The organism is Litoreibacter roseus (assembly GCF_009811795.1).
Taxonomy (GTDB): Bacteria; Pseudomonadota; Alphaproteobacteria; order Rhodobacterales; family Rhodobacteraceae; genus Litoreibacter; species Litoreibacter roseus.
Genome location: NZ_BLJE01000009.1, coordinates 1 through 54,614, shown reverse-complemented (window position 1 = coordinate 54,614; position 54,614 = coordinate 1). Strand labels below are relative to the sequence as shown.

At 56.2% G+C, this 54,614-nt stretch carries 45 protein-coding genes and 1 pseudogene; 31 read left to right on the top strand and 15 right to left on the bottom strand.

Going from position 1 to position 54,614, the window contains the following annotated elements:
* Positions 1-130: 130 nt before the first annotated feature.
* From KIN_RS21530 to repC, 4 genes are all read left to right on the top strand, one after another.
* Positions 131-991, top strand: coding sequence for an MFS transporter (locus tag KIN_RS21530; protein ID WP_279285303.1), 861 nt, complete (start codon positions 131-133; stop codon positions 989-991).
* 694 nt (positions 992-1,685) lie between these two features.
* Positions 1,686-3,038, top strand: a complete 1,353-nt coding sequence (locus tag KIN_RS21525) for a ParA family protein (protein ID WP_174239153.1) — start codon at positions 1,686-1,688, stop codon at positions 3,036-3,038.
* On the top strand, positions 3,038-4,063 hold the full coding sequence (locus tag KIN_RS21520) for a ParB/RepB/Spo0J family partition protein (protein WP_159811059.1): 1,026 nt from the start codon (positions 3,038-3,040) through the stop codon (positions 4,061-4,063). Before KIN_RS21525 ends, KIN_RS21520 begins: the two co-directional genes overlap by 1 nt.
* A gap of 232 nt (positions 4,064-4,295) precedes the next feature.
* On the top strand, positions 4,296-5,594 hold the full coding sequence (gene repC, locus KIN_RS21515; protein WP_159811057.1) for a plasmid replication protein RepC: 1,299 nt from the start codon (positions 4,296-4,298) through the stop codon (positions 5,592-5,594).
* 8 nt (positions 5,595-5,602) lie between these two features.
* Here the strand turns inward: repC and KIN_RS21510 are convergent, their stop codons facing one another.
* Positions 5,603-6,721, bottom strand: a complete 1,119-nt coding sequence (locus tag KIN_RS21510) for a tyrosine-type recombinase/integrase (RefSeq protein ID WP_159811055.1) — start codon at positions 6,719-6,721, stop codon at positions 5,603-5,605.
* A 126-nt stretch (positions 6,722-6,847) separates the two neighbouring features.
* Here KIN_RS21510 and KIN_RS21505 point away from each other — a divergent pair, with 126 nt between their 5' ends.
* The 3 genes from KIN_RS21505 to KIN_RS21495 all read left to right on the top strand — a co-directional run bounded on the left by KIN_RS21505 (position 6,848) and on the right by KIN_RS21495 (position 9,710).
* Complete coding sequence (locus KIN_RS21505; protein ID WP_159811053.1) at positions 6,848-7,726, top strand: DUF1403 family protein; 879 nt, start codon at positions 6,848-6,850, stop codon at positions 7,724-7,726.
* A 3-nt stretch (positions 7,727-7,729) separates the two neighbouring features.
* Positions 7,730-8,323, top strand: coding sequence for an SMC-Scp complex subunit ScpB (scpB, locus tag KIN_RS21500; protein WP_159811051.1), 594 nt, complete (start codon positions 7,730-7,732; stop codon positions 8,321-8,323).
* A gap of 97 nt (positions 8,324-8,420) precedes the next feature.
* Complete coding sequence (locus KIN_RS21495) at positions 8,421-9,710, top strand: ATP-binding protein (RefSeq protein WP_159811049.1); 1,290 nt, start codon at positions 8,421-8,423, stop codon at positions 9,708-9,710.
* A gap of 65 nt (positions 9,711-9,775) precedes the next feature.
* Here the strand turns inward: KIN_RS21495 and KIN_RS21490 are convergent, their stop codons facing one another.
* The 9 genes from KIN_RS21490 to KIN_RS21450 all read right to left on the bottom strand — a co-directional run bounded on the left by KIN_RS21490 (position 9,776) and on the right by KIN_RS21450 (position 22,281).
* Positions 9,776-10,372 (bottom strand): DUF6088 family protein, encoded by a 597-nt coding sequence (locus KIN_RS21490; RefSeq protein ID WP_159811047.1) that lies wholly within the window; start codon positions 10,370-10,372, stop codon positions 9,776-9,778.
* Positions 10,373-10,555: 183 nt separating this feature from the next.
* On the bottom strand, positions 10,556-14,620 hold the full coding sequence (locus KIN_RS21485; protein WP_207710161.1) for an NACHT domain-containing protein: 4,065 nt from the start codon (positions 14,618-14,620) through the stop codon (positions 10,556-10,558).
* A gap of 257 nt (positions 14,621-14,877) precedes the next feature.
* Positions 14,878-15,330 carry a hypothetical protein gene (locus tag KIN_RS21480; RefSeq protein WP_159811043.1) on the bottom strand — a complete coding sequence of 151 codons (453 nt, stop codon included), beginning with the start codon at positions 15,328-15,330 and terminating at the stop codon, positions 14,878-14,880.
* Positions 15,331-15,569: 239 nt separating this feature from the next.
* Positions 15,570-16,514, bottom strand: coding sequence for a toll/interleukin-1 receptor domain-containing protein (locus KIN_RS21475; RefSeq protein WP_159811041.1), 945 nt, complete (start codon positions 16,512-16,514; stop codon positions 15,570-15,572).
* A 442-nt stretch (positions 16,515-16,956) separates the two neighbouring features.
* The gene (locus KIN_RS21470; RefSeq protein WP_159811039.1) at positions 16,957-17,835 is read right to left on the bottom strand and encodes a Bpu10I family restriction endonuclease; all 879 of its coding nucleotides are present in this window, start codon (positions 17,833-17,835) and stop codon (positions 16,957-16,959) included.
* 19 nt (positions 17,836-17,854) lie between these two features.
* The gene (locus tag KIN_RS21465; protein WP_159811037.1) at positions 17,855-18,718 is read right to left on the bottom strand and encodes a Bpu10I family restriction endonuclease; all 864 of its coding nucleotides are present in this window, start codon (positions 18,716-18,718) and stop codon (positions 17,855-17,857) included.
* On the bottom strand, positions 18,699-19,883 hold the full coding sequence (locus KIN_RS21460) for a DNA cytosine methyltransferase (protein ID WP_159811035.1): 1,185 nt from the start codon (positions 19,881-19,883) through the stop codon (positions 18,699-18,701). Before KIN_RS21460 ends, KIN_RS21465 begins: the two co-directional genes overlap by 20 nt.
* A complete protein-coding gene (locus KIN_RS21455; RefSeq protein ID WP_159811033.1) occupies positions 19,867-21,066 on the bottom strand; it encodes a DNA cytosine methyltransferase in 1,200 nt (399 codons plus the stop codon). Before KIN_RS21455 ends, KIN_RS21460 begins: the two co-directional genes overlap by 17 nt.
* 276 nt (positions 21,067-21,342) lie before the next feature.
* Positions 21,343-22,281 (bottom strand): tyrosine-type recombinase/integrase, encoded by a 939-nt coding sequence (locus tag KIN_RS21450; protein ID WP_159811031.1) that lies wholly within the window; start codon positions 22,279-22,281, stop codon positions 21,343-21,345.
* 240 nt (positions 22,282-22,521) lie between these two features.
* Between KIN_RS21450 and KIN_RS21445 the strand changes: the two genes are divergently transcribed.
* From KIN_RS21445 to KIN_RS21435, 3 genes are all read left to right on the top strand, one after another.
* The gene (locus KIN_RS21445; protein WP_159811029.1) at positions 22,522-24,273 is read left to right on the top strand and encodes a DUF8508 domain-containing protein; all 1,752 of its coding nucleotides are present in this window, start codon (positions 22,522-22,524) and stop codon (positions 24,271-24,273) included.
* A gap of 46 nt (positions 24,274-24,319) precedes the next feature.
* A complete protein-coding gene (locus KIN_RS21440) occupies positions 24,320-25,852 on the top strand; it encodes a pentapeptide repeat-containing protein (protein WP_159811027.1) in 1,533 nt (510 codons plus the stop codon).
* Positions 25,853-26,049: 197 nt separating this feature from the next.
* Positions 26,050-27,504, top strand: a complete 1,455-nt coding sequence (locus KIN_RS21435) for a tyrosinase family protein (RefSeq protein WP_159811025.1) — start codon at positions 26,050-26,052, stop codon at positions 27,502-27,504.
* A gap of 194 nt (positions 27,505-27,698) precedes the next feature.
* Here KIN_RS21435 and KIN_RS21430 read toward each other — a convergent pair whose 3' ends face one another.
* A complete protein-coding gene (locus KIN_RS21430; protein WP_159811023.1) occupies positions 27,699-28,763 on the bottom strand; it encodes a hypothetical protein in 1,065 nt (354 codons plus the stop codon).
* Between the two features lie 471 nt (positions 28,764-29,234).
* On the opposite strand from KIN_RS21430, the gene KIN_RS21425 reads away from it, so the two are divergent.
* A complete protein-coding gene (locus KIN_RS21425; protein ID WP_159811021.1) occupies positions 29,235-29,651 on the top strand; it encodes a hypothetical protein in 417 nt (138 codons plus the stop codon).
* Between the two features lie 38 nt (positions 29,652-29,689).
* The gene (locus KIN_RS21420) at positions 29,690-30,175 is read left to right on the top strand and encodes a hypothetical protein (RefSeq protein WP_159811019.1); all 486 of its coding nucleotides are present in this window, start codon (positions 29,690-29,692) and stop codon (positions 30,173-30,175) included.
* Positions 30,176-30,450: 275 nt separating this feature from the next.
* On the opposite strand, the gene KIN_RS21415 is transcribed toward KIN_RS21420, so the two are convergent.
* Positions 30,451-31,392, bottom strand: a complete 942-nt coding sequence (locus KIN_RS21415; protein ID WP_159811017.1) for a tyrosine-type recombinase/integrase — start codon at positions 31,390-31,392, stop codon at positions 30,451-30,453.
* Between the two features lie 180 nt (positions 31,393-31,572).
* Between KIN_RS21415 and KIN_RS21410 the strand changes: the two genes are divergently transcribed.
* Positions 31,573-33,213, top strand: coding sequence for a hypothetical protein (locus tag KIN_RS21410; RefSeq protein ID WP_159811015.1), 1,641 nt, complete (start codon positions 31,573-31,575; stop codon positions 33,211-33,213).
* Here the strand turns inward: KIN_RS21410 and KIN_RS21405 are convergent.
* Complete coding sequence (locus tag KIN_RS21405; protein ID WP_159811013.1) at positions 33,150-34,232, bottom strand: ATP-grasp domain-containing protein; 1,083 nt, start codon at positions 34,230-34,232, stop codon at positions 33,150-33,152. The genes KIN_RS21410 and KIN_RS21405 overlap by 64 nt on opposite strands.
* 236 nt (positions 34,233-34,468) lie before the next feature.
* Here KIN_RS21405 and KIN_RS21400 point away from each other — a divergent pair, with 236 nt between their 5' ends.
* The 13 genes and pseudogenes from KIN_RS21400 (at position 34,469) to KIN_RS21340 (ending at position 46,990) form a co-directional block, all read left to right on the top strand.
* Positions 34,469-34,939 (top strand): hypothetical protein, encoded by a 471-nt coding sequence (locus KIN_RS21400; RefSeq protein WP_159811011.1) that lies wholly within the window; start codon positions 34,469-34,471, stop codon positions 34,937-34,939.
* Positions 34,940-34,980: 41 nt separating this feature from the next.
* A complete protein-coding gene (locus KIN_RS21395; RefSeq protein ID WP_159811009.1) occupies positions 34,981-35,913 on the top strand; it encodes an ArdC family protein in 933 nt (310 codons plus the stop codon).
* A gap of 22 nt (positions 35,914-35,935) precedes the next feature.
* The gene (locus KIN_RS21390) at positions 35,936-36,148 is read left to right on the top strand and encodes a DUF6330 family protein (protein WP_159811007.1); all 213 of its coding nucleotides are present in this window, start codon (positions 35,936-35,938) and stop codon (positions 36,146-36,148) included.
* A 76-nt stretch (positions 36,149-36,224) separates the two neighbouring features.
* Positions 36,225-36,614: a DUF3768 domain-containing protein gene (locus KIN_RS21385; RefSeq protein ID WP_159811005.1), complete on the top strand. Its 390-nt coding sequence runs from the start codon at positions 36,225-36,227 to the stop codon at positions 36,612-36,614.
* A 145-nt stretch (positions 36,615-36,759) separates the two neighbouring features.
* Positions 36,760-38,736: a ParB/RepB/Spo0J family partition protein gene (locus tag KIN_RS21380; protein ID WP_159811003.1), complete on the top strand. Its 1,977-nt coding sequence runs from the start codon at positions 36,760-36,762 to the stop codon at positions 38,734-38,736.
* A gap of 74 nt (positions 38,737-38,810) precedes the next feature.
* Positions 38,811-39,503, top strand: coding sequence for a regulator (locus KIN_RS21375; protein WP_159811001.1), 693 nt, complete (start codon positions 38,811-38,813; stop codon positions 39,501-39,503).
* Positions 39,503-40,161: pseudogene (locus tag KIN_RS21370) on the top strand (DUF6927 domain-containing protein). Before KIN_RS21375 ends, KIN_RS21370 begins: the two are co-directional and overlap by 1 nt.
* A 69-nt stretch (positions 40,162-40,230) precedes the next feature.
* Entirely contained in the window at positions 40,231-40,530 is a 300-nt protein-coding gene (gene relB, locus KIN_RS21365; RefSeq protein WP_159810999.1) for a type II toxin-antitoxin system RelB family antitoxin, read from the top strand.
* Positions 40,517-40,792 (top strand): type II toxin-antitoxin system RelE/ParE family toxin, encoded by a 276-nt coding sequence (locus KIN_RS21360; RefSeq protein WP_159810997.1) that lies wholly within the window; start codon positions 40,517-40,519, stop codon positions 40,790-40,792. The genes relB and KIN_RS21360 overlap by 14 nt, the downstream gene beginning before the upstream one ends.
* 114 nt (positions 40,793-40,906) lie before the next feature.
* Positions 40,907-45,169 (top strand): strawberry notch family protein, encoded by a 4,263-nt coding sequence (locus KIN_RS21355; RefSeq protein ID WP_159810995.1) that lies wholly within the window; start codon positions 40,907-40,909, stop codon positions 45,167-45,169.
* Positions 45,170-45,254: 85 nt separating this feature from the next.
* Positions 45,255-45,641 (top strand): DUF6878 family protein, encoded by a 387-nt coding sequence (locus KIN_RS21350; RefSeq protein ID WP_159810993.1) that lies wholly within the window; start codon positions 45,255-45,257, stop codon positions 45,639-45,641.
* Position 45,642: 1 nt separating this feature from the next.
* Positions 45,643-46,083 carry a DUF6915 family protein gene (locus KIN_RS21345; RefSeq protein ID WP_159810991.1) on the top strand — a complete coding sequence of 147 codons (441 nt, stop codon included), beginning with the start codon at positions 45,643-45,645 and terminating at the stop codon, positions 46,081-46,083.
* A gap of 178 nt (positions 46,084-46,261) precedes the next feature.
* Complete coding sequence (locus tag KIN_RS21340; protein ID WP_159810989.1) at positions 46,262-46,990, top strand: DUF736 family protein; 729 nt, start codon at positions 46,262-46,264, stop codon at positions 46,988-46,990.
* Between the two features lie 166 nt (positions 46,991-47,156).
* Here KIN_RS21340 and KIN_RS21335 read toward each other — a convergent pair whose 3' ends face one another.
* Complete coding sequence (locus KIN_RS21335; protein ID WP_159810987.1) at positions 47,157-47,621, bottom strand: GNAT family N-acetyltransferase; 465 nt, start codon at positions 47,619-47,621, stop codon at positions 47,157-47,159.
* A 207-nt stretch (positions 47,622-47,828) separates the two neighbouring features.
* On the bottom strand, positions 47,829-48,218 hold the full coding sequence (locus KIN_RS21330) for a thermonuclease family protein (protein ID WP_174239152.1): 390 nt from the start codon (positions 48,216-48,218) through the stop codon (positions 47,829-47,831).
* Between the two features lie 622 nt (positions 48,219-48,840).
* Between KIN_RS21330 and KIN_RS21325 the strand changes: the two genes are divergently transcribed.
* The 5 genes from KIN_RS21325 (at position 48,841) to KIN_RS21305 (ending at position 54,495) form a co-directional block, all read left to right on the top strand.
* A complete protein-coding gene (locus KIN_RS21325) occupies positions 48,841-49,770 on the top strand; it encodes a DUF2493 domain-containing protein (RefSeq protein WP_159810985.1) in 930 nt (309 codons plus the stop codon).
* Between the two features lie 527 nt (positions 49,771-50,297).
* Positions 50,298-50,504, top strand: coding sequence for a hypothetical protein (locus KIN_RS21320; protein WP_021103018.1), 207 nt, complete (start codon positions 50,298-50,300; stop codon positions 50,502-50,504).
* Positions 50,505-51,184: 680 nt separating this feature from the next.
* Positions 51,185-51,886: a hypothetical protein gene (locus KIN_RS21315; protein ID WP_159810983.1), complete on the top strand. Its 702-nt coding sequence runs from the start codon at positions 51,185-51,187 to the stop codon at positions 51,884-51,886.
* Positions 51,879-53,801: a relaxase/mobilization nuclease domain-containing protein gene (locus tag KIN_RS21310; protein ID WP_159810981.1), complete on the top strand. Its 1,923-nt coding sequence runs from the start codon at positions 51,879-51,881 to the stop codon at positions 53,799-53,801. Before KIN_RS21315 ends, KIN_RS21310 begins: the two co-directional genes overlap by 8 nt.
* 13 nt (positions 53,802-53,814) lie before the next feature.
* The gene (locus KIN_RS21305) at positions 53,815-54,495 is read left to right on the top strand and encodes a type IV secretory system conjugative DNA transfer family protein (protein ID WP_159810979.1); all 681 of its coding nucleotides are present in this window, start codon (positions 53,815-53,817) and stop codon (positions 54,493-54,495) included.
* The last annotated feature ends 119 nt before the right edge of the window (positions 54,496-54,614 follow it).

The window sequence follows — 54,614 nt, the reverse complement described above, 5'->3', positions numbered from 1 at the left end:
CCCGTTCCTACCGCCACGCCCGAGCCGATGCCTTCGAAATTTGGACTGAGTATGCACACGAGTTGATCGCTTGAAATCAAAATGCAGCTCCGTTCTGGCGTGCCATCAATAATAACCTGACACTGCCCGCGTGCTTGTCGCCGTTGTCTCCGCAGGCGTCATGCCGATGGCCGGCGCCATCGGTGCCAGCCTTGTGCCTTCTGAACGCCAAGGGCAGGCCCTAGGCATTATCCTATCTGGTCTCACGATCGCCTTCATTGTCGGCGTCCCGCTCGGCACCGTGGTCGGCAGTGCGTTCGGATGGCGCGCGACCTTCGTGTTTGCCGCCATTGTCGCTCTGGCGGTGATCCCAGCGATCGCGTTCCTCGTGCCCTCCAGCGCCGCCGACGCGGAGCCGCCGAAATCCGATTGGTCTGTCGTGAAAAAGCCAGTGGTACTTCTCGGACTGTTCCTGATCGGGACTTCCTTCATCGCCGCCTACCCGATCATCGCCTATCTCGGCCCAATTATCACAGCCTCCACCGGTCTTGACGGCGCGGGTATTGGTGCGATGCAGTCAGCGATCGGTTTCGGGTCCATCGGTGGTCTGATTGTCGGCAGTATTCTCGCGGATCGACGTGGGTTCATCCCCAACATGAGGATTATGTATCTGCTCTTCGCGCTCGTTCTTGGAAGCTGGAGCTTTGTCTTCCTTACAGGCACACCGGGCGCATGGTTCAACATCGCGATGGTCGCTGTCGTGATCTTCCTGACCTCTGGCACGCTCATTGCCCCCTCCCCGGCCATCGAAAAGGCTCTCGTGCAGGCTGACCCGAAGCAAAGCGCGCTGACGCTGGCCCTCAACACATCCGTTATCTACCTCGGGCAAGGGATTGGAGCCGGGATTGGCGGCTTGGTTATTGGATCGGTTGGATTTGCGGCTCTTGGCTATGTAGGAAGCGGAATAGCGTTCATGGCGTTCATGGCGGCAGTGCTGGTCAAAACCCGATAGGCGGACGTTCATCTGCCGGGGTCAGAGGTCGGCTTTGTCCCGAAGAGTAGACCTGCGCCGACCTTGCAGGCAGTGGCTTGATGAACCCTTCGGCGATGCTTCAAGATCGTCATTCGTGATAGTGGTGAGCCTAAGTCCGATTGATACTGCGAAGGGGCCGCTCTTTATCGAGGCGGCTGTGGTCCCAAGAAATCGTGGACCGCTCCCTTCCCCCAGTTCTTGCGACACCAATTGCCGGTCACTTTGCATTCCTGAGATCGTAGTCCGTTAGGGTGCGTTCTCGAGGAAGTCGCCCGCGTACCCGCAACCCTATCTAATGGTTAACTGCCTCAAAGAGCATCAAGTGACAGCCGCCGCAATTACCACCTTGCCCACAAAGCAACACCCTTTCGGACCTCACGACCCGCTGGCTCGCTTGGGTCAAACACCGAGCTCGCAGATGTCAGGTATTGTGCGTGGTGATTGTGATTGGCATGATGATGACGGGGTCCTGTTTGTCGGGCACTACGGGTTGCGGACAAATCTTGAATGCATTCAAGAAAGTTCATTGAATAGCAGATTGCGATGCATGCCGGACCCTAATCATAGCCTGAAATCACATAGTAATGCATTCCCTTCACAAACCGCCCAAAATCGATATAGTATCAATCAGAATCGACATATAAGTCGATCGAGTCGCATGGCGGGCACGGTGATGAGCGGTAATCTTGAGCAATTTCTGACGGAGCTTTCCCGTGGCCTCGACAAGACCATGGTGTCAGTCAACAAGGAAATGACGCTCCGGACACGCATCCAGAGAACCTGGTCAATGCGGCAGTGTGCGCGCTTTCTCAATGTCAGTGTGATTTATCTTCAGAAGTTCGCCAAACAAAGCGGCGACTTCCCTGCAGGAGAGTATGTCGGCCGCGAGCGGGTATTCACCATCGCGGAGCTGATGCATATGCGCGCGCTCCTGGCCGCGAATGCCAAACGACCGTATGACTATTTGGCCTGGCGGAAGCCGGATGACCCGTTGCCTGTGATCTCCTTTGCGAGCCAGAAAGGCGGCACAGCCAAGTCTCTCAGCGCTGCCCATTTCGCACAGTATCTCAGTCTGCACCACGGGATGCGCGTCGGTGTCATGGACGCGGACCCGCAAAGCACGGCCACGCTCTATTTTGTGGGTGGTGAGGGGTTGCCTGCGATGCCCACCGAAGACACCCCGTCCATGGTCGACTTTGCAGGCCTTTTTGCCAACGAAGACGCGCCGTACACTGATTACTCCGCTGAAGAACTGGATCAGTTTTTCTTGCAAACCCAGTGGCCCGGAATTCGCATTGTCCCGGCCCATGGAGAGACGTCAGAAGGCGAGATTCAGATTGCGCGACTGGTGAGTGAGCGTCCAAAGGGAAAAACCTTCTATCGCTACCTGCGGGACGCAGTCGAGCGGTGGCGCGACCACCACATTCCCTCGACAACGCCCAGCGAGTTAGTCGTTGACGGTCGGGTCGATCGTGCAAAGCTTCATAGCGCCCTAACCGAAACGCTTGACTGCATAATCATTGACTATCAGCCCGCTTTGACGCTGTTCCAGCTCAACAACGTGATCGCATCGACGTCCTTGGTTATCCCACAGACCATGAAAGGCTTCGACATCGCTACACTGTCGACATTTGTGAACGGGCTGCTGGGGATGCTGCAGCAAATACTCAAGAACGAGAGGATCGATATCGGTTCCAGCGCGAACATGCTCTTGCCGACCATTGTGCAGCGAACCAACAATCAGGATCTCAATCAGATTTCGAACCTTCTGGAGCATTGCCCTGCTGAGGTTCTGCCCGTGTTCTATTTGCGCTCGGACTCCATCTCCAACGCGTCGGATGTCTATCAATCTGCCTACGAGTATCAAGCCGATACGCCGGGCAAGCGGAAAGGGATCGACCGGTTTGTTGAAAACGCCGATGCGGTGAACGACGCCATTGTGAGCCGGATCTGGCCGGGGCTTGAGCGCGGCTACGCTGAGCAGTGGATGAACGACTTTTATCAAGACGACGAGGAGGACGCATAATGGCTCGAGGTCTGAAGAGGTCCCTCCTGAAAGATATTGGCAAGTCCGCTGTTGACGCTGACGAGGCACAGCCACCTGTTGATGATGGTACGTCGAATGCGACACCCAAAGCATTCAAGCGCGCCAGTGCAGGTGCAGGCAGCGCATGGAAGGCAGGAGCTTTAGCTGAAACACAAGCCGGCCTCGACGAGGCACGCGAAGCGATGGTGTCCGATGTCCTGAACGGAGACCAGGTGCTTGAAATCGATCCGAATATGATCCGGGATCCTGTTGGGACTGATCGCAGAAGTGATTGGATGAAGCAGGAGGGCTTCAGGGAGCTGGTTGAGAGCATCAAGGCCAACGGTCAAGACTTGCCAATTCTGGTGTGGCCTGAAGACCCAAACTGGCGTCCGGATGCGCTTGAGCCGAAGAATCTTGAACGCATTCAATTTTTGCTTTTGGCGGGCCGTAGGCGGTGCGAGGCAGCGCGGTTGCTCTGCCGCCCAGTACGGGCAGTGATTGCTTCGCAGGAGGGACGAGACGGTCCGGAAGCTACCTTCCAAATGCTTGTTCTGCGGTTTCGGGAAAACGAGAAGCGCGACGATCTGAGCGCCTTTGAGCGTCAGGTTTCCATTGGTCAGATGTATGAAGAGCTCCGATCATCTTCTGAGACCAAATTGACCGCCAAGGCTTTCGCTGAGCGGATAGGCGTCCATGAAAGCGTGGTGTCGCGCGCGCGTGCTGTTTTCAAGGCTAAAGACGAAATCTTGAATGCATTCAAGAATGTCTACGAGCTCAGTTTCAACGACTTCCAGAAGGTACTCGCGCATCTGTCAGACGATGGTGCGCAACCGGCTAAGAAACCACCCGCAGCGGCGCAGAAACTGAAAGTTGTTCGCAAAGTTGGCAGTCGGAACCTTTCGGTCGAAACGACCGATGGAAAGCTCTCAATCAAGACCACTGGATTGAAGATCAATAAAGCGCAGCTCGAAGGTCTCGGCGACCTCGTTGCAGACTACTTGAATAACAAAGGGGCCGACTAAGAGGCAGGCACTGCAACGACAGTGAAAGAGCCCCAGGAAAGGCAAGAAACAGGAGCGTACATGCGTTGAGATAACAGCAAAAGAAAAGCCCCCGAGCTGAGGGCCCGAGAGCTATCCGTAAAAGTTTGGTCGCTTCAAAGATAGGTCTCCGGCGAATCACTGTCAACAATGAACGCTCCTGAGCGAACGGGATTCTTTTGCCTGCTGTCGAGCAGAGGAGGCAAATTACACTATGACACATACAGGCTGGCGCAAGCCAACGCCGGGTCTTGTTCAAGCCGAGAGGTTTGCACAAGCCGGTGAACGGTTAGCTGTACCCAAATCCCAAGCCATCGTAGCAGTGAAGAAAGTTGCTGCCGCGATCGGACTCAAGTCACAAGATCTCTTGCTCCTGGATACGTTCGGAGCTGTCACGCAGCCTCAGGACTGGGAGCAGGGCCGTCGGCCCATTGTCTGGGCCTCCAACCACTTCCTGATGGAGCAGACAGGGTTCTCTCTCGCAACGCTGAGGCGTCACGTGCGGCGACTCTGTGAGGTCGGTGTGATCTCAATGAAGGACAGCCCCAATGGGAAACGCTGGGGGCGGCGGGACGAGGATGGTGTGATCGTTGAGGCTTACGGCTTCGACTTGAGCCCGCTCGCTGCCCGCGCTCAGGAATTTGAGGCGCTCTACGCGGAGCTTCAGTCCGAACGCGCCGAATGTGCGACGCTTCGCAACGCCATCACGATTGCGCGTCGGGTGATCCGCGCGAAGATCGAGAAAGCGCTCGAAACCGGCTTGCGGGGTCCATGGCGCGACCTGCAGGAGGACTATCGCGAGCTGCTGGATGCGCTTCCCACGCGCTCTGAGAGGGTAGGGCGGCTGGAGGTGTTCCTGGAACAGATCAAGACTCTCCTCACGTCCGTCGAGCAGGCCTTCGAGGCAGCCTTTGATTTGTCGAAGAATTCAGACGCGGAACAGGTTTCAGACACGATCGTAAGTGAAGCAACTTCTAGAAATATGACACCCTCGAGTACCGAAAATGAGACCCATATACTAACTACAAATGAACCTAATCCTGTAAAAAGTAATCGCTTTGAAACAAAGCCCGCGGCGAGCGTTGCGCCACAAATTGAAGCGACTGCGCCGGTTGAGACGGCGGAAGATGTCGATTTAGACATAAATTGGAGTACGCATGGCAAGTCGCGGGGATCTGATGTGGATATCCCCATGCTGATGGCCTCCTGCCCACATTTTGCAGAGATGGCGCGCGGCACCCAAGGATACCTGCGGGATTGGAACGATGTGCATCGTGCAGCAGCAAAGCTCAGACCGATCGTTGGGATTTCCGAGGATGCTTGGAACGTCGCGAACAGGGTACTTGGGCCAGCAGTCGCGGCGGCGTCAATCGCGCTGATCATCGACAAGTCCACCAACGGTGAGATCAAATCGCCCGGCGGATATCTTCGGGGTATGGTCGAGAAAGCCGGAGCAGGGGAACTGCATCTCGAGCGCAGCTTCTACGGTCGGCTCAGCGGACAGGCGGCGTGATCGAAAGCTTAAAGCCCCGCGGCCTTGGTCAGGTTCACCCGGAACCGGTCTCGACGACGCTGATAGCGGCGGGTCATCTCGGCCGAGGCGTGCCCGAGCTGCTTCTGGACGTATCGCTCGTCGACTTCGGCGGAGGACGCCAGGCCAGCGCGCAGAGAGTGGCCGGAGAACAGAGCGACGCGCTCTTTCTCGGACACGTCGGAGCGGATTCCGGACTTCAGCACGGTCTGCTTGATCAGTCGGGCCACGTGCTTGTCAGAAAGGCGGGTGTCAAGGGCACGTTTGCAGTCTCGCGACGTGCGTACAAACACCGGCCCGAAATCGATCTTGGCGAAGTGGAGCCATTGTTCGAGGGCATAAACGGGGCAGCTTTGTTCCGAGGACCCGCGGCCAATCTCGACCTCGCGCCAGCCAGTCTTCGCGTTGAGCGTGAGCACCGCGCCGTCTTTGAGTACCTCAATCCATCCGCCGCTGTCGGGGGTATCGTCCTTGCCGCGATCGAAGCTGACGATTTCCGAGCGCCTGAGACCGCCGGCATACCCAAGCAACAGTATCGCCCGGTCGCGCAGACCACGCAGATCGAAAGTCAGGGTCGCAACCATGGCCAGGATATCTTCCGGCAGGATCGCTTCCTTCTGCACAGGAGGACGCGCGTGCTTGCGCTTGATCCCGGCCAGCACAGCAGCGATGTGGCGATCCTTGCGATCCAGATTGAACCCGCGTTGTGCATAGTTCCAGGCCAGGCCAGACAATCTGCGATCAACTGTGCTCACGGAGAGGGCAGGGGACCCGTTTGATGGCGCAGCGAGGTCGGTCAGGTAAAGCCCGATCATCTCCGGGGATGGAGGAAGGGCATCTGTTCCCTTCAATCTGCACCAGCGCGCGAAGTGCTTCCAATCAGCCGCGTAAGCCTTGTTTGTGTTCTCGGCCGCTGAGGCTTTGGCGTAGTCGCGGGCGGTGTCGACCAGCCGGTCGAGCGTGCCCGAGCCAGCCACATGAGAGGGCAGGGCGATGGCATCGCGGTTCAGATGATCGCTCTCGTCGCGCCCGTTTTCATCCGACGGGCTCTGGTGCGCTGAGCTCGATTTCTCGGCTTCTGGACGCTGATTTTCGGATGGTTCTTCCATGCTCCAGAGGTTATCCCATATATGTCCGATAAGGCAAACTTATTGGACATAGAAAAGAGCGGTAAGCTGAGGCGCTTTATGCACTATGTGGTAGGCAAAAGCGCCGCGGTGAGATAGTGTTGTGGGATGACCTATGCCGCTGACAGCTTTGACACGCTACCGCGCTTGCCTGCCTGGGTCACCTCCGGCAGTGCGGAAACCCCTGAAGATGTGGCGTTTTTGTCAGGGGCGGCGCTCAACCATCTGCATCTTGTGGTGGCCCGCGCGGATGTGCCCCAGACCTTGCTGCGGGCACGGCTGGCGCTCCGCGCCGCGGAGGCCTGCATAACGTACCAGGGACGCCAGGAACGGTTTTCGGAATTGCGCGATGCGGTGGCGTTCCTGCAGCCCGGCGATAGTCCCGGACCGGCGGGCGAGATCTATCTCTCCTGGCGACGCGCGGTGGAGCGCCCGGTCTCGATAAGGGCCCTGCGCCGCGCATTGTCCGAAGTCGACGCGGACCAGATCGCAACATGGCTGGACGCGGGGCAGGGGGCACCGGTCTCGCGTGCCGCCTCCGTACTCCAAGCGGTTCTCGCGGATCGTCCGCGAGATCTCGGCACGGCCTTGATCCTGGCTGACGCTGCGTTGGCGCAGGCGCTCAGATGGCCGCAAATCCTCCCGCTCCTGGCGCTCGGTCTCAAGCGGGTCGATGTGCGGAAGCCGTGTGAAGAGCTGCGGTTGGCCTGTCATCGGACGATCTCAGCAGCAGCGACCTATGCGGTGCGTGAGGCTGCCGTTCTGACCCGTCGCGCGGCGCGTCTTCACGCCGTCGCACCGAAGCTCCGGGCGAAGGGGGCAGAGGAAGCGGTGGCGCTGTTCCTGACATGCGATGCGGTTGCCCCGACGGCGCTGACCTCGCTGCGCTCCGATCGCGCCGCACGCCGGTTATGTGATCGGCTGTTCGAGCTCGGCGCAGTGCGCGAGTTGACCGGACGCGACACCTTCCGGCTCTACGGGGTTTGATCGATGGCCAAGGATCACAATGAGCCCGATCTGGACAGAGAGCTAGAAGACTTGCCACCCGATCTGCGTTGGCGGGAATGGATGCGCCGGATCGAGGCCGTGCTATTCGCCTCGGCCTCGCCAGTGCCGCGCGAGGACCTCGCGCGGGTGGTGGGGCAGGGGGTCTCGGTCGATCTCCTGATCGACGATCTTATGGCCGATCTTGAAGGACGGTCCTTTGAAGTTGCGAAGGTGGCGGCTGGCTGGATGCTGCGTACGCGGCCGGCCTATGCGGTGGCGATCCGGACGGCCGCTGATGTGGGAGACCAGGATCTCCATCTACGTGAATACGATGTCGCCGTTTTGGCCGCCATCGCTTATCACCAGCCTATCACCCGGGATGGGCTCAAGGACATCTTCGGCAAGGAGATCAGCCGGGACCTGATCGGGCGGTTGCACGGACGCGGTCTCATCGGAACCGGTCCGAGGTCGCCGCGGCGGGGAGCGCCCTACACCTACGTGACGACCGAAAAGTTCCTCGTGGCGTTTGATCTTGTGTCGCTCCAAGACTTGCCAGACCGGGAGCAGTTGGAGGATGCAGGCCTAGGAGCGGCGTAGCGAGTGAGATTGACGGTTGTTTGGTGAGGCTGATAGTGGACAAATCGTGGGGGCTATAGTGGACATTTCGTGAGACTGCTAATAGTCAATCTGTGATATGACAGACATCGACGGATATTTGCCGCGTCACCTGACGTCGGAGTTGCGTGAGGCCCTTGCTTCCGCTCGTGTGGTCAATCTCGTTGGGCCAAGACAGGTCGGAAAAACGACGCTCGTTCGCGATCTGTTTGAAGAAGGCCGTTTCTTGACGTTGGATGATGCGGCGGTCCTGGCGGCTATGGACGCGGATCCCGAAGGTCAACTGTTGAGCCTCGCAGAGGATCAGAACACCTCACCGATCATCATCGACGAGGCACAAAGATCGCGTAAGCTCGCTCTCGCCATCAAGAAGATCGTCGACAACAATCGTCGGAAGGGCCAGTTCGTGCTGACGGGCTCCTCCAACGTTTTCACCACCGCTGAGGTCGCGGACTCCCTCGCCGGACGCATGCGTACACTGAAGCTCTGGCCGTTGTCGGTGGTCGAGATCAACCGCGCGCCTTTAAGTCGGTTGATCGATTGGGCGATGCAGGACGCGCCTTCCCTTGCGCAGATTGCGGAGCCCGCACCGCTTGGCCGCAGAGACTATATCGATCTCATACTTGCAGGTGGCTTTCCAGAAACCCGGATGCTTCCCCTGCGATCGCGGCAGCGCCAGTATCGCGACTATGTCGATGCGGTGGTCGATCGGGATGTGGCCGACATTATGCCAATCCGCAAGCCGGACGCGCTGCGCTTTCTGATCGACCAGATGGCCGCGCGTACGGCGCAGGAGATCAACACATCTGAACTTGCGAAACTCGCGAAGTTGAAGCGGGAGACAGTCGATCAGTACCTCGACATCCTCTTACGACTTTCGATGGTGACGAAGCTAAGCGCTTGGATGCCGGGCGAGGGCAAGCGTGACATCAAGCAGCCGAAGTTCCACTTTGTCGATACAGGTATTGCTACGGCTCTTCGCCGGCTGAACGACAAATCCTTTGAGATCGGTAACAGTCCAGAAGCCCTTGGTGGCCTATTGGAGAGTTTCGTCGCTGGCGAGTTGCTGCGTGCTTTGCCGATGCAAGACGACGACTATCGCCTCTATCACTGGCGCAGCGCGGATCGGCGGGAGATCGATGTATTGATCGACGGAGGGCACCGGCTGGTTGGTCTCGAAGTAAAATCATCGGCGACTGTTTCGGCAGATGATTTCAAGCACCTGAGATGGTTTGCGAAAGACGGGCCGGGAAGAGGGCGCAGGGTGAGTGGTATAGTGCTGTACCTAGGGCAAGAAAAGCTCACATTTGGAGATGGAAACTTCGCCCTCCCGCTCAGCACGCTTTGGACGCCAATAAAGCTGGGCTAATTGCTCCTGCCCATGAGGCCGTTTGTTCGGGCTTATACTCGTGTCGTGCGCAATGACCTTCATGCTCAAACATATGCCACGATCTGCTGGACGACCGGATGCATCCAGGCCGGGACATGCCGGCTTTGCTTTGCAAGCTGTGCACGATCCTTGGCATCCAGCGTGTGGGCGATCTTACCGATCACCTGATCGTCGACGCGGTCCTTGCCGAGATACCGAAGCGCCTGGAAAACAGTCCCTACCATTGTACCAGCACCGACCAATGTCTTCGAAGAGGCATTGCGGAACTGGATCACCTGCAGTCCGATCTTCTTCGTTCGGGTGGGCCCATCGGTCATGTAGATCGGATTGGACGGGACCTGGGTGGATAAACCCAACTGGTTTGCCGCCATGGCAGGGGAGGGCTGGAGAACCTGGTTATCCTTGCTGGCAACGGCGCGTGCGATGTCGTCAGCAGAAGGTGCCAAGGCACCGAAACGGGGGCTGAGCTTTGGGTAGTCGTAGAGCCCACGCGTCAGCCGCCGGATCACACCTTGGTTTGCAAGACGCGACAGTGCCTGATCCACGCTCGCGCGTGATCCGATATCGAAGAAGTCCGACGGCGCGAAGATGGCACCCCGGCCCTTTCGAACGATGCGTTGCTTGATTTTCGACATGATCATGGCTCAACTCCATGTCAGAAAATAAGATATGTTTTTCTGAAGATCAAGTTGGAGAGTCTTGGCAAAGACGGCGGAAAGTGTGAATTCGCCGCTCTGCAGCGGAGACACTCGGGAAGCTCCAAAGCGGACTTTGATCATCGAAGTCGTGGATACATCAAATAGCGGCTCGATCGGCGCAGATATCTACTCGTTCGCAGTCACGGAGTAATTGATCCCTTTCACCGAAAGCAGCAGGTCTGAACGTTCGTCCATGATCGCGTTGGCAATGCTCTGCAACCAGGCGATCGTCGTTTCCAAATCCATTCTTTCGCCGGTGTCCGGATGCTCCCATTGCCGCGGTTCGCGTATACAGATTAAGAGGCAGCCAACTCGACACCGCTCATGGTTCAGATAACGCCCCACGAGTTGGTCGATCAAAGCGTCTCTCAGTTGGCTTCCGCTCCATCGATGTCTTGCGTCATCCAACTTCGCTTCTATAGAAGCGTATCGGTCCAAACCGGCTGCGTGCAATCGGATGTCTGTTCGTTTTTCAGCAATTGCGACGGCTTCTTGTGTGACACTGTATGCACTTCGAGCGTTTTGGGTCAGCCAGTATGAAAGGAATTGACGCAGCTCTGTTTCGCCTTCCACCTTTCGCAAAGTCGCTACTGTTGTCTGCTCGTCGTTAAGCAGGTGGTGTTCGAAGTCTGCCAACCTGTGGTTCATGACCGCAAATAGAGATGGGTCGTCATAGGCGCGGTAGTTCCGCTCTTGGTCGAATATTCGGAATACCGAGCCATTCATGGCCTCGGGTTCCGATATGTTCGCCGCCAACTCTGTAGCCATCTGTTTCAAACGGTCAGTCAGATGCGCGAATTCGGGCATTGCGGACAATTCGTAAAGCACCGACAGCGTTCTCGGCGACTTCGTCGAAATAAGTGTGTTCAGAAGGTAACCGCGTGCTTCCTCAGCGTGGTCGCGAGTGTTCGGTGTAAAGGTGCCTTCATGGTGCTGATCCTCTTGCGGGCGCACAGTTTGGTAGGCTCTTATCACCAGCTGGGCCAACAAATCGAGGCGACGGCCATTCTCCACCCCATAAAAACTCGGTTGCCCACCCCAGTGGCGATCACCGAAGATAGCGGCAAGTATTGAAATTGCAGCTTCTCGGGACTCTTGCGTTGATAAGTCAGCGGTCGCTGCCAGCACGGCTTCGCACCCTTGTTCTAGGTTCAGTTGGGTCAACATTTTCAGCCAGAACCGCTGGCTCTCAGCGGTCATTTGGTTGGATGTGTCGATATGATTTTGGATCGCTCCAACGGCATTCGAAATGGCCTCATCCGTGCCATGGCCAGCAATCAGTTCGAAGGCGAATTTGAGGTCGGTCTGGGTATTTTGCTCCATCGCATTCTCAAATGCCGGTAGGCTATCTGTAGCCGCTGCGGCTGCGATGTCGCGCATGAATGGTGTGCCATGGTGGAGTGCGTCGTGCAAAATGGGCGCGCGTCCTACATCTATCAGGCTAGCAAGTTGTCGGTTGATTTCTGCCCCAACGACTTCTTCGATGGCGTTTGGGCGGGCCGCTTCCAACTGAGGCAGAAAGGCTCCGAAACCGTTCAGCTCCAATGTTGAAATACGCGCCGCCCTAACCGCTTCATCATGCGAAAGGACTTCAGCCCAATTCGCGGTCTCAGCCTCACATTTGAGCGCAGCAAGTGCCATAAGGCTGGCGGCTGAATAGCTGTTCCGATCTTCTTCCGCGCGCTCACTGAACAGCGACACGTCGGTGCGTCGCCAGAAATCAGAGAGACCTTCCCTTACACCGGCGAGAAAATCCGGAAAAAACGCCGTCTCAACAAACTGTGCATCCCAATATCCCCACGTATTGTGGTCGCGTTCCGTGTGCTGCATGACTTTGTGCAGATTGTATAGCGTGTTTTCCCGGTTTGCCTCCCCCAGCATTAGATCTTCAGCAGCAAGGACCTCCTGCCGCCATTGTTTCCAACCATCCTGCCGCTCAGCTTCTTCGATCTCACGTTCGCGCTGCCAATTTTGGTGTTCAATTTCGTGCTCGTCGGGTTCTTGAGGTGGAGGGTTTAGGGTTCTTTGTAGCTTGTCAGACAGGTCGGACCGATCAGCAACCAGTTCCGCAATCTCTGCCGCGAGGTTGGGATTTTCTCCATTCCAAATGAACGAGCGAAGGATATGAAACGCCACCCCACGCCGTTCCACTATTGCCTCGGGCGCGAGCGCCTGAAGAAGCCAGGGAATGTCTGCATCTGTGAACGGTCTGAGCGTGCCACCATAGTCGGTCCGAAATGCTCGTTGCCTATCGTTCTCAGGCGCTTCGAGTGCTTCCGCTAGTTCAAAGCACGCCCAAAAATAGCCCTCACGCAGTCCTACATTGCTCGACAACAACCCTCTCAGCTCTTCGGTCTCGTCTTTTGCGATAATGCTGTTGCGGCGCTCACCAAAATGAAATGCGACCGCCACGCTCCACGCCCAATTTGCGGTTTCTTCTCTGGTACTCGGCGGTGTGAGATGGCAAGCCGCGATTACAGGATCAACGAAATGATCATAGCTTGAATGCGCTTGGTAGACGCGACTTTCCTGGGTGCGGTTCGCCCAAATTGCGTCGACCAAGTCGTCCCTGACTTGGACCCTTTGTTCCACGCTCATGGCATCCGACTTTATCGCCTGAAGCAAGGCGTAGCCCAGGCCATGAACGGAACGCGGCACTTCGTTTAGTGACCGTGCAAGCGTCAGAAACTCTTCCAGTTCAATAGCTTCAGGAAACAGATCAGGCAGCGCATTTCGCACAACCCGCTCAGGCCAACCGCCCGCCACCATACTCGCTCCGATTTCGCGTTTCTGCTCAATGGTTCCACACCTAAGTACAGCCCAGACAGCATATGTCCGATGGTGGTAGTCTAAGCTCTCGTCGAAGGCCGCTTGAAATGCCAAATCGGCGCAATCGGCCATTGGCGTCAGGTACACCAACTCGAGAAACAGCTCTCGCGTGTCGTGACCTGAATACGCTTGGTCCCATAACTCTCGCACCAACGGCGCCAGCTCAGGTGCCGAAACACGTTTTAACTCAGCGTGCCCGACGCCGACTCTGCGCCATTCGCTGCCAGAATATCGCTCAACAAACCTGCGCAGCAGTTCCGCGCGCAGTTCGAGGCTTAGAATCGCGGGTATTCCTTGGCGGAACAGTAAGAGAGGGTTCCGCTCTTTGACTTCAGTCAGAATGTCGGGGTTCCACAACGCCAACCAAGCCACCACAGGTTCCATGCTCGGAATTATCACTCGTTCTTCGCCAATACTCGCGAACAACAGATGGTATAGGTCGCTCGTCGCAAGGCCTTGCTCACGCAGCTTCTGAAGGCGTTGTGCGGCCAAGAACTCCTGCGTGGACCGATGATGAAAGCGCACAGCACCGACACCTGTGGGATCAAACAAGGACTTGCCAAGCAACTCAATCTGTTCATCGTTCGACCAGTCAGGCAGGATGTCGGCGACACTGACCCCCTCCGCGTCACCGCCAGGCGCAGCAAAGTAGATTGACCTGCGCTTCATAAGGAATAGCGCAAGCGCAATCCGCTCGGCCCCTTCCATGCCTTTTTCTAAGCTTAGATCGTTGCGCTTTTTGTCAGAGATTTCGCGAAGACGTTGGCCAATGCCAAACACCAATTGTTCTTGTAGGTTGCCCAGACGCCCTTCAACTGCCAACTGATCAAGCGCAGCCATGATGTCGGCAGGCAATTGGTAGAGATGCCAGAGCTCTTTTTCCTCCAAGTGCTGGGCAAAGACATCAGCGTGATCCGCTGCGTAAAGACCTGCAAATTCAACGATCTCATTTCTAGATAACGGCAAAAGCGCGAAAACCTTTACAGGTTCCTCCCTGCCGCTGGCCCCCTCCTCCCCATCACCAGGGGGTGGGCCGCCATCTCGTGCAATCACTGCCGTGAAGACTTCTTCACCTGCTGGAGCTTCAGTAACCTCGGCGGCTCTTTCTCTCGGCGCAACCAAAGCGGTCACAACCTGAAAATCCAGCTCGTCAGCCCAATCATTTGGTCGACATGAAATGAAGAAGCGCACCCGGTGTGTCTGCGCTCCGATAGCAGCCTGAATTTTTCGCAATGCACGCCGCAGCGTGCCCTTGCGCAACTTCAACTCGTCGACCGCGTCCAAAAAGAACACTGCCTCTGCGTCAGATGCCTCTAACCAGTGCTGAAATACTTGCTCTTCTTCCGCGGTGATTGAGTCCAAAAACTCTCCGTCTTGAAGCAATTCAAGTGGGACAAAAAACGCAGCTTGTCCCTGATCCTGGAGCGCTTGCTTTTGCTGCTTGAATTCATGGGTCTTACCACACTTCCCCTCACCTAAGACGACGACACAGCGGTAAGCATAGAGGTCGCTCCAGCGTAGGGAGCCGTGCTCATAACTCCCCCAGATAGATAAATAGTCAGGGTCACGCAGTTGCTCTTCTGATGGGGGCGCAAAACGACGTTCAAATGGGACATGGATCATGTCGCGGTCCACAAGACACGCTTGTCTTGACCCTTCCCAAGAACAATCTGCCAATTCGCAAACTTAGCCTTTGCTTCTCCCGTTGAATCCAGTCCTTCGTGCAAGGTGATTTGGACTTGACCGAACGATCTTTCTGATCTCGCCGCCACAACAAGTTTTGTGTCGGTCCTAGTCACAGAAAGCATTGGCGCTTCAGAGGAGTATTCGTCAACGAAGCTAGTCTCATCGATCTCAATTCGTACAGATGGAATAATCAGTCCACCCCAGCTTTCGTTGCCCTCGGTCTTGAAGAACATCGATTTATGCTGCCCTGAAAGAAACACCGCCGTCGGCAGTTCGTCGAGTTGGCCAACCAGCAACGTTTCCTCATACTTTGAGGTAGGCAGGATTAAGCTGAGCGGCATTGCGGTACCGACTTTTCCGACTGTGAATTCACTTGGCGACAGCATTTCTTTCTCTCAGAATAATGGCCCATGGGCGACAACTGGAATGATTATGAATGGCCCTGCAGTTTCGACTTTCGCATTCCCACTAATCCCAACCCTTTCGAATGTCGGTTCGACGGCACTCGGGACAATGTACAGCTTTGGTCGGGCGATTGTCGCGGCGAGCTTCACGTTGTTCGTCCTTGCTAAGCACCGAGGTTTCGAAACGGTGACCGCAATTGTTGCAGCGAAAGCGAGCAAGTTTAGGCATGACTAATGCCTGCTTGCTCAATGAACTGGTTCCATAAGTACTCTGCAGCTTGTTCAGGATTTAGCCGATTAGGCTCATTTCCGAACATTGACATAGTCACAACTAGGAATTGTTCGTATTCGTCGGACGAGACGTTGAAACCGCCGTTTGCCGTATTGTCTGCTGCGTTCTCATTGAATGAAAAATAGATGTCACCCAACGCGAACCCCGCGTTTCGGCAGTGCACTGTGATATGCGCCGTTCCATGCTGCCTGCCACGATTGACAACGGTGCTGCCAAAGGAGTTCGCCCCTCGATCTACAAATCTGCCCCGCAGCCCCTCGACCTTGTCTATCTCACCAATCGCCAGCTTGAAATAGTCCTTGATCGCAGTGAACGCGGCGTCGCGATATTCACTGCGGTCGATTTCGTCGAAGTCGCGTTGAACGCGATAGCGAGGGGCGGCTTGTGGCGTTGTTGCTGGCTGTTCTTCATCAGCAGTTGAATCGAGTGCATTCGACACACCCGCATCGATTATCCGGCGAATTTCCTGTATGACATCTAGGTATGCAGTATTCGCGTTCGTCCATTCGGAGATCGGCAGACCGTCCTTCGGCACTGCTTTCAAACGTCGGAGCTGAGGCATTGCAGCCCAGTCGCATGGTTCGACGATGATAGGGACAACCCGTGCCGCGCCCGCTTCGTGCCGTTCCAAGGCTCGTTGCATCTCTCTTTCGACACAATAGTTGGACGCTATGAAGTCGGGGCTAACCATCAACAGAAAAAGCTCAGCCGCCTCTAGCTCTTCGCTGATTTCATCGTCCAATACCTCACCCGCCAAGATTTCGCGGTCGTACCATGTTTCGATCCGACCTTCCCGCTGAAGGTTCGCAAGATGAACATGCAGGCGGTCAAGTGCGTCTGCATCTCGATGGGAGTAAGAAATGAAAGCTCTCATGTGTCTGCTCGAAATGTTTGTATTTTGTTCTAATTTATCGAGGCGCGTCTAGATCGGCAACCAACACTTGGGAGTTACTGCGCAATTCGCAAGTGGGGTATCACTTCCCAACCAATGTCTGCTCTTGTAATGCTGCAGTGCAGCGCGAATAATTTAGGCCAACGGCAGGAATGGGCCGTTAGCAATTTGTCATAACCGGCCCATAGCGGCCATACGCCATCCACCGATAACGTTGCGGTGCGTAATTCAAAGGGGACATTCGCTGCAGTTGCAAATATACGATGAGGCTGCTCTCACGCTACCTGGAACTACGATCTTCGGGATGATGCCTAAGACTGTCTTGTACGGACCAGCCTGTGTCTCTGCCTGCAGAACCCCTCGCTACAGTAAACAACCTTCAGATCGAAACCATCCATCCGCCGTGCCGCATGTGCGCCCACGGCTAGAACGGTCTCTGTATCACACGACCAGACTTGAGCGCAGAGTCAGGGTCCCACCAAATCGAACGCAGGTGCCCGATCACGCGATTAAAAAGGTCACAGATTAGGTCGGCATGGATATCATGCGGAGGCAGTCCCGCATCCCGTCGTTTCTTTCTGTCTCCGTTCTTTGCACGGCAAAGAACAAAGATTTCGGATATATCGGTCAGTTCAGGAAAGACTCCTTTGTCCATCTTGATGAATTCCGCGGACACGACATACATACAATAGGGGGCCGCAGTCTTTATGCTCGCAGCAGTCGAAGCACACATGTCTAGATGGTTCTTCGCAAGATAAGTCTTACATTCGATTGCAACAATGGGGATCAAAATCCCACTTTTAATGGGGCTTTCCCCTCCTTCTGGTTGAATAGTCAACTGAAAGGTAGCGCCGATTGCGAAGTCTTGATCCTTTTTTGCTATCCTTGGATTGGGGTCATTGAAAATACTTGCAAAGTTATGCGGTGCGAACGTCAATGAAACATAGCTGCTCGTAGATTTTCCAAGCTTAAAATTCAGCGGCTGATCGATTTCGAGGAGCTCGAATATATCTTTGAATAGCCAAGCATATAGCTCCTCCATCATCGTGGATCTCAGGTTTTCCTGGGGTACATTCTTGCCAGCTTCAAATATTGGAATAGCGGCACGCCTGTATGCGTTGAATGCACCAACTAGCTGGATCACCGAAGCATCATCCTTAATCTCCAGCGCGGATACAGCTTTCACAAAGGCTTCATAGGCGGCGAGAGCGGGGGCAAGGACAGCTTTTTCGGCTGACTTCCTCAAGAGCAAGCTACCATGTGGTAGACTTTCTATGCTGGCTATGGCCCCCACTTTTGTCATTTTGTCGCCATTCTTTCGTTCAGCTCTCGTTGATTAGCACGCCAGACGCTAATCGGTCATGAATGGAGGATCGTTCTTTTTCACAAATGCTTATTGCACGATGAGCACCGACCACGATCTCTTTGACGTTCTCCCAAGAAGTTCCCTTGGCTAAACCTGATTTTCTAAAATCCGATCTCTTTTGATGTCTCAGAATATATATCTCATCGATTGAGCTCGCTGCATAACTTAACGCCTGAAGATCGAAGTCTGCAAATTCGCTCATGGCTAGGTACTGGCAGTGCGGGAACGTATTCTTGATAGCTGTCGCAGAAAAATCGACACCAGATATCATATTCTTGTCGAAGTACGTTTTTGCCTCTGCTGCAAGTATTGGTATGAATAGGGGCGTGCTTGCGTGTGCTCCGACAGTCAAAGTGGTTACATAACCTATCGCAAGGTCAACGCGTTGCATTTTGGGCATCAACAGCGACGGCATCCTTGTGTCAAACGAGACATCGATGGCGATGTCTCTCTGTCCGGAGGCGAATAGCTGCTCGTAGTCTGCGCACAACACATGAAACATTCGCAAAAAGAACTCTGGAACGACGCTAGTAATGAAGTCCGATTGGCTAACGAAGACACCGGCACCCAGGTTCCTTATCCCAGCCATGTAGTCATCCAGCAGCGAAGCGGACGACTTAAAGAAATCATCGTCTTTTAAGTCTACGCCGTCTACGTGATCGCATAGCTGCAAAAACTTTGGGGTGAGTGCAGCCAATGCTGCGGAGGACTTTCCATGTGCCGCGCTCTTGGCCGAAAACTGATGCAGAAGGTTGTTGCAGTGAGGCGAAGCACCGTCGAGCTTCCGCGCCTCAACTTCATCACGCAAACTCAGCGACATCCATATCTTCTTCTTGATTGCTCGCTTCTACGAGCGCCGCGCCGATAGCGAAAGCGACTCGAGGAGCAACTGCGTTGCCAATTTGGTTGTACTGTGACAGACCGATTTCATCCTGGCGCCCTTCTCTCTCAAGAAGCTTTCGGCTCATCAGAGTTCGCGGGCCGTAGAAAACATAGTCATCTGGAAACGACTGGAGGCGCGCACCTTCTCGAGCCGTCAGCATTCTGTCCTGGAAAGGATGAACATGAATTGTTTGAAAGTTAGCTGGAAGGGTTATTGAAGGTCCAGCGGGGTCAATCCGAAAACAATTCATTTTGTACCGTTTTGTTACATCGACATCCTGAGAATTTCTTTTCCTTTGACCGTACTTGGTGCTGACATCCTTGAGGGACTGTCCCGGATCGATGACTTGAAGTCGTTCAATTATTCTCTTGGTGTGCTTCATAGCCATATGATTTCGGACTTCGCTCGAATTCTTCCTCGCCCAATTCTGAAACTGGTTCCCTGCTTTCTTGAAGTATTTTTGCGCGCCGTCGATACCCTCGCCAGCTCCAAGAGGTGGAAGGTCAGAAAGCGCTTCCCATGAAGCGACTACGTCTGGTGTCCTTCGCTTCTCCAACAACCGCTCGAATCCCAACGAAGAATCTTCTCTATGAGCAAACAGAAACACTCGTTCTCTGGTTTGCGGCACCAAAAAATTGCTTGCTCGAACAACCGTGATTTCGCACCGGTACCCTAGAACGGAAAGGGCATCTGATAGCATAGTCAAAGCGCCGCGCCGTTTTCCGAGCCGTCCGTTAACAACACCTTTGACATTCTCAACAACTATGAACCGAGGACTCAAAACTCTGGCATACCGTTCAAATTCAAAGATCAAGCGGTTCCTTTCGTCCGACTTATTGTATTGCGATGGTCCTGCAACGGAGAACCCTTGACATGGTGGGCCACCAAAAAGCACCTCAACACCGTCAAAATGGCTTTTGATTTCTTTATCGGACAGGCCAGCTACGTCACGCTGAAAAAATTGCGTATTGCGGTGATTTTTCCTGTACGTTTCCGCTGCAAAGCGATCGTGCTCGATTGCGGCTACAACTTCTATGCCAGCCCAACCGATTCCCAAAGAGAACCCCCCGGCACCCGAGAACAGATCAAGCGCAGTTAGCATGCTTGAACCCCTCTTCACTAAGGATGAAATCAGCGATTCCGCGTGCGAGTTTGGGTGGAACGGCATTGCCCACTTGGTTCAATTGGCTGAGCTTGGTGTCTTCGTGCAGGCCTTTTCGTTCAAGTAACTTCTTGGACAGAGTGGTCCTCTTTCCGAAAAACCGAAAGTGATCAGGAAAGGACTGGAGGCGGGCCGCTTCCCGGACGGTAATGTTTCTATGCTGGAAGGGGTGCAAGCACGTTGAGTACATATGAGCCGTGATAGTAGGGGATGGTTTGTCCGGCTCCATCCTTCGATGGTTCTGATCAAATCGTGTACCTTCAGCACTCCCGTTGCTACGCTTGCGAGGAGCCGCTTCCGCCCAAACGTCAATACCCTTTTCCCCTGGTTCGATCCTCTTAAATCTCTCGACCAACCGAGGTGTGTGGCGCATTGGAATGTGGTTATGAATTTCAGTGCAGTCGGATCGCATTTCCAGCTGATACTCATTTTGCGGTGATTGATGGAATGATTGAACCGCATCTTCAGAGAGAGTTCGTGGCTCCACTGGTGGGAGGTCGGAAATTGCCTCCCAAGACGTTACAAGTCTATTCTTCGAGATCACGCTCGAAGAGAGCGAGTCTAGGAAAGGTCGATCGACGAGCTCGCCCTTGTTCAGAACGCCTATGCCAATGAAACGTTTCCTGTTCTGTGGCACGCCAAATTTGGTTGCATCCAATACGCCTGCAGAAAACCCATATCCCAACTTCTCAAGTTCGTACTTTAAGTAAGCGCTATAGGTTTTTCCGTTGGCATCCTGGAAAGAAGCAAACTGTGGTACATTCTCAAAAACAATATACTTAGGTTTTAGCTTTCTGACAGCCATCACGAAGTTTTTGACCTCTTCGTTGCGGTCGTCTTTCGTCGATCCCAATCTTGATCTAGCGCTTATTGAAAATCCTTGGCAGGGCGGGCCACCAACGAGTACGTCCACGCCTGTGTATTGATGTCCTTCCGCCGAGATAAAGTCCGCAACGGAGCTCTCACGCAAATGATCTCCCAAGTTGGCACGGTAGGTGTCAGCGGCCCATCCATCTATCTCAACCGCTTTCTCAAGTTGAAAGCCAGACTGGGCAAAGCCAAGCGACAGACCTCCTGCGCCTGCATACAGATCAACCACGCTCAAAGCCAATGCCACCTCCATTTTGCTCTTTTTTGGGTGACGCGAACGGACAACCACCACCCACAACATCTACCGACGTATGTCGCCCGGTCAACAACCAGTTGACATTTTCAGGCCTTTCGGCGGCTTGTAGAGTGCTCAATCACAATAATTTCTTTGCGGCGACCCAGAACAGTTGATCGCTACCTATGCCTTTCTGAAGGGAAAACTGAAGATTTCCCGCCAGCGCGACGAAAGTCAGCTTTCGGCAAATTGGTCAGGACATACAGCGACCGCAGCGAAGGTCAGCTTCCCGCCCTAGTTTCTGAGGACTTCCAGAATATCCGCCCGTTCCAAAGCGCGTCGCAGCGCATGGTTTGAAACCCGCACGTAGATTTCGGTCGTCTTGAGGTTCGCATGCCCGAGGAGCGCCTGAACCATGCGGATGTCGATCCCTTCTTCGATCAGCAGCGTCGCGGCCGAGTGCCGGAACCGGTGTGGGGTCAGATGGGGTTCGATGCCAAGGCGCCTGGACAGGGCCCGCAAACGCTTTCGGAACGTGGCCGAACGGAGCCGGCGACCTTCCGTGTTCAGGAACAGAGCTTCGGAAGAGCCACACTGTGCATAGCGAGCCATGAGGTAGTGTTTGAGCTCTTCCTGCAACTCGCGGTTTGGCACGAAGACGATCCGCTCATTGTTGCCCTTTCCTCGAACGAGGATTTGGCTTCCGTCATGCGAGACGTCGCGGACCTTTACATTTGTCAGCTCGCTGATCCGGAGGCCGGTCACGATCAGCAGCTTGATGATCAGGGGCGTGACGGCGATCTCAGAGGCCGGTGTCGCGTCATGCTCGCCCGGCTTCGATGGCGGGGCGATCGGGCCGTCACCGACTTGGAGAACCGCTTTGAGTATATCGCGATCAATGGGGCGCGGCAGGCGCCGCGGGATTCTCACCGAGATACGGACGTCCGCGAACGGGGATGGCAGGGCGCTGTTCCGATCTTCGCGCCAGGCAAAGTACGATTTGAGAGTCACCAGACGCCGCTCGATTGTCGCCGGCTTTGCATTCAACGCGTCGCGCAGGTGCCGGTGGTAGGCGAGGATGTCGTCTTTCGACAGCGGGTCGCTGAGACGGTGGGTCTCGGTGAAGCGGGCGAAAGTGCGCAGATCCTGGGCATAGGCCCGCAAGGTGTGATGTCCGACGCCGCGTTCATCGCGGCAGGCATTGACGAAGGCGGTATGGTCGAGGCGAGGCATTCTGAACTCCTGAGAATGGTGTTCTGGCAGTTCAGCACGGGTCGGTCAGCTTCTCGAAATCACCCGCTGACGCGGTAACGATAATGGGACCCATTATGGTACCGAGAAGGTGGAATGGGACCTGGCCTGTTTTCTGCAAACCAGCGAATGGCTAGACCGCACCTTTTCCTTAGTACATTGCCAGGAGCAAGCCAGTAGAGCATTCTACAAAGATTAGTTTTTGACCTTGAAGGTGTTCCGATGTCCCAATTTCGTTTTGCGCTCTTGCTTCATTTTCTTTCTTGTGCGGCTGTAGCGCACGCTGCTGAAGAGTTGACCATCCCGGAAATTCAAGGAGCTGGACACGAGTCGCCGTACCTGCGTTCTCTTGTGCGGACGCAAGGTGTGATTACACACGTTGCCCGCGACTCATTCTATATCTTCGATGCTGTGGGTGATGGCGACGACGCTACTTCTGACGCGATCCTAGTCCGGAGACCGCGTCATGGTTATTCGGTCGGGGACCTCGTGATTGTGGAGGGCCAGGTAGATGAACGGCCACCATTTGGTGACAACGTTCTTCCTATCACGTCGATCCGCAATGCAGTCGTTCAATTGCAGTCTAGTGGCAACGAGGTTGAACCCGTCATTGTGGGATTATTTGGCCGAATGCCACCCACGGAGACTGTCTATGCACCATTCGCGGAAGGTAACCCCAACGTATCTGGAATGGCCTTTTACGAAAGCCTGGAAGGGGCTCTGCTAAGACTTGAGAGACCTGTCGTTGTTGGACCTACAAACCAATTTGGGGAATTCTTCGTTGTTGCAGAAGTAGGTCAGCAGGCGACAGGCATGAATTCACTCGGCGGTATCTCTTTGACGCCAGGAGATCAAAACCCAGAGATCATTCAGATCCAGCTAAGAGGCTCTCTGGCCAACGACTCAAAGTTCCAGGTTGGAATCGGAGACACGTTCGAGTTTCTGCAAGGCATCCTGTCCTATGACAGGGGCCTGTACGAATTGATCCTGATTGAGGCAGGAGAAGTGTCCGAGAATCCACGTCCGAGGCACTCAATCGAGCTTTCCGACATCACAGACTCACAACTGACAATCGCAAGCTACAATGTACAAAACCTAGATCCTATTATCGAAGCTCTCGAACGTGTGCCTGATGCCGATGAGATCGACGATGATATAGCGGACGGTGTCTTTTCCGGTATTGCTACGCACATAGTTCAGGACCTGGGTTCACCTGACATCGTTGCCCTTCAAGAGGTTCAGGATAGCGATGGAGCGGAATTTAGTGCAGAAGTGTCGGCTGATCTGACCCTTAAAACGCTGCTAGAAACAATCGCTGACGCAGGTGGTCCCCAATACGAATCTGCCTCATTTGATCCTGAAGACGACGCAGTCGGCGGACAGCCCGGTGGCAACATACAGGTGGCTTTTTTGTACAATCCAGAACGGGTTGCGCTAGTGCCAGGTTCCCTGGAGACCATTGAAGCGCCTGCGTTTGTACGGTCTCGCCTCCCGCTTGCCGCATCCTTCGAGTTTGCCAACACCATCGTAAACATCGTCAATGTCCATTTCTCCTCGAAAGGGGGTAGCGATCCCTTATATGGCACAGTGCAACCACCAAGTGACCGTTCTCTTCTGCAGCGTACAGATCAGGCGCGCGCAGTTCGATCGTATCTGCGCGAATTGTCTGGGAGTGGTGTCGACCAACCAACTGTCGTTCTCGGAGATTTCAATAGCTTTTGGTTCGAAGCACCGCTTCTACTTTTGTCGGGAGGTGTTCCAAATGGCAAAAATCTCACGATCGAGCAGTCTGCCTTAGAGCGCGTTAGCTATTCATTTCAGGGCAACTCACAGGCTTTGGATCATGTTGTCGTCTTCCTTAACGGAGAGCAAAGCGCCGAGCTTCGCGCATTGCATGTCAATTCTGTGCAGCCAGATTCCGAGCGAATAAGCGACCATGACCCGAAACTGGTCATACTGAGCTTCGATCAATGAGCTAGGGAAGCTTAGCCTAAGAAAAAATCCGCAAAGGAGCAGAACAATGCCTTCATCGTTCCTGACACGGATTTTAAAGACGCTTGGGCTCTTGCTCGCGGGCCTTTCAGCCGGGTCGGCCATTACCGTGCTCTTCATCAACGTGTCTGGGGAACTGTTGGAAGGGGCGATGCTTGTGGGTATCATCGCCGGTCTTGCAGCGTTTGTTCTGTTTCTGCTTCTTCGGATCGTTCTCATAAATCTTGCTGAAGAGAAACTGCGTCAATCATTGGCGAATTCCGAATGGTTCAGTGAACTTCAGGAAATCGTTGATATCACTATTAAGCGTTACTTCCCAAAGAACGATGAAGGCCCTGAAGCAGCCGGAAAACTGGCAAACTTTCTTCCGACATCGGTCCAGTCGTTGGCTTCCGCTGGATCGGCATGGCTGGCGACAAGTGCGACATTGGCTTTAGTGGTGGCAATGGCAGGTGCCGTGGTTTCTTTGGGAACGATTGTCGTTGCATACCGTCAAATTGATCGGCTTGATCAGCAAAACACACTCATCCAACAGCAAATATTTGAAGCCAAGGCAACTCGGGTTTCTTCCGTTTTTGCGGCGCAGCTTCCAGGTTTGTTGGCAGAGATTGATCGTCTCCAGCCCAATGATGCTTCACAGGACTGGGACGTTCCTCCTAGTTTGGCCGCGCGCATACAAGCAGTGATCAATCTTGCCGAGCCGTATGCACCTGATACGACGGTAGATGGATGGAAGGCGACGCTGCGATCGACGCTCGAGCAAAGCCCAAATAGCACGGTCACTGAAGAAAACCGAGAGCTCTACGGAAGGTTGCCGCCTGAGGAACGCTTTGCTGAGGATGTGTTGTTTAGTCCCGAACGCGGTCAACTGCTTTTGCTTCTACTTGCGACTAGGTTTCCTTTTGAAAGTCTTCCCAGCGGGTTGGACTTCTCAAACGCAGACCTTCGCGGTTTGAAGATAGCTCCATCTGATATCAGTGCTCCAACCGTTCTGGCTGATCTTGGCGAGACAGTGCTAAACAATGCCAACCTTCGGGACGCTGACATAAGTAACGTCGACTTTTCCCGAACTTCTCTTCAAGGGGCGATTCTACCGCGTCCTGGGGTTTTGAGTGAGGGAAAGTTCTTTGCTAGCCTCGCGGAGCACCGGATGGATGCTCGTTCCTTCAATTGGCTTACTGGTGCCAATTTATCGCATGCAATTCTGGACGTTAACGACGGCGCATCTCGAATTGCAATGGTTCAAGGCGGTGTGAATTTTCTTGGGCAATTCGGGCCCAATAATACGCCGTTTCATCGGCTCTGGCGCTATGAAGACAATCAAGTCTTTATGGTTGTAAGGCCCTCCGAAAAACTGAGCGCTACGGCAAATACGATCCGTCGCTTTTTTTCAGAGATTGGGGCCGTCGAAATTACTGAGGAGCGATGTAATGACATTGAACTGCCATCGCTCCAAGCTGTTCGCGAACTAGTAGGGGCTTCGGATCAATACGCTTCGCAGTACGCCACATGGCTGCTAAGTGAGTATGATGCTTCTTTGCTTAACTGCGTTATTGACTAGAGCCAGTACGGGCGAAAAAAGTCGTACGAGTTCGGAAAAATTGGTCGATCACGTTTTGGCAACCGCGGTCATGAGTTGCCGCTTCTATCTCGGTGGGAACGCCTACAGCACCGGTTGAGAGGTGGAGAGACTATCGATAGAGTACGAGGATATTATTTTGATATTCCTTTTGTCAGATCCTGAGAGGCAAGACGTTTATGGCGGTCATCAAAAACCCAACATATATGGAGCACATCCGGCACTTCTTTGAGGAAGAAGATCATAACTGTATGGTTCCACGGGGCAAAGACTACACTACCTATGAAGGCTTAAAGGACGCTGACATTGAAGTGTATTCTATAACACTACCCCCAAACGCCACGATGCCGAAACCAGAAGCGCGCCGCTGGGACAAAGACAAATCTGACAGCTTTCTGAATTGGATTACCAACGGCCATCCGAGAGGCGAGCCAAAGCCCAAGAAGCCGAGCACGGGCAAAGTTGGTCGAGTTCGCAAAAGCCTCTCGGAGCTAAATGATGACGAGGTCAAGCTCGTCAAAAAAGCCTTCCAAGGTATGATGGATCGCGATCCAACTGATGATGAGAGCTACTTCAAGATTGCTGGCGTCCATTGGTTCCCCAATCAACCTCCTAATGACGCCTACTGCCAACATCACACGGCTCACTATCATATGTGGCACCGCGCCTATCTTCTAAGGTTCGAAAATGCGATGCGATCGGTACCCGATTGTGAAGATGTGACGCTCCCGTACTGGGATTTCTCTGAAAGGCCTCCTGCCTGGATCAACAAACAGCCATTCAAGAGCTACACCCTCCCCGAAGCAGTCCATCCAAGCTATCCAAAGGGGCATGAGACAAAGCGCAAGACGCCTGCGCAACTCGAGAAGAGTTTTAAGGATGATGGTGTCCTGGCGACGATTGATGATGCAATGACTAAGTCGAGCTGGGAGGATTTCAATCGAACAATTGAAAGTGCTCATGACACCGGTCACCCCGCCTCTGGCGCCAGTTTGGCTACCGCAAACGTTGCATCCTTTGACCCCTTGTTCTGGTTCTTTCACGCCAACTGGGATCGGCTGTGGTGGCGGTGGCAACAGATCATGCAGGCGACGACTCTTTGGACATTTAAGAGTACCTTTATAAGTCAGTCGACCGAGCCGTTTTTCGCTGCGCCCCTAAACCGAATGCGTCCTAGCTTCATGACGGCTGACAAAACAATCAATCTTCATGCGTTAGATGTCACATACACCCAACCAACTGCGGCCACGCCCCTAGTTTTTGCTTCAAGCTTCGGGAGTCTAGCGGCGACACGTAGTCTCAAGGCCGCGAAAGAACCGATGATGTCCGTACGCGTCAGAGACATTGATCGATTGGCAATCCCGGGCTCGTTTCGGGTAGAGTTGATGGCAGATGGAAAATCTGTCGCCGCCAGAGCTTTCTTCCAATCAACGGAACCCAACGATTGTCCGACGTGTCGAAAAAACGCGCTGATCAATCTTGATATTATGGTTCCTATCAACAAGCTGCTTGGCAAGAATCTAGACGTGAAGATATTTGCCTACGACATGGAGGGACGAACCCGCGAATTCCCAATCAGTTCTGCAGGCACCCCGCGCATCAATGCACGGCTCCCACTGGAAGTCAGTGAGTGATCTACTGAGAGGCTCTTGAAAGCCAACTTCGAGGGGGCAATAGTCTTTGGCAGGAATTAGTAACGATAACTAGGAAGTAGGATTGCGCTTTTCGTGCACACTGAAGTGAACAAACAATTGCTCTATCCAAAAGATGGCTGCTGTTCTCGTCTCGTCGTAGTGAGAAAGCTTGCAGTACATTTGCAGTCAAAGAATTACTTTAGGTTGTTCAATGACAACGCCCCGAATTCAACATGATGTTCTTTGATGAATGAGAGCATCTCAAATGTGTCGAACGGCGTCTTGGGGTGGTCAAGCAGCAGGTCAGCAAATTCACAAAAATTCTCGTCGTTGATCTTCTCGATACCGAGAAAGCGGTCATGATCAGGAATATGCTCGGGTAAAGTCCTCTTTAGGGCAATAGGATAGTGTATAATCTTCTCTTGAGTAAAATCTGTACCGGTTAGGGAGCCGGTCAGTATGAACCGCCGCAAGCTTGATCTTTGAGCATGTTTACTAAGAATATTTATGTTCACCGGTTTTAACACTTCGTCGCTAGAGCGGTTGACGAATGTTCCATATAGAAAATTCGAACTTATGAAGAAATTTCCGGTATAAAATATCCTACGTTGTTGTGTCCATCTGCGCCAATAGGCCTCAAGTACTTGAGGAAAATGTGTGTTGGGTTTGATGTGCATCACTTCAGTATACACTTTCCGGAAGGACTTATCGCCGCTAACCGTTAGACTCGGCCGAAACAGAATGTAAGTTCCGCATAGTACATTTCTAATGTGCTCTTGCCGGGCTTTCCAATACTCGCCACGGCGGAGGTTCTCGGCGTCCAACGACTTTGTGACAGACAGCACATGACGTCGACGAGACTGATCAATTACTCGCTTTCCAAACTTGAAAAAAGTTAGCTCGTTGATTTCCCGTTCATTGAATGTCGAAGTGATGAAGGACAGGATAAAGTCAATCGTATGGATCTGCGGAAAGGTCTTACCGAACAGTTCAATCCCTCGCTCAGTAGGGTACTGCGCTCTGACATCTTCAAGAACTCGGTTTGAAGCTCTATAGTCCTTCATTCTAGCGCGGAGGGCAGATTGGCTCAGCTTAAGTTCAATAGCGAGCTGTTCGAACCAGTCTGCAGTGGATAAACCAACTGATTGAGCTATTTCTTTCCGTCCCTGCATACAATGGTGTACTTCGTGTTTCTTTTTCTTTGGGTCACATTTCTGCCGTATGAAGGCCTGTTTACGAAGAAAGTTGATAGATTGCAAATCTTCTTCCGAAGAGGACTTGCAGAGTCGATCTGCGTTCGCAAATTTTTTTTGCGGATTCGGAGTAGAGCCATTAGTTTAAGTGAAGAGAGTGCTGTAGCGCGCGATTTCTTCGGAAGAACGTGCGTCGCAACTAACGAAATGCAACGGTCTGAAGTGCGGTGCGGATACTATGGTAATCCTATATAAACACTTCATATCCACTGTTGAAAGTGCTCCTATGTTTTGGGAGCTCTTTTTTTTGGGTACGGACCACTAGTTTGAGGAGCCATGAAACGCTAGTAAGTGTACAGCATGAGAGCGCTCCCGACACCCGCCAGAATGTCGAGAGCGCGAAATTGTCAAGATCTCGCCGATCAACATGACCCTCATGACATACACTCTGCCTATCAGATGATCAACCAAAATTGTGCTTGACGCGATGTTGGGCACTCTTTGTCATTGGTGAGCAGCCTTAGTGTTCGTTCAAGCATGATGTTCGAAAATTTTTCAAGCATACTTGGTCACAAGACCAGGGCGCACGACAACCAGTTTATCGCTATTGATCGCGATGCAATCCTTGCGACTGAAGGGTCCCAGAAGTACGAGCTTTTGGCAAACTTGGCAGCATGTGACTGCATCAGAGACGATGTCGTAGGTGTTGATGTTCACAACCAAATCATAAAAAACGCCATCGTTATTTCGAAAGAAAAGCTGTACAGTGAGTTGCCCGAAAGAAGACGGGAAGCAATTCTGCGCGTTTTAAAGAAGTTTTCTGCTATCATGGAGAATATATCATATTTTACATCAGATATCCCTCTTCCTATCGCTGTAGAGCTGGAAATGAGGAAAACTGCTGCTGAGAAAAACTCGCGTGCGTACAAGAAGGCGGGAACAGAGGCGGCTTAAACGCCTCACAAGGAACGATCTACACAGGGGTATAGAGAGTGGTAAACGGGGCACAAGGGCTCCGCACGTTTGACGATCTGCGGCAGGACATCAACGAGCGGTGCGGCAACAACAATGCAAAAGCATCACATGTACTCGTGGCTTTCATGGACGATCAGGATGCTTGGGGAAAAACACCTGATCAACTTGATAGAATTGTAGCAGGGACCACAAACAACACGATACATGGAACTTTTACCAGCGCCCAAGAAGAGTATCTGAGTGAAATCGCTCCTGCTGTAGATCAAGTCCTGGATACTCACACAAGACAAGACCTTTCGAACATCGACACTAAGGTATCTAAGCTGCGCGGATTCTGGCCATTTTCTGTAGGAGTGATTCAGAGCGTATTGGGCGCATTTTTGGCCGCAGCGATCGCTACATTTGCCTTGTACCAGTCAGAGTTCATTCGCGATACCGTACGGAGTGTGGCTGATACTATTGGTTTGTACGAGTCTGAAGGCAAAGAACCATCAACTGAGTGATAGCCATCGGAAAGAGATGCCAAGAGGTCTTAGTTCAATACCTGTGATCTTCTACCGAAGTTATTGCTTCAAGACCTTGATGTAGGGGAAAAGCACGTTTCCTCAATTTTGATTGGCAAGCCACGCGTACTCTTCGAGACCGGTTTGCGAGGCTTGCCAAATGAAGTCTGGACTGCGCACTGGGTGGTAAACAGCGCCAACTCTCCGTTTTCGGCCCGAGAAAAAGCGGCGGTTGAACTTAAAACTTGGGCCGAAATGGAAAGCAGAAGGGCTTTTCAGTAGGCGTCGACCTTGGCCAAGGTGTCGGCAGCGGACACCGCCGAGCTGAGTGAGTTGTCCGAGACCCTGGTGTAGATCTCCGTTGTCGCAATGCTGGCGTGTCCTAGCAAGCGTTGGACCAGTCTTATATCAACGCCTTCCTCAATGAGTAGAGTTGCTGCCGAGTGCCGAAATCGGTGCGGGGTAAGATGGGGTTCTATTCTCAGTGATTTGGAGAGCGTTCTTAACCTCTTTCGAAACGCCTGAGGTGTAAGGCGATCTCCCATCGTGTTAGTGAACAGCCATGCCTGCGATCCGGCCGTGTCGCAGCGATCTTCCCAGAAGCGTCTGAAGTCAGTTTGGAGGCGATCATTGGCAACATATACGGTGCGTTCTCGGTCACCCTTTCCTCGGACACGGATTTGCGTCGCGGCGCCGGTTACGTCACTCACACGGAGCGAAGTCAGCTCTCCAATACGTAGGCCGGTCACTATGAGCAGCCTCGTTATCAAACCAGTGATCATCGCAGCTGGAATATCCCTCGGCACGGACAGCTCATCGCTGGGGTTGAGTTGCACGATGTGCTGGGCCGACCTGAATACGGCACCGAGTGTGGGACGGTCGACTGGACGGGGGAGGCGTTTGGGAACCCTCATGTCCAGTCGTAGACCTTCGAAGGGTGATGGAAAGTTGGCGTCATTTTCCCTAAGCCAGCTGTAGTAGGACCTTAGCGTCACCAATCGCCGCCTGATCGTTGCCGGGCTCGCTCCTTGTTCCTCTCGGAGGTCCTTCTGAAAGCTGATAATGTCAGCTGCCGAGGGTGGATCGTTCAACTTCGCCTTCCCTTTGAACTTTTCGAATGCGGATAGATCTTGCCGATAGGCTCGAAGGCTATGCCTGCTTAGCCCAAGTTGTTCGCGACAGTAGGTCTCAAAATCATCGATCCGTATTGCGGTCATATTCCCTCACTTGCAGTTCCGGGGCCGTCATCTGCTTCCGACGACTTCAAACCCCTTCAAGACAGCAGAGGAATCGAGCAAATTTGCTTTGGCAACAGTGGGGTGCGACTTCGCGGAGTCCGAAAAGCATGATGACTCACGGCCATCGCAACTGTAGAGTGAAGAAGGATTTTCACCTAAGTGGCCAAGGTATCTGGCCACTGTAACGATAACCGAGAATTATCCATGCTAATGCGTCAGGCAGAGCCCCTATTTTCGCCGGTACGCATCGAGATTTTTTCGGAAGAAGGTCCCAGGCTCAGGAAAGACTCGGAGCAAAGTGCATGGCACATCAGGGATGATGGCCAGCTCTCCGAGATCAATTCGTCGATTAAGTCAAATCGCAAACTCGAAAAATTTCGCAGTGCTCTAGACACTGCTGTGGCCGTTGCCGCCTCCTATTTTGCTGCAAACGCGGGAACTGCGCCGACGCATTTTCCAATCTTCAGTTCACCGATCGCTGGAGATTTGTACTCACCGGATCAGGTCCTGCTTCAGCAGAACAAGATAGGTTCGGATACAATTTCTGAGTTCTTGGGTAACTTTCTGTCAATCGGCAATACCGCACGTCCGAAGCTGCTCATTAGTTATCATGATCGTCCTCAGCTGCTCGAACTCTTGAGCAAGGTTTCATCGTTGGTGGAGGTGACACAAGACTTCGGCAAAGAAACTCGATCAGTCAAACTTGACAGCTCCAAATCGAACGACGAAGAAATCCTCTCTTTCGTCTTGAATGGCAATCATCTTCCAAACCTCAATCGCTATCTGGATGGAGATCATTCGATCCTATTGGGTTGGGCCGCGGCCAAGAGCGCAAAGCTATTGGATGTACCCGGTGAAGCTGAGCAGATCATAGAAGATACGATCGCAAAGGTCGCGCTGCGTCTGGAAGATGCTGAGCAGCGAAACAAAGCGTTCTGGATGACGCTCTACATACAGCTCTTGCTGGACAGAGCTTTTTTCGCTGACGGGGCAAGTGGTGATGCCCAACAGGCGCTTTTTTTGGCGAGACAGCTTGATAGCTCTCCACTCATCGCGCATTGCCAAAGGTTTGCAAATCAAACGCTCGGCGTTGGCGCCGAAGCACTGGCTGCTTTGAACGACAGCGTGGAGCGTTTCCATCTGATCCCGGAAAACTCAGAAGACTATCTCTTGTTGACGCCTTCGAGGCTCGCGGCAACACTCAATCGCAACACGACCGCGCTCATCAGCTCAACATCGCCTGTCGATCCTGGTCGGTTTGAGGCAGACTTCCTTCAAACCAAAGAGATCTTTCCGTCCTACTCAAACATCGGGATGATGGCGAGTGCGGCCGCTGTGGCGGCGATGATCAAGGGCCACAAGAAACGGGCCGTTTCCCTGCTCGAACAGGCGACTTTGGAACGCTCACTACCGATAGACGGCTTCAATATTCGAATGAACCTAATGTGTGCCAAGAAAAACTATGCGGGCAGCATCGACGAGCAAGATTTCAGGGCATTATGCGAAGATGTGCGGTTTTTCCCGTTCCCAGACAACTGGGAGTATCATCGGGTTCGTATTGCTTCGAACCTGCTAACAGTTGCAACGTCTCCAGAGCTCAAGGAACTCGTCTGGAGCGTGATCGAAGATAATAGTTTCCTTGCCGGTTTTGACGCCTGGGGCGATGAGGCAAAGCTCCGGAACTTTTTGATACGAAGTCGATACGCACACTATCTTGTCGGCGGCACACTGGCAGGTCAGTTTGGTCGGTTCTCATCACGGACAGGTCTATTCCCCTGCATCGATAAGGACTGGGCGTAGAATTTTTTGAGCATCAGAGCGAGCGACTTTGCCGCCGGATGAACTGGCAAATCTCGAACCGCAGCGAAGGCTTCCTGATCTCCGTATGTTTCCGCTATACCGTCGTACCAGGTGTTTGCATTTGAGATCGTAGGAGCGACGTTCAACTCGAGGAACTTTGCATCCTTTATTCCGATAATTCCCTCCATTTTGAGCTGTCTTACATCGATGCGGCCAACGAAGGGATATCCTGCCAGAGCCATCAGATCATTGAATGAAGTTGCCAACTCGTCGCTTATGCAGCCTTCATAGCGGAACCTTTGGGCTGGCTCTCGACTGACTGAGTAAAGCCTGTTTGCATCCCCTTTCATTGCTGCATCAAACCACTGGCTGGGCGCACCTTTAGTTACGATATGATCTATGACGGAGTAGGTCTTGATGTCAGCGTTACGGATCACGTGAAAGGTGGCATCCTGTCCTTCTTGAAACTCTTCAACGAAGCTGCCGACCGGTGGTCGCTTCCCCTTCCGCCATTGCTCAATCCGACTTATGCCGACGCTATCGCCACCGCAAATCGGCTTTTGAATCACAGCTCCATCGTACCAGTCCAATTCATCTCCGCTGATCGTTCGCGGCACATTCAAACCGACGGACTGAGCGAGATGTTTTCCCAAGAGCTTGTCATGTGTAGTGACGTAGTTTTTAGTCCCTGCTGGAAAGCACGGCATGCCCAAGCTTCGAGCAACAGTGGAAGGCAATCCTATCAGTTCGACGTCGAACAGGCCTCCAACGATATCAACCACCAATCCAGGCTCGTCATGAAAATTGCTGTGAAATTGGGATTCCACGAACTGGTCCAAAGGGACAACGTGAACTCTATTTGAAACAGCCTGGCAGGCTTGCGTGTAGATCATCACAGTGTCGGGGGGATGTCGCCATTTGTAGAGGCGTTCCCATTGAGCGCTGCTGGTTCCAGCTGTCACCAAAAGGATTGGAAGATCAGTGAAATCAGGGTTTTGAGCCTCTGAAGAAGCACGCATAATTCTCGGTTATCGTTACTTGATATTTGTACCGCTGGCACATGTGCCGCCCGCGAAACGGACCTGGTAGGTGGTATGGATCTTAGGGACGGCAAACCCTAGCGAACGCAGGGTACTCAGCCACAAAAGTGAGAGTTTTCTTCCTATTTTGGGACTGACGGACGAGGGCCTTAGGGGGTCTTTCTGACGGGTCCGGGCCGAGTTCCGGTCTGACATTTCAGACTGAGACCTTACTCATGCAAACAGGAATTCTGCGCGTGTTGCGCGCAACCGCCGCCTCGTGGTGGCGGCGCAAAGAGCTGCGGCGTACCGGTCAAGTTGATCTCGCGCGCAGCCTCGAACGCGAAACCATCCGCCGCGACCTCGGCTATCTCCGCCTCGCTAAGACTTTGCCGAATGCGCATATCGTTTGTGGCGCGGGCGGCACGTTTATCCACCTCGGCTGGACAACGGTGTCGACCTACGCGCCCGTTGAGCGTTTTCCGCTCGCAGCTTTGGCAATCGCCCTTGGCACGCCGTTCATCGACATTCGGGCGGTTTCCGATGTCATCGCCTTGGCGAAGCTCCCATGCGTTGTGCGTGGGCCATCCGACGAAGACGCCTCAGGTCACAGCCTGACCCGCGTTCCTCTCGCCACGTATCTAAACCTGATCGAGCCGCTTGGCGCGCTGATCACGAATGACCCGCGCAATCAGCGCGATCTCTAACCCTTCTCAACGTCTCACTCTTTCTCGAAAGGAAGCCAGTCATGGCCCGATCCCGCACGTCCAAATTCGATGCCTCGGAGGTCATCACCAAAGAGCTGATCCGTGTCATCGAACGCGGCGTTTTGCCCTGGCGCAAGCCGTGGACGGCCGGCGCCAGCACACGCCCACTCCGCCACACCGGCGAGCCCTATCAAGGCATCAATAATTTCCTGCTGACCATGCGCACTCAGCTCGCAGGTTACGCATCCCCGTTCTGGATGACGATCCGACAGGCCAACGCGCTCGAAGCCAAGGTCCGCAAGGGTGAGAAATCCTCCGTCGTCGTCTACTACGGCCAGGCGCGGTCTCGCGAGAGCGGACCAGACAGCGATGAGCAAACCGAAGAGACCGCCTCGGGCGGCTTCCGGTTTCAGAAGGCTTACCGCGTGTTCAATGCGGACCAGATCGAAGGCCTGCCGGACAGCTTTCATCCCGACCCCGCGCCGGAACCGGATCATCCGCAGCATGAACCGATCCCGCACATGCAGGATTTCTTCGACGCGATCGATATCGTGACGAGCTTCACTGGGCGGGAGGCTTACTACATGGCCGCCGTCGACAAGGTCTACATGCCCGACATCACACTCTTCGAGGATCCGCGATCCTTCTATGGCGTTTGGGCGCACGAGCTCGCCCATGCCACGAAGGCGCGGCATCGGCTCAACCGATCCTATGGCGATGCACGGTTTGGCAATACCGCTTACGCGCGGGAAGAGATCGTCGCCGAACTCGCCTCGTGTTTTCTTGGGCAGGAGCTTGGGTTCTCGGCGCATACGCTGGAGATGAGTGCCGCCTATCTCGACAATTGGCTCCGCGTCCTGCGCTCAGACAAGACGGCGATCTTCAAACACGCCGCGGATGCACAGCGTGCTTGCGATTGGCTCATCGCAGCTTCGAAAGCCGGTCGCAGCGCTGCGGCTGATGAAGCTGCGTGATCGTAGGGGAAAGGAGTGAGCCGTGAGCCGACAAGAACCGAAAACCTTGCGCGTCGCGTGCTGGCCAGATGGTACGCGCACAATCATCAGCTTCCGTCGCGGGGCCTATTGGTGGAGCCGGTCGGAAGGGTCCTACCCGCTGTCCGCCGCCGTTGAGGCGGTTGAAGAGCGCGGCGGTTGGATCGAGCGCGTGCCTAATCCGGACTGGCGGCAGAAGTCACCCTTCGACCTGTGATCCCGCGATGCTCCCATGAAAAGAAAAAGCGGGCTTTGGGTCGGGTGGTTTCAACATCTCCCGAAAGGACTGACCCATGAGCTCTTCCACCTGCATTGCGCCACAGCGCCCAGATCCGACCGTCATCGCTGTTCAGAACGACAGCTTCCGCAGATTTGCCTGCCTCGGTGAGACGCCCAATGAGCCGATCCAGGGCCGGATGGTTGTCACGCAATCCATGTGCGAAGCCGGCGACGGGTTTGTCTCCGAGGCCGTGCAAGCTGTGGGTTCCTTCAACACGTTCGAGCCGGAGAACGATCCGTCTGGCTGGCACGATTTCGGATCGGTGACGATCCGTGGCGAGACCGTGTTCTGGAAGATCGACTTGTATGAGGCCGATAGCGATTTCCGCTTCGGCGCGGAAGCACCGGACAATCTCGCAACGACCATGCGCGTGCTGACCATCATGATGGCACGCGACTGGTAGGGCAGGGAGCTCCAGACCTGTCCGCATCGGGCCCGCTGACCCTCTGAAAGGGAAAGTGGGCCCTTTGTCGTTGTGATCCTCGACCTCGGGGATTGGGTCCCGTTCGACATGTCTGGGGCCGGCATCTCAACCACAAGGACAGACCATGACCCAAGCCTTCAAACCCGTCTCTGTTGCCATCGGCGATCTCGTCGCCCACCCCGCTAACGTGCGTGCCAAATCGCCCGAGACCTACGCCTGTGAGAACATCGCGCATCTCAGGGCCAGCATCGCCGTTCTTGGCTTGCTGCAGCCGCTGCTCGTCCAGAAGATCGAAGGCAAGTTCGGTGTTCTCGCGGGCGGTCGCCGCCACGCCGCGCTGCTGGAGCTCGTCGCGGACAAATCCGCTAAGGCCTTCACCAAGAACACGAAGATCGACTGTCGTCTCGTGCCCGATGATTGTGATGTCACCACAGCGCTCTCGCTCGCGGAAAACATCACTCAGGAACCGATGAACGCCATCGACGAGTTCGAGGCCTTCGCGCGGATGATGGAGGTCGATGGCCAGACGCCGGAGACGATCGCCAAGACCTTCGGCACGACCATCGCTGCTGTCAAAGGCCGCCTGCGCTATGGGCTCATTCACCCCGACATCCGAAACGCGGCGCGCACAAAGTCGATCACGCTCGACACGATGAAGGCCTTCGCCGATCACCCCAGCCAAGAGGTCCAGAAGGAGGTCTTCGACGCGCTCACCAAAGAGGACAGCTACCTGCAGGGTTATACAGTGCGACAGGCGCTCAAATCTCGCGGTGTGCAGGTCAGTGACGATATCGGGGCCTTCGTGCGCGAAGAGTATGAGGCACGGGGCGGACCCATTGCTGCCGATCTTCTCGAGGAACATTCGGTGCTGGAGGATGCCGAGCTGGTCGAAACCATCCTCCTCGAGAAACTCACCGCTGCTGCCGAGGACGCCCGTGCACAAATGGGCTTTGCCTGGGCCGAGGCGGTTGTGCGCTACGATCACGCGGCGATGGCGGACTATGGTCGCGTCTATCCTGGCCCGATCGAGCCCGATGAGGCCGGTCAAAAGCGCCTCGATGTGATCAGCGAGGAACTTGAGAAGCTTCAGCTGGACATGGAAGATGAGAGCCTTGAGGAGGCCGCCTACGATGCTCTCTACGACAAGGTGGATGCCCTGGAAGCCGAAGCCCGCGACCTGCAGGAAGCCTACAGTGCCGAAGACCTTGCCCGTTCCGGCGTGATTGCCTCCTGGTCAAACGGCCAGGTCACCCTGCATGTCGGCCTCGTGCGTCCTGAGGATCGTCAAGAGGCTGCCGGCAAAGTGCCAGGTTCCGCGTCCAAAGACGACAAACCCGACAGCGACGAGATCGTCTATCCGGCCTCTCTGCAAGCAGACCTCAAGACCGAGCGCGCGATGGCGCTTGGCGCGGCCATGGCGATTCATCCGAAAGCCACACTCGACCTGACGCTATTCAAGCTAGTCTGCGATGTCGTGGGTGTTGGTATGAGCGTCACGCATGCAATCAAGGTCGATGCGCGCAAGGAGTATCGAACCCACGCAAAGATGGACGAGATTGACGGGACTTCGCTGGAACAGATGGCCGGAGTCTACGGCGCGCTGAACCTGTCGTGGAACGATGAGGCGATTTCGCCCGCCGAACGCTTCGCGCGGTTCCGCGAGTTAAAGCCGACGGAGAAAGCAAAGCTCGTCGCCTATGCGACCGCGTCGACCACGCAATCCTGCTTCGCCCGGGATCGCCAGCGCGACAGCCTGATGCATGACTTCGAAATCGAGATCATGCCGAATATCCGCGCGCATTGGACGCCGAACAAGGCGCTCTTCAATCGCTTCAAGAAAGCCTGGTTGCTGAAAATCCTCGGCGAGGATCTGGGTCTGGCCCAGGAGGCGGTCACGCTGGCCTCATCGAGCAAAAAGGAGATCGTCGCCTTCTGTGACAAGCTCTTCGCCGAGCCCTTCGCCACTCTGACGGATGCGCAGCGCGCGGCTGTGGCTGCTTGGTGCCCGCCCATGATGCAGACCGCCGGCGTCGCCTGTGATGAGGCAGAGCCCGCTACGGAAACTCCGGAATCTGCCGGCGAGGTCGCGCAAGCAGCCTGAGCCATCATGCGACCCGCGCGAGCCATTCCGCTTGCGCGGGTCGATCCTCTCACTCCCAACGGAAAGACATCTCCATGGCTATTCTCAAATTCTCCGCGTCTGTCGTCGCGGCACAGATCACCCATGCGCGCGCCTGCCAGACCTTCCTACCCAACTGGAACGGACCCGTGGACAGACCGGCCCTGATCCTCATCTTCGGCAATGGCGTGCATCTGCGCTCGAACGGCATCGATGGGACGACCACCCGCATCGTCACGACCGAACAGGCCGATCCCTCTTTCGCCTTTGCTGATGGAATGAACCCGTTCCGCAATACCGACTGGATGGTACAGCGCCGCATGGCATTCCGCGACCTGACGGGCCCGTTCTACACCGACATCCTCGACGATGTGCAGGTGCTCATCGACCGAGGGCAGGGGACGATCCGGCTCGCCACCGATGGCCACAGCATCCGCGTCTTCGTGCGCCGGGCCTCGGACTATCTCATCGGCGGAACCTACGAGGTGCCCTCAGGGCTCGGTGGCACTTTCCGCGTCATCCTCAAGGATGCCTGCGACACCTTCGCGATCGTTCAGAACTGCGGCAATTCGGCGTTTTGGGAATACGAAGAAGATGAAGCAGCACCAATGTCCCGAGAGCGCGCAGCGCGGCAGGGTATTGGTGCTTCAACTCATTCCCATAAACGCTGCGAGGATTTCGACGAGATGTTGCCCTACCGCGTGCCGCTCGATGCGCTGATGGAACTCGATGACCGGAGGGCAGCGTAGTGGGCTGGCTTTTCTACACTGATCGCCGGGTACAGACTTACGCCGATGAGAGGGCCGAATCACCCGGCTATGCACGTTCGACAATGACGTCCGCCGCACCGAACTCCTGAAAGCCTGCAAGGTCGGTTCGACTTGGCATGCAGCGGTCAAGGTCACCAACCTCGACGGAACGCTGGTCGAAGACCGCACCTACACACCAGACAAGGATGGCTCGATCACCTTCGCGGCTGTGTTTCTGACGCGCTACGACGATGGTTGCTGGGGCTACAAGGACATGGAAGAAAGCGCAGGCCCGGTAGAATCCCGGGCACCGCTGAGCATTCTGAACCTGCTGTCCGATATCAAGGATCCCGACAGCTACGCTCATGCCTGGCGGCAACGTTGCCGCGATTGGGCCGCCATCCCGGACTACGAGGAGGGCGATAAGATCCGGCTCGCAAAACCCGTGACACTGACCGATGGCAACACCTGCCAGATTGTCACGGCGACGCATTATCGCCGCGGACGGCAGAAGCGGCGCTGTTACCGGATCGAGGAAACCGGCGGCCTTGTCCGGTTGTCCAAAGCCTCGCTCGCGGGTTCGACCTTGCTTGTTGCGGGTCGAGTGGATGCGAGCCCGGTACTCGCCGAGTTCCTTTCTGGGCAGCCGAAACGCTGAGTTATTCAAAACTTGCTTGCGTATCTCAAATGAGATACATCCAATGCCACACACGGAAGGAGACTTGCCATGCCCGCCCAGACCTCCATGATCCACGTGCGTGTTGACGATCAATTGAAGACCGATGCGTCCGAAGCCCTTGCAGGTGTCGGTCTGACGGTCTCCGACGCGGTTCGCATTTTACTCACCCGCGTCGCTGCTGAAGGTGGTTTGCCGGCCGGACTGACTGCTGATCCCGATGCCTACGACGCCTGGTTCCGGACCAAGGTCAAGGAGGCAATCAATGATCCGCGCCCTGCCGCACCACATGCGCAAGTCATGGCCGAAGCCCAGGCGATGATTGACGGAAAGCGACGTGCCAAGACTTGAATGGAAGACCACAGCAGTTGCTGACCTATTGGCAATCATCGACTACATCTCAGACGACAATCCAAACGCGGCGCAGGCGCTCAAGGATGAGATCATGCAGAAGGTCTCCCGACTACCCATGAACCCGCAGCTCTATCGCGTCGGTCGTGTCGACGGCACGCGAGAGATGGTTTTCCGTCCGAACTACATTGTCGTATATGCGGAGACCCAAGAGGTCGTGACCATCCTGCGTGTGCTTCATGCGGCACAGCTCTGGCCCTGATCACGGCGCATTGATCCGCACCGTCATTTGAGCCCCCCAGCCCACGTTCTCGCAAAGTGGAGAGTGGGCGTTTTGTCCTGTCAGACCTGTAATCTGGCACGAGAGGACAAGCCGATGGCTGAAATTGCCACACACACAACACGTCGATTTCCCACGAACCCGGTTCTCAAGACCGCCCTCGCCCAGATCGGCGAAGAAATCCAATACGGCCCGCTGAAGAGCTCGACCCTTGCCCGCATCATGCGAGACACCTTTGGCGGCAGTGATGCGAGCGGTGCCTGGGACTGGCGCATGGCCTACGACATGATGCAGGCTGCCACAGTCGCAGAGCTCCTGCGCGACCAAGACGCCGACTTCACGACTTTGGCTGGTACCCTTGCGTCTCGTCTCCTGACAGAAACACGCCGCTCCGAGCAGCAGATCCGGCTACAGCAATTCTCGACGCCGTTACCCTATGCCGATTTGGCAGTCCGAGCAGCCAGTATCCGCAAAGGCGAGGTCGTTTTGGAGCCGTCCGCCGGTACCGGCGCGCTCGCGGGTTTTGCAGCCCGAGCAGGCGCGCGGTTTGCACTCAACGAAGTTGATCCGTTTCGTCGAACGCTCCTTGATATTGTCTTCGAGACGACGGCAACCGACCATGACGCGGAGTTTATCGACGACCTGCTGACGACATACAGCTCGCCGTCGGTCATCGTCATGAACCCGCCCTTCGCATCGTCGGTGGATCGGTCCCGGGACAAGCACATCGCAGCAAAGCATCTGATTGCGGCGGCCAAGCGGCTCGCGGCCGGCGGTCGCCTTGTTGCGATCATGCCGACGAGCTTCGCACCTGTACGCGACGCTGCACATTGGGTGCGCGCTTCGCAGATCGTCAAACCGCGCCTCGCGCTTACGATTCCCGGCCATGTCTATCGCAAGCTCGGCACAAGCGTAGACACACAGTTCATGGTGTTCGACAAAATCGAAGCTGACATCGAGATGATCCGTACCTCGATCGAGACGCTCGAAGAAGCGCAGCAATATGTTGATGAGATCGCCAAGGCCCGTCCGGCTGTCATCGTGGGACAGCAGCACCGACCCACGCATACGCAACGGGTATCCGAAGGAAACTCTAAATCCTCGGCGAGGCGGCAGTCAGCTGCAAACCCACGTCCAGCCAATCCAACGGCACATGCCCTGCGACCGCTAGATTTCACCCCGCTCCCGGCCGCGCGAGACAATTTGCCAGTTTCCGACATCTACGCCCGCTACCGGCCACAGCGGATTGAGATCATGGGTGCGCGCGAGCATCCAACGCCACTCGTTGAAAGCATCGCTATGGCCTCGGTCGCACCTCCACTGCCATCGAGTGCCGTCAACGACGCTTTGCGCCTACCCGACCGTCTGATCGACGAAGGGCACCTGTCGGAGGCACAGCTTGAGACGATCATCATGGCGAATGATTCCCATGGGCGTGATCTGCCGGGGCGATTTACGATCGATGACGACCAGACCAAACTGACGCGCGCCGATGATGACCCGAAGGCACGGGCCTATCGCCTGGGTTACTTCCTCGGAGACGGCACCGGCTGCGGTAAGGGCCGGGAATGCGCGGGGCTCATCCTGACCAACTGGCTCGCAGGCCGGCGCAAGGCGATCTGGATATCCAAGTCTGCCACGCTCATCGAGGACGCGGTCCGCGACTGGACCGATCTGGGTGGCTCGCCTGCCGACATCCAGCCGCTTTCCAAATGGAAACCCGATCAGCCGATTGGTATGGGTGACGGCATCCTCTTCGTCACCTACGCAACCCTCCGCTCCGCAGGCAAGTGCGGCACGACCCGCCTCAGTCAGGTTCTCGACTGGATGGGCAACTTGTTCGACGGCGTGCTGGCTTTCGACGAGGCTCATGCGATGCAGAACGCCGCCGGGTCCGAGGCGGGGCGGGGAGCCAAGCCTTCGCAGCAGGGCCTCGCAGGTTTGCGCCTGCAACTCGCAGCACCGCGGGCCCGCGTCTTCTATATCTCAGCGACCGGGGCCACGAGTGTCCATAACCTGGCCTACGCCTCGCGTCTCGGTCTTTGGGGGCAGGGACCCGAATATCCCTTCCCAAGCCGGCAGAGCTTCGTTTCTGCCATGGAAGCAGGTGGCGTCGCGGCCATGGAGGTTGTTGCCCGCGATCTGAAAACGCTCGGGCTCTACACCGCCCGCGCGCTCAGTTTCGACGGGGTAGAATACGATGTGCTCGAACACGCACTCACGCCCGGGCAGGTCGAAATCTACGACGCCTATGCGGGTGCGTTCCGGACGATCCACCAGAACCTCGAAGCCGCGCTGACGGCGACCGGCGTGAACGATGCCTCGGGTGAGACGAACGCGTCGGCTGCGAAGGCCTCGGCCAAGTCGCGGTTCGAAAGCACCAAACAGCGGTTCTTCAATCACCTGCTAATGGGTATGAAAGCGCCAAGCGTGATCGAAGCCATGCGCACGGATCGCGAGGCGGGATATGCCTGCGTCGTCCAGGTGGTCTCCACCGGCGAGAGCCTTCTGAAGCGCCGCCTCGAGGCAATGGACCCCGAGGACGAGATTGTGGAAGGGGCGCTGACACCGCGGGACTATGTACTGAGCTATCTGGAGCAGGCTTTCCCGATCCATGCCCAGAAGCTCGTCGAGATCGATGGCAATGTCGTCGCCGAACCACTGCGGGATGCTGATGGCCAGTTGGTGGTCTCGCGCGAGGCTCTGCATCTGCGCGAAGAGGCGATGGTCGAGCTGATGTCCCTCGCCCCTATCCCATCTGCACTCGACCAGATTATCTGGGCATTCGGCGATGAGGCCGTGGCCGAAGTGACGGGGCGCTCGATCCGCCCGCTCAGATCCTCCGACGGTGCGCTCTACATCGAAAAGCGCGCCGCAAGCAGCAATTCATCCGAGACGGCCTCCTTCATGGATGGCGAGAAAGACATCCTGATTTTCTCCGATGCGGGCGGCACCGGTCGATCCTACCACGCAGCGGAAACCGCGAAGAATCAGAAGCGTCGGCGACACTATCTGCTCGAACCGGGCTGGCGCGCCGATGCAGCGATCCAGGGACTTGGGCGCACGCATCGCTCCGCGCAGGTCTCCGCGCCATTCTTCCGGGTCTGCACTTCGGATGTGCATGGAGAGAAGCGCTTCACCTCTACGATCGCTCGGCGGCTGGACCAGCTTGGAGCTCTCACGAAGGGGCAACGCGAGACAGGTGCGCAAGGCATGTTCCGCGCCGAGGACAATCTTGAAAGCCCGATCGCCCGGGCGGCGCTCCGGGGCTACTACGCCGATCTTGCAGCCGAGCGTGCCGCGGCGATGGACTACGATACCTTCACGGATTGGACGGCACTTCGTCTGATCGACAAAGACGGCGTGCTGCTCGAAGACCTGCCGCCCATCCAGCGGTTCCTGAACCGGGTTCTGGCGCTTCCGATCCATATGCAGAACGCGCTCTTTGAAGAGTTCACAGGGCGCATCAGCGATCAGACCGAACGCGCACGGGCCGCGGGTGCGCTTGATCTCGGTGTCGAAACCTTGCGTGGTGAGCGGATCGAACAGGTCTCCACCGAAGATCTCTGGACCTGCCCGAAATCCGGCGCGGTTACGCGGATCATCGGGCTCGACGTCACCGATCCCGTGCATACACTGAGCGCCGCCGCAGCGCAGGCTCGCCATTCCGGCAAAGTTCCGATGGTGAACCGGGCGTCGGGGCGCGCAGCACTCCTTTCGGCTCGTCCTATGCAGTTCTACGATGAGGACATCGTCACGCTGATGCGGAAACTCGTACGACCGACGGGTTCCTCTTATCTTGAAGAGACGAAGTTCGAAGCTTCGGCTTGGGAAGAGATCGGCAATGGAGAGTTTCAGCGCTTGTGGGACGATGAAGCGGATGGCTTGCCGAAGACGACCACCACACGCCTCTTTCTTCTGACCGGCCTACTCCTTCCAATCTGGAAAGATATTCTGTCGGGCAACGAACGCATCTACCGGGTCACGCCGGAAGGTTGTCCGAGCATGATCGGTCGCACCGTGAGCGCAGATGGCGCAGCGGCGCTCAGGGCGCGCTTTATGGTTGGGGCTCCAAAATCGGTCGAGGAGATGCTTACAGCGGTGCGGGGATCGATGAAGCCCATCGATCTTGGTCGTGGGTTGTCGCTGATCCGACGCCGGGTCGCGGGGGGTGTGCGCTTCGAAATCGAAGGGGCGGATCGTGGTACCATCGACGGCTTTAAGGCAGCAGGATGCTTCACCGAAATCATCGCTTTCCAGCTGCGGGTGTTCCTGCCGCACGGGGACGGCGTCGACAGCGCCGCGATCCTCAAACGGATCGTCGGCGAGACCTCCGCGGAGGCGGATCGCGCAGCCTGAAAGGGAAAGCAGGCCTTGGGTCGGGGTGTGTGAGATTGCCGTCTGCCGTCTCGCACTTCAACCCTCATGGAGAAGGAACCGACTAATGACCAAACCTCAGACCGACTATACAGCAATGATGGAGAAGTGGCGCCTGGAGCGCGAGACTGCTCTCAAAACCGCACGAGCCGAGCTGATCGCTGCCCTGCGGGCCCTCGGCGTGACAGAAGTGATTGCCGAATACGAGGGCTATGGCGATTCCGGTAATGTCGAAGACATCACCCTGCAGCCGAATGAAGTGACCTTGAATGAAGCCCTGAGCCGCCAGCTCGAGGACTTCGCATGGTCCGTCGCCTACAACCAGCATCCCGGTTTCGAGAACAATGAAGGCGGCTATGGCACGCTGACCTGGGACATTTCTGCCGACAGCATCACGCTCGATCATGCGGATCGCTACGTCGAATGTTCTCATAGCCACGGCGAGGGGCTCTGATATGGCACATCCCCTTCATCATGCAGAGAGCTCAGCTCGCAGGTTCGGTGGCGATTCGTCCGACTACCAAGCCATTCACGACTGGTTCGATGCCTCGAAGGAGCATCTGGCGATCTTCACCCATCGTGCCTTGCGGCATCACACGCAGGGGATTTTTGAGGCCGAGCGTGTCTTCGGCCTGACGCTCACGAACTCCGCTGGCCGGATTATCCCCGTCCGCTGGATTGGCGAACAGCACGTCAAAGAAGACTGTCAGGGCCGCATCCCGAGCCTCGCCGATTGGTTCAAGTGCATCGCGCCTGAACCCTGGATGGCCAATGGGCATATCGAACAAGGTTCAGATGAACCATGTGGCGATCCACGGGAGGCGTGGAGCGCGGAAGTAAGTACCGGTCATACGATCCTGGGATTGCGAGATTGGATGGCGTGCCGTGGGCAATGAAGAGAGCTGCGCGCCAAAGGCTGCGTCGCTGTCATAACAGACGTCGGCGTGAGCTGCATGGGCAGGCAGGAAAGGAAAGAGGGCTTTGGGAAGGTGTGATCCCACGAGGGGTCGAAAAGCAAACCACCGGGCGCTGATCGGAAGACAGGTCTCGGGTAACTCAGAGAAGGAATATCCCATGTTCGCAGGAACGCTCACCAAAACCACAGACACTACAACCGCCGTCTACACCGGCATGATCCATTCCAGCCGGTTCGACATCGCGATCCAGCTGGAGACCCGGCCCAAGATGTCCGAGCGCAGCCCGGACTTCGACGTGACCGCCGTCAACAAGTCGGGCCGCAAAGTGCGCATCGGGACGGCGTGGAACGAGACGGGGAATACCACCGGCAATCCCTACCTCTCGATGCAGCTCGACGTGGGCCTTGGGCCGTTCCGCGTCAACGCGGTTCAGTCGAAGGAAGCGCGCGAGGCACAGAACGGTCAGTTCGAAATCATCCCGCTCGTCTCCAACGGCACCATGAAATCCGGATCGATCTCCGGCGAGTTGACGGCAATGGATGCCGACAACGCCTTCGCCGGCTACATCGCCAACATGATGTTCGATCTCGAGTTCATGCTGATCGAGAACGACTACAAAACCGAACAGACCCATCCCGACTACCGGATCGAGGTCAGCTCGCCCAAAGGCACAGTCATCCGCGTCGGCTCGGCGTGGATGGCCAAGAGCGTGCGGACCGGTAACGAGTATGTCTCGCTTCTGCTTAACACGCCCGACGGCGATCTACGGGTGAATGCCGTGCAGAACGAGGAACAGCGTGGCGGTCAGACCTTCTCGATCATCCCGTTCGTGGATAATGGCGAGCGGGAGCAGGGCGAACGCGCCGGGCTGTCGCTAGTCGCCTGATCGCTGGCCGAGGTCACAACATATCGAGCAGGGTGGCTGGATATCAAACCAGCCGAGAGGGGAGCCGCGGAAACGTGGCTCCCTTTTGCTGTTTCACATGGGCTGATGGGGCGTGACCTTAATGGCGGCAGTCGGGACAAAGCTGCCGTTCCTGACGGCGAATAGATCATTGTACGAGTGACATGCTCATTTCGATCTCGTCTTCGACGATCCGCCCGGTCTTCCGAAGCCCAAGTCCCTCATAGAAAAGCATCGCGGCATCATTGCCCGGCACAACACTCGTTTGAAAACGTGAATTGCCCCGCTCGCGTGCCCAATCCAAAGCAAGTTGCATCGCGGCTTTTCCAATTCCTTGTCCTTGGAAAGTGTCGGCGATCATCATCCGCATGAGAAAGGCAGCATTGGGATCATCACCGTCCTCAAGTTCATCATGCTCTCGAAAATCGATAAGACCCATCAAACCCACGATTTTGGCATCTGATCGGATCGAGAATACGTAGCCGCCCGTAAGATAAGCAAACTCGGCGATGGACGTCGCGTTCGGTGCAACATGCTGTTTCTTATCAGCACGAACTTGCAAAGCGAACAAGGTGTCAAGATCGTCGCGAACGACAGGGGTGAGTGAGATCATTTTGTTTACCCGCGCCGAGCGCAAATGGCCCGGCGTCCTTGATGCGCCGAACACTTAGCAGAGAATTCCAAATGAGACGAGCGAACACGAAGCGGCCCAAACGGCAAACACGCCTTGCTGTTCAACTCTGGCATTAGGTAGGTCTGGGCTCACAGCGGACCTAGATCGGCGGTGTTTTGCGGCCGTAGCGATGAGTGCCTTCGGCGATCAACAATATCCTGCCCGTCTCAGCCGCGACCGCGCAGCTGGCGTTTCCAAATGCGCATAGCGCCCACCTGAATACCTCCGGCAGTCCAGCGCATGTCCTGCTGCAATCAACGCTGCACCGATATCCTCTCCATCGGCATAGCAGACCCCGACCCACCGATCGTGCGTGCGCTCTCCGTTCAGGTCGCATTCGACCGTTCGCCCCGAGAGATAGTTCACCATCCACCGGCGCGCATCGCGGCCTGCGCTGGTGCCAAGCTCGGGCGCATCGACGCCATTCAGACGGACGGGCGTGCCAGACACGACGATGGTATCCGCATCCCGGATTTGAACCTGGGCGAAGGCAGGTGCGGCGACTACCAGGAATGCGAAGAGATGGACATATTTCAAGTGTTTGGCTTTCAGATTGGTTTTCCCGCTCTCTACCGCCTATCAGTTTCGAAAAGGTTCTGCACTGGCTTCAACGCTCAAGGACTGCCTGACGGCCTCCCATACTCGGCTTCGCGTGTCGCAAGGGAGAACAGGCCCTTGGCCTGTCGCGCATTCGGCCATATGGCCTCACCGCGGCGTTGCGCCCGGCATCCCGATTTGCCCGGCTCGCGAGCGCGGCGCTTCCTGGCCGCTCCGCCGGATTGCGCTTCGGTCGGTTTTGGCAGGCCAAAACGCTCCCTCTACTTCATCCGTCTCCCGCGTCCGGTCGCGCCGCTTGCCTGCTCGGGTCGGGCAAACCTACCGACACACCACACACACAAGAGCGTGGAAGCATATCCTCCGGATGGCCCCCAAATCAGCCCGCCTCAAGGATCGCAAAACTTTTCGGCGAGGGTGGCGCTGGTGCGGAGCGACTTGCAGTGAGGAACGTCGCGCCCGTTGTGACCGCCGCCCTTCGAAAACTTTTGCGCCCGGCAAGCCGGCGGCTGCGCCGTCCCTGACCCGGGCAGATTCGGAACCCAGACATTCGGCCATGCCACCACACTCACGTGGTGGTCGGACAAGAATCTGGAGAACCGACATGGCTTACGACCAAGCGAACACCTACGAAACGATCGAACTTTTCGGGCTGACCGAGAAAGACGCTCACCTTCCTATCCCCGAAAATCACATCCTGACCGACAGCATCATCCGCGAGACCTTCGAGGCGCTCCTCGGTCAGCTCCGGAACACCGGGCTCGAGACCGAGATCGAACCGCTGGCCCACGGGCTCGCGACGATCCTGCAGCGCCGGAAGATCGTGATCGGCAAAGAGCTGGATCGGACTGCCGACAAGATCGGCGCACTGGCGAAGAGCCACGACGGATCGGAGATTGCCGAGACCGCGCTCGAAGAGTCGCAGGGCCGCTTCTCGCACTTGCGCGAGATCGTCGGCGCCATCGAGGTGATGAGCGAGGCAGCCGCCGAGTGCTACGAGTTCGAGACTGGCCACGCCTTCATCCCGGCGGCGGGATCGCGTGCGAGCGCGAAGGCCCAGGAGACAGGTGCAGTCTTTGAAGCCAAGCAGCTCCTCGAGCAGCACGACCGAGAAACAGCGGCGAAGTCGAAGGTCGAGGGCGTGCCCTTGATTGTGTCCGGCGCAACCGACTGGACCGACATCGACGTCATCTTCTCGACCCTCGACAAGGTTCGCGCGCGGATCAAGCAAACCCGCAACCAGGAGATCTTCCTCTGCCACAAGGGTGGCAAGCACGGGGCCGAGATGATCGCGGCTCGTTGGGCCCGGGCCCGGGGCATTCCGCAGGCGCGCTTCGATCCGCGCTGGTCCGCGCATGGGCGGGCGGCTCCCTTCAAGTGCAATGACGAGATGCTGGATGACAAGTTCGCCGCGACAGGGGTCGTGCTCTTCGGTGGCAACGGGGTTGCACTGAACCTCGGGCAGAAGGCTGAGGCAAAAGGGATTACCGTGATGCGGGTCGCCGACCCCGCAAAGAAGACAGCGGATAACTAAGATCGAGAGGGTCGCCTTCGGGCGGCCCTTTTGTCGTTCTCCCGGAAGGGAGGCCGCTCGTTGAGGCAGTCTGAGAGCCGCATCTCTTGACCCGATCAAGGAGCGCTCTCTTGCCACGGGCATCTGACGAGGAGCGGTCCTCGAGGTCCGTCGATCCCCTGGACAGAACATCACCGTCTCCTGAGCTGCGCGGGGACGATGCTCGAGCCGGTAGCCAGAGACGGCGCAGCCGATCCGGTGTTGCGGATCTGGTGCAGACGCAGAACCGGGGTAAGCGGTCTATGGCGCGACCCACCGGTGATCCAGCTGCAGGTCGAAGCAACAATGCGTGCGGCCACCTGCGTCTCTCCTTCTTGCTCATTGATGTGGATCGCACGGGGTCGGCCCGGTCGTGCCCTCCGCTGAAGCTTCGGCAAGCCCAAAGACGGCTTCCACGCGTGACCGCGCGGACCCTCCGCATTTGCGCTTGCGACCGATCCTGATGCCCCCGTGCTGGGTGATCCCCATCGCAACAAGGAGAGACCCAAATGACCAACCACTATGTCGCAACCGTTCCCGTCAAGTTCACCGACAGCGACGGCCAGGAACGCACCCGATTCCAGCGCGTAGGCGCCATGTTCCGCAACACCCGCAACGGCGACGGATCGGAGTTCTTCAGCCTCAAGCTTGACTTCCCCGTCGCGGTCCAGGAGCTGGTGATGTTCCCGCCAAGCGCGAAAGAACCCGAGGCGTAACCTGCCTCGCGGAGGGGCCGCCTTCGGGCGGCCCTGTTCCGTTACCGGGAAAGCTGGCGCGAGGGACGGAGAGCTGGGCCGGTGGCCCGGCTCAAGTCATTGTTGGCGGGACCGCAAGCGGTCCCGGAGAAGAACAGAGATGGTCCGTGACAGGGCGGTCCAACGGCCTCAAGGGGGCCATCCGGAATAACCCTCCGGCTGCGCCTTCTGGTTTTTCCGGCACAGATTTGGTGCCCAAATCTAGCCTCCCTTGAACTCGCCAGACGCCCCATCGAAAAGGAATTGCGCCGCCCCTTCGCTTCCGCCCGAACACATGCGTGTTCGGCCAAAACCTCCGGCGCGGGCGGGTTGAGACGAGCCGGAAGGGGAAGGGCAGGGCTTGGCGATCTCAGAAACTGATCCATGGTAGAACTGTTCGCGCAAGTCGGCTTAGTTTCGCGTAGTTTCATATCGCGCAAAAAGATATATTGCGCATAAACTGTCCTTGCAGTAGATCTTGAGATGAAATGAGAGGGACGTTGGCAGGATATGCCAAATGTTTGCAACTTTTGTCCGAGCGGTCTGACGCGCATGGCTGACAAGATTGAACCCATCCTGGACAAGGCCCGTATCTGCACGGAAGTGCTGCGACGGAATGTGCTCTCAACGCAGCGCTGGCGGCCGAGCGGGGCACGATGTCCATGACCGCAGGCCGTCCAAAACGCTTGAAGCTGGAGGAGCGTATTGCGCTGTCCCGGCGCTATCATGCAGGCGAGACAGCCAAGGTGCTGGCCGCGGCCTATGGCGTCTCCCGACGCCATGTGACGCGGATTGCGAAGGAAGAGCAGGGCGAGGGGCAGGAGGTCCGAGACCCGTCGGTGGCGGTGAGCTTCCGGGCGGCGGGATCAGAGATAGCTGCGTTTGATCGGGAATGGCAGGCGCGGGGATTTGCGACCCGGAGCACAGCGCTGCGGGCGGTAGTCCGGGCGCGCTGCGGTCTGCTTGATCTGATGCACGAGCGTTTCCAGGATTTTGCGGACCTTTTGCGGCGGACACAGGATGTCTCCGAAGCAGGGCGCGTCCTGGCGAAGGCGGTGCAGCGCGGAAAACTGCAACTCGGATCGGAAGAGCGCGCCACACTCGCCGCTCTTCTCGATCTGGCAGACAAAACGCACAGGGAGCTGGCGGCACTCAAGACAACGGCGCACGAGCGCCGGAGAACCGGATGGGGGCCTGATTGTCCACAGGATGCGAAAGACGTATCCAGAACCGCCCCCGGGGCGTCACTGGACGAGACCATCAATGGACATGCAGATTGTTCTACGCTTCCATCGGACGGCGCGGAGGCCCCTGTGTCAAGATCTGCTTTTGAGGTCACATATCGGAGCGCGGGGGATGTCTGAGCCTCTTGCCCTCTATCATGCGGTGACTGGCAAGCTCTGGGAGGAAGAGCGGATCCGGGGTCAGAAGCAAGCACGGATTGCGGCGCGGGTTGCAGGACGGCACCAGTGGCGCAGCGGCCAACGGCTTGGGCGGGCATCGACGCGCAATTTTCTCAAATCCGTCTTGCCGGAGAGTCAGGCAGCGGTGTTCAAGCGGATCCGCGCGGGGGGGTGCAAGACGAGACAAAGCCTTGGTCACCAGCTGGCTTATGTGAACGACAAGGCAATTTATACCTATTCGACGATGACGAACCCTTTGACGGATGGGACGCTGCTGACCGCGGCGCAAAGGGCCGAGATCGTGGAGAGCTGGGCCGGAACCTGGCGGGGGACAACCAAGCTTGGCTTCACCTCCCACCTGCTTTTGTCATTCCCGACGGATGTTGGGGTCGATGACGTCCGCGAGATAACGCTCGATTGGGCGGAGCATTTCTTCGAGAGCGGTGCGTACGGCGACCATTGGGACTACGTGCTCGCGGTCCATGACGACCGGGCGCACACCCACGCGCATATCATCCTGAACAATCGGGGACGAACCAACGGGACCTGGTTTTCCTGTTGGGCAGAGGGGGTGATGTCCCCTCAGCTGATGCGGGAGAAGCAAGCGGAGATCGCGGAGCGCTATGGTGTGGCACTGGAGGCCACGCGTCGCCTGGAGCGTGGCATCTTCGAAAAGACTCCGGGCCTCGAGGAGATTTACCTGGCCAAGAAGGAGGCGCGGCTGCCGCGCGAGATTGCTTTGTCTCCGCAGGAGCGCGCCACCGCAAAGATGCAGGTGGCTGGCTTTGCGAAGGAATACCGGGATCTGGCGGATGTGCTGGACCATATGGATCAGACACATCTCGGTCACGGGATGCGTCGCGCGGCGGCCACGCTCGGTACGGGCGCCCCCTTCCAGTTCCAAACGGGAGAGATCGACATGGAGACGATCCGATCAGTAGGTGAGGCCATTGACTACGCGGAGAAGACAATCGAAGCGTTGTGGCTCAAGGCGGAGGAACTCGGTGCCTCCGATCGCCCGGCCTTCGAGATCAAGGCTGCACCGGTGATCCGGGACCTCTCGCAAATGGTGCCGGATCCCGACTTGCGCGCGCGGTTCGGGCGCGAGTTGGTGGAGCCCTATCCGCCGGGGGGTGGGAACAGCTATCTGCGCGCTGCATTTATGTCCGGTCGAGATGAACTTCTGGAGGTTCTGAAATCTGATGCCGCGGAAGTTGGTCTGGATGCGGAAGAGTTATGTGCGCGGATTGAAGCGGGAGGGACCACCAATTACGGCCTCGCCCAGGATTGGGTCGAGCGGGACATGGCTGCCGTGCTGGCCCGAGGTGACATTGATCCGATGCGGGCCAACGCAGATCAGCGGGCTCAGGCGCTCGAGGCGGTGGATTTAATCATGGACCGGTTGCAAGAACGCGCGCGCGAGCTCGGGGTCGAGACGGAGCTGGGAGATGATTTGGACGATCCGCGGGTGATTGAGGACGAGGATCATGGGCCGGATCGGCCGCTGCAGGAACTTGCGAATATATTGCGGAGCGGCGCACTGTTGGCCGAGCAGAAGGAGGCGATGGCGCATGTGTTCAAAAGCGTTCTTCTTGAGGACCTCGGTCCAGAGCGTCTCGCGGAGCTTCGGTGCGGAACCTATGCGGTGCTGGCCAACGCGCTTCCCGACACGGTCGATCAAATCACAGTGGCTCAGGGGTTCCTCGAGTTGACCAGCGAGGAGACGGGGGACCCCGTGTATATGAAACGGGCTTCCGCCCTGCAGCAGGAAAAAGCGACTGCGATAGCGCAGGAGACCGCAGCCAAGATGGAGCGCGGCCGAGCGCTTGAAGCCGATCCGGTGCTAATCGTGGCAGATGATGAGATGGGGCTGTAAGGGAGATCAAAGGATGAGAGCGCCCTTGAAGGGTTGGATCGCGGTATCACTCGGCCTGCTCTGCGGGGCGGCGATCGGCATCATCACGGCAAGCATCTATCTCGCCTTCGCTCTCAAAATCGGGTTCGAAGAGTTTGATATGTTCGCGGTCTGGACCTCCGGGGTCGGTCTTCGGGCGCGATATCCGGAGGTGTTCCACGTCGCATGTGGTATTGTCGGTATGGGCGCTGTCGGATTGGCCTGGTTGTCCTTCAACTGGACAAAAGCGCGGGGGCGCGATGACTACGGCGCGGCCCATTGGCAGCTCCGCCACGAACTCAAGGCAAATGACATGATTGGGGCTGCCGGGGCAGGTTTTGTCTGCGGCAAGCTGGGATCTCCCAAATCCAAAACTCCCTATATCATCTCGCGCCATATTCCCCATGTGATGATGGTCGCACCGACACGGGCAGGGAAGGGGGTCGGCTTCGTCATTCCGAACCTGCTGTCCTTCGCAGGCTCTATCGTGGTCCTCGACGTGAAGGGCGAAAATTTCGAGAGAACCGCGAGGTTGCGGGCGCTCAATGGCGATGAGGTGTTTCGCTTTAGCCCCTTTGACTGGGCCAACAGCACGCATCGCTACAACCCGCTGGCGCGGATCGCGGCGGCGCCAAGTTTCGCGCAGCAGTTCACGGAAGTGTCGATCCGCGTCTGACAAACTTGCAATCGCGTCCGGAACACCCACGCCGTCTTCGACCGTCTTTGCCAGCACAGACCAGAAATCATCCGGCGTCAGCCCGATTGTAGCGGCCCAGCGTGCAACGTGCTCGGGTT

Bases quoted from the DNA above. Each gene is read 5' to 3' on its own strand.
- KIN_RS21525 (WP_174239153.1), top strand. From the start codon at position 1,686: ATGAGCGGTAATCTTGAGCAATTTCTGACGGAGCTTTCCCGTGGCCTC.
- KIN_RS21520 (WP_159811059.1), top strand. From the start codon at position 3,038: ATGGCTCGAGGTCTGAAGAGGTCCCTCCTGAAAGATATTGGCAAGTCC.
- repC (WP_159811057.1), top strand. From the start codon at position 4,296: ATGACACATACAGGCTGGCGCAAGCCAACGCCGGGTCTTGTTCAAGCC.
- KIN_RS21510 (WP_159811055.1), bottom strand. From the start codon at position 6,721: ATGGAAGAACCATCCGAAAATCAGCGTCCAGAAGCCGAGAAATCGAGC.
- KIN_RS21505 (WP_159811053.1), top strand. From the start codon at position 6,848: ATGACCTATGCCGCTGACAGCTTTGACACGCTACCGCGCTTGCCTGCC.
- scpB (WP_159811051.1), top strand. From the start codon at position 7,730: ATGGCCAAGGATCACAATGAGCCCGATCTGGACAGAGAGCTAGAAGAC.
- KIN_RS21495 (WP_159811049.1), top strand. From the start codon at position 8,421: ATGACAGACATCGACGGATATTTGCCGCGTCACCTGACGTCGGAGTTG.
- KIN_RS21490 (WP_159811047.1), bottom strand. From the start codon at position 10,372: ATGATCATGTCGAAAATCAAGCAACGCATCGTTCGAAAGGGCCGGGGT.
- KIN_RS21480 (WP_159811043.1), bottom strand. From the start codon at position 15,330: ATGCTGTCGCCAAGTGAATTCACAGTCGGAAAAGTCGGTACCGCAATG.
- KIN_RS21475 (WP_159811041.1), bottom strand. From the start codon at position 16,514: ATGAGAGCTTTCATTTCTTACTCCCATCGAGATGCAGACGCACTTGAC.
- KIN_RS21470 (WP_159811039.1), bottom strand. From the start codon at position 17,835: ATGACAAAAGTGGGGGCCATAGCCAGCATAGAAAGTCTACCACATGGT.
- KIN_RS21465 (WP_159811037.1), bottom strand. From the start codon at position 18,718: ATGTCGCTGAGTTTGCGTGATGAAGTTGAGGCGCGGAAGCTCGACGGT.
- KIN_RS21460 (WP_159811035.1), bottom strand. From the start codon at position 19,883: ATGCTAACTGCGCTTGATCTGTTCTCGGGTGCCGGGGGGTTCTCTTTG.
- KIN_RS21455 (WP_159811033.1), bottom strand. From the start codon at position 21,066: ATGGAGGTGGCATTGGCTTTGAGCGTGGTTGATCTGTATGCAGGCGCA.
- KIN_RS21450 (WP_159811031.1), bottom strand. From the start codon at position 22,281: ATGCCTCGCCTCGACCATACCGCCTTCGTCAATGCCTGCCGCGATGAA.
- KIN_RS21445 (WP_159811029.1), top strand. From the start codon at position 22,522: ATGTCCCAATTTCGTTTTGCGCTCTTGCTTCATTTTCTTTCTTGTGCG.
- KIN_RS21440 (WP_159811027.1), top strand. From the start codon at position 24,320: ATGCCTTCATCGTTCCTGACACGGATTTTAAAGACGCTTGGGCTCTTG.
- KIN_RS21435 (WP_159811025.1), top strand. From the start codon at position 26,050: ATGGCGGTCATCAAAAACCCAACATATATGGAGCACATCCGGCACTTC.
- KIN_RS21425 (WP_159811021.1), top strand. From the start codon at position 29,235: ATGATGTTCGAAAATTTTTCAAGCATACTTGGTCACAAGACCAGGGCG.
- KIN_RS21415 (WP_159811017.1), bottom strand. From the start codon at position 31,392: ATGACCGCAATACGGATCGATGATTTTGAGACCTACTGTCGCGAACAA.
- KIN_RS21405 (WP_159811013.1), bottom strand. From the start codon at position 34,232: ATGCGTGCTTCTTCAGAGGCTCAAAACCCTGATTTCACTGATCTTCCA.
- KIN_RS21400 (WP_159811011.1), top strand. From the start codon at position 34,469: ATGCAAACAGGAATTCTGCGCGTGTTGCGCGCAACCGCCGCCTCGTGG.
- KIN_RS21395 (WP_159811009.1), top strand. From the start codon at position 34,981: ATGGCCCGATCCCGCACGTCCAAATTCGATGCCTCGGAGGTCATCACC.
- KIN_RS21385 (WP_159811005.1), top strand. From the start codon at position 36,225: ATGAGCTCTTCCACCTGCATTGCGCCACAGCGCCCAGATCCGACCGTC.
- KIN_RS21380 (WP_159811003.1), top strand. From the start codon at position 36,760: ATGACCCAAGCCTTCAAACCCGTCTCTGTTGCCATCGGCGATCTCGTC.
- KIN_RS21375 (WP_159811001.1), top strand. From the start codon at position 38,811: ATGGCTATTCTCAAATTCTCCGCGTCTGTCGTCGCGGCACAGATCACC.
- relB (WP_159810999.1), top strand. From the start codon at position 40,231: ATGCCCGCCCAGACCTCCATGATCCACGTGCGTGTTGACGATCAATTG.
- KIN_RS21355 (WP_159810995.1), top strand. From the start codon at position 40,907: ATGGCTGAAATTGCCACACACACAACACGTCGATTTCCCACGAACCCG.
- KIN_RS21350 (WP_159810993.1), top strand. From the start codon at position 45,255: ATGACCAAACCTCAGACCGACTATACAGCAATGATGGAGAAGTGGCGC.
- KIN_RS21345 (WP_159810991.1), top strand. From the start codon at position 45,643: ATGGCACATCCCCTTCATCATGCAGAGAGCTCAGCTCGCAGGTTCGGT.
- KIN_RS21340 (WP_159810989.1), top strand. From the start codon at position 46,262: ATGTTCGCAGGAACGCTCACCAAAACCACAGACACTACAACCGCCGTC.
- KIN_RS21335 (WP_159810987.1), bottom strand. From the start codon at position 47,621: ATGATCTCACTCACCCCTGTCGTTCGCGACGATCTTGACACCTTGTTC.
- KIN_RS21325 (WP_159810985.1), top strand. From the start codon at position 48,841: ATGGCTTACGACCAAGCGAACACCTACGAAACGATCGAACTTTTCGGG.
- KIN_RS21320 (WP_021103018.1), top strand. From the start codon at position 50,298: ATGACCAACCACTATGTCGCAACCGTTCCCGTCAAGTTCACCGACAGC.
- KIN_RS21315 (WP_159810983.1), top strand. From the start codon at position 51,185: ATGACCGCAGGCCGTCCAAAACGCTTGAAGCTGGAGGAGCGTATTGCG.
- KIN_RS21310 (WP_159810981.1), top strand. From the start codon at position 51,879: ATGTCTGAGCCTCTTGCCCTCTATCATGCGGTGACTGGCAAGCTCTGG.
- KIN_RS21305 (WP_159810979.1), top strand. From the start codon at position 53,815: ATGAGAGCGCCCTTGAAGGGTTGGATCGCGGTATCACTCGGCCTGCTC.